Below are 56,184 nucleotides of genomic sequence, written 5' to 3' on the forward strand. Positions count from 1 at the left end.
TGTGCGGATTGCCCGTGCGGATCGAGCCGTCCATGGGCCGAATCTCCCTGCGATCGGGGAGTGTTGGCGCGATCACCGTTCCCGCGCAGCTCGGCGCGATAGTGAAGATCCGGATGCGGAAGCTCGGCGGCCCGGCCGGGCCGATCATTTCGCACCCCCGTTCGAAGCGGTGGACGTTCCTGGTGGTGCCGGATATCCCCGGCGATATGCCGCTGTTCTCAGAGCTGTTCCGGCTCAACGCGACTCTCGCCCCGATCGGTGCGCAGATCGCTTTGCCGTCGCCCGCCGACGGTGTGGGCGCGCGGTTCCGAGTGTGGGCGCAGGCCCCGCGTGATTCGTATCGTCCGTCCGCGCTGGCGGTGATCGGCGCAATCCGCGACTGCGTGCCAACCCGGCCCAGGCGGTAGCGCCCGATGGGCAGCCCGCGCACAACGGAACTTGATGGGGTGGCGGTGGTGTGGCAGGTCGACGCGGGTGTGGTCCGTGTGCTGCACGTCCGGCACCCGCACGGTTCGACCACGTTCCGGTCGCCGCCGACGCTGGCCGAGTGCATCGACCTGATACCGCGCGAACTGTGGATGCAGGTCCGCTACCAGTACGAACAGTCCAGGAATGAGTGGTAATACACCGCCGGAACGGGAAAGAACAATGACCATCGCCATTGCGATCCGCGCTGCCCTGCTCACCAGCACACTGGTGCTCGGCACAGCCACAATCGCACACGCCGAACCCGACCACACCGCGAAGGAGGATGTGGTGTGCTTCATCAGCGCTATCCCGCCGTACAAGACCGGCGCGGGAAGCATCGCCTCCATCAATTTCGGGTTCAAGGTGCACTGCACCGGCAGGCCCTCATTGAGGAGCGTCAACACGAAGCTGTACCGATACGACCCGGCAGACGGCAAATATCATGTGCATTCCGAGCGCAACGACGACACCATCGATCCGGATGTCGAAACGCTCTACAGCGCGTCGTGCTCGACGGCGGGAATCCTCTACCAGTTCCACACCAAGGCGACCATGTCCGCGTTCCACGGCAACTGGGACCGGGAGTACGACGACAGCATTACCATCGGGGCTCTGTGCTGACCTGAACGGAAGGGCACGCCAATGGGCGCACTGGACCATGCAGCGGTCACCGTGGCGATTGATGCATTGTCGGGCGCTGACCGCGCTCTCACCCCGGTCAGCGTCATCGTCAGGGATGAGGTCGTCGCGGTGCTCATTGACGGTGAGCGAGGGCGGTACGTCAGCTTCGTGCGGCTTGATCATGGGCATTGGATCGCGCCGAGCATGATCACCGGTTCTCCCCGACCCGACGGCCCCCGTGCGGAACGCACCCCGAACCACCGGCCGCTGCACCGAAAGTCGGCCAAGCTGTTCACCCTCCCCAATCCTGACGGCACACCCCAAGACGAAAGCTGGTTCGCGGTCACCGGGCTCGCTGCACTGGATGCCGTGCGGGTGTCGGTGACCTCTGAATTGGACGAGCAGACCACACCCATCAGCACGGACGGGCTGGCCTTCGCAATCGTTCGGGCACGGACAAGCGAAGACCCACGTGTCTACGTGCACACCCGCGACGGCCGACGGGTGGCAGCGGGGCCACTTGTGGCCTGAGCAGGAACCGCTGAGGGAAAGTGGAGTGGGCACGCCGAACGCATCGACACCAGCATCGACCCCGATGTGGAAGCGCTGTACTCCGCGTCGTGCTCGGACGACGGCGGTGACAACAGCGCCACCATTTCGGCGATCTGCTGACTCGACAGGAAGGGCGCAGCCAATGGACAGTCTGGACCATCCAGCTGTCTCCGTAGCCATCGACGCCCTGACGGCCGCTGACCAGGGCCTCATCCCGGTCAGCGCCGTTGTCCGGGCCGAGATCGCCGCTGTCGTCATCGACGGCGCCCAGGGCCGGTACATCGTGTTCGTCCACCCCGACGGCGACCAGTGGAGGACGCGCGGAACGATGTTCGGCGCACCCCGGCCTGCCGGGCCTCGGCGCGACCGCACCATGGCTTGGGAGCCGTTACAGCGACTCGGAACCCGGTTTCGGTCTCAGACCGCCGACCGGACCGGCGAAGGCTGGTTTGCCGTGATCGGCCGCGCCGCACAGGACGCGGTTTCCCTATCGGTGGCTTCCACGCTGGAGGAGCACAGTGCACCCATAGGAGCGGACGGTTTGGCGTTCGCGGTCATCCGCGCCACCGGCAGCGAACAGCCGCGTATCACCGTGACCAGCCGCGATGGACAGCGAGTTACAGCCAGACCTCTCGCCGCTTGATCGGGAACCCCATCACGTCTTTCCAGGTTCCCGGGAATGCCACGTGAGCAGGACGTGACCGCAGGAGGAGATCTCCGCCGTCACGCCCGGCTCGTGGACCTGGGGCCGTGGCCGATTACATGTGCGCGATGGTCGCCCAGCCCGCGACCTCTTCGGGCTTGCGGGGGCTGGGGCCGGTGTAGATGGCGGCCGGGCGGACCAGCTTGCCCAGTTGCTTCTGCTCCAGGATGTGCGCGCACCAGCCCGCGGTGCGGCCGCAGGTGAACATGGCGGGCATCATGTGCGCGGGCACCTCGGCGAAGTCCAGGATCACCGCGGCCCAGAACTCCACGTTGGTCTCGATGGCGCGGTCCGGGCGACGCTCGCGCAGTTCCGCCAACGCGGCCTGCTCCAGTGCGGCGGCGACTTCGTAGCGCGGAGCGGCCAGGCGCTTCGCGGTGGCGCGCAAGACGCGGGCGCGCGGGTCCTCCGCCCGGTAGACGCGGTGACCGAAGCCCATCAGCTTCTCTTTGCGGTCCAGGATTCCCTTGACCAGAGCGCGCGCGTCGCCGGTCTTCTCGACCTCTTCGATCATCGGCAGCACGCGCGCGGGCGCGCCGCCGTGCAACGGACCCGACATGGCCCCGATCGCGCCGGACAGCGAGGCTGCCACGTCGGCTCCGGTCGAGGCGATCACCCGGGCGGTGAAGGTGGAGGCGTTCATGCCGTGCTCGGCGGCGGAGACCCAGTAAGCGTCGATGGCCTCGGTGTGGCGGGGGTCCGGGTCACCCTTCCATCGGGTCATGAAGCGCTGGGTGACGGTGGTGCACTCATCGATCTTCTTCTGCGGGACCGCGGGCTGGTAGATGCCGCGCGCCGATTGCGCCACGTAGGACAGCGCCATGACCGAGGCGCGGGCGAGGTTCTCCCGCGCGGTCTCGTCGTCGATGTCCAGCAGCGGCTGGTAACCCCAGATCGGCGCGAGCATGGCCAGCCCGGCCTGCACGTCGACGCGCACGTCGCCGGTGTGGACGGGCAGCGGGAACGGTTCGGCGGGCGGGAGGCCGCGTCCGAACGATCCGTCGACCAGTAGCGCCCACACGTCACCGAAGGTCACCCGGCTCTCGACCAGATCCTCGATGTCGACTCCGCGGTAGCGCAGCGCGCCGCCGTCCTTGTCCGGTTCGGCGATGTCGGTGGTGAATGCCACCACGCCCTCCAGGCCGCTGACGAAATCACTGGGTACGGCGGCCTGCCGACCGGAAACCGCGGGGCTGGTAGTCATGTTGCGACTCTCCTTGGACTTGGGTCGCATGTTCTCGTCGATGGGAAGTTGTCGGATTTGACGAGTACATGCCGATCATCAAAACCTTAGCTCCCTGCTACCGCGGAGTAACGTCTGGCCCATGCGTGACCTGGACAATTCACCGGATCTCGCCGCCATGCGGGTGGACTACGGCGGCCTGCCGCACGGCGGCAACGACGACATCGACTTGGACGAGACCTGGCTGGCCGGTGGCTGGGAGCCGCTGCTGCGGCATTGGATCGAGCAGGCCACCGCGGTCGGCATCGCCGAGCCCAACGCCATGGTGCTGGCCACGGTGTCGCTGGCCGACGGCACGCCGCGGCCGGTCGCGCGGACCGTGCTGTGTAAAGGGCTCTCGCCGGACGGTGTGATCTTCTACACGAACTACGACTCCGCCAAAGGCGCGCAGCTGACCGCGGTCCCCTACGCGGCGGTCACCTTCGTCTGGCCCGCGCTGGGCAGGCAGGTGCACCTGCGCGGCGCGGTCGAGCGGGTACCCGCCGAGACGACGGCGGCCTACTGGCGTTCCCGGCCGCGGGATTCGCAACTGGGCGCCTGGGCGTCGCGTCAGTCCGAGCCGATCGGTTCGCGGGCGGAACTGGATCGCACACTGGCCGAGGCGACCGCGCGGTTCGCCGACGTCGACGAGATTCCGGTGCCGCCGCACTGGGGCGGTTTCCTGGTCCGCCCCGACGAGGTCGAGTTCTGGCAAGGGCGCCGCGGCAGGCTGCACAACCGGATCCGGGTGCGGATCGCGGACGACACGTCCACGGTCGAGCGCTTACAGCCCTGAGGTATTCCCAGTTCGTGCGTGAGAATTCTCGCGTCGAACCGGGCGAGTCCACTGGATACGCTGCGACCGGTGACACTGCTCGCCGACATCACTCCGCTGCGCGACCCGGACTTCAGACGCTTGTGGAGTTCGGGCATCGTCACCATGATCGGCGCGCAGCTGTCCGTCGTCGCGGTTCCGCAGCAGATCTTCCAGATCACCGGCAGCTCCGGCTACGTCGGCCTGGCCGGGCTGTTCGGGTTGGTGCCGCTGATCGTGTTCGGTTTGTGGGGCGGCGCGCTGGCCGACGTGCTGGATCGGCGCAAGCTCCTGCTGGTCACCAATTCCGGCACCGGGCTCACGGCGCTGGTTTTCTGGCTGCAAGCGGCCGCCGGGCTGGACAACGTGTGGATCGTGCTCGGTCTGTTCGCCGTGCAGCAGGCGTTCTTCGCGGTGAACCAACCCACCCGCAACGCCGCCATCCCGCGTCTGCTGCCGGAAGGCCAACTGCCCGCCGCGAATTCGCTGAACATGACGGTCATGCAGTTCGGCGCGATCGCGGGACCGATGCTGGCCGGTGCGCTCATCCCTGTCGTCGGGCTCGCCACGCTCTACTTGATCGATGCCGTCGCGCTACTGGCCACCCTGTGGGCGGTGTGGCGGCTGCCCGCGCTGCCGCCCACCGGAGCGGTGCGCCGCGCCGGATTCCGCACGGTGCTGGAAGGTTTCGGCTATCTCGCCACGCAGCGGGTGCTGCTGGCGTCGTTCGCGGTGGACGTGATCGCCATGGTGTTCGGCATGACGCGCGCGCTGTTCCCGCAGATCGCGCACGAGACCTTCGGCGACCCGGCCACCGGCGGCGTCGCGCTCGGCTTGCTGTTCGCCTCGATGTCGGCGGGCGCGGTACTCGGTGGCGTGTTCTCCGGCTGGATCCCGCGCATCCGCAGGCAGGGCCTCGCCGTGCTGGTCTGCATCGCGCTGTGGGGTCTGGCGATGGTCGGTTTCGGCCTCACGGTCGGATTCACCGGACACGGCCTCGGGCGCGGCGCGGGATTGTGGATCGCGCTGGGCTGCTCGGCCTTCGGCGGCGCGGTCGACATGGTCTCGGCGGCGCTGCGGGTCACGATGCTCCAGACGGTGGCCACCGACGATCTGCGCGGGCGGCTGCAAGGGGTCTTCACGGTGGTCGTCGCTGGCGGCCCCCGGGTCGGTGATGTTGCCCACGGTTTCGCGGCGGCAAGCCTGGGTACTGCTGTGGCCGCCGCCGGAGGAGGCGCCCTCGTGGTGGTGGGCGTGCTCGTCGCGGCGGTCGCGTTCCCGGCCTTCACGCGCTACCGTGTCGGTCGCGCTCACGCCGAAATTGCCGTGTGACGTGCACCGCGAACACCCGGCGACCGCGTCCCACCAGGGGCGCTGGACCTCACCGCGCCGCGATGTGTTTGTGAGCCGCCGCAGGACTACCCTCCGGTATTGTCCGCGTCGGTGAACGGCTAGCGTTGAGGCAAGCGCATCGTGTGCCGACCGCGCCGGTGCCTGTGGTTCTAGCCTGAGAGGGATCCTTCCGTGCCCGCTGAGAACATCATCAACGTCGACGACGACGCCAAGCCGGTTCTTTCCTATCCCGGCGGCGAGTTCCCGATGACGGTCACCAGGGCCGCCGAGGGCAACGACGGGATCGAGCTGGGAAAGCTGCTGGCCAGCACCGGGTACGTGACGTACGACCCGGGCTTCATGAACACCGCCCCGACCAAGTCGGCGATCACCTACATCGACGGTGAGGCGGGCATCCTGCGCTACCGCGGTTACCCGATCGACCAGCTCGCGGCGGCCTCGACCTTCATCGAGGTCAGCTACCTGCTGATCTACGGTGAGCTGCCCACCCAGGCCCAACTCGAGGACTTCACCGACCGCATCCGCAGGCACACCCTGCTGCACGAGGACCTGAAGCGGTTCTTCGACGGCTTCCCGCGCAACGCCCATCCGATGCCGGTGCTGTCCTCGGCCGTGAACGCGCTGTCGGCCTACTACCAGGATTCGCTGGACCCGCGCGACCCCGAACAGGTCGAGCTGTCCACCATCCGACTATTGGCCAAGTTGCCCACCATCGCGGCCTACTCGTACAAGAAGTCGGTCGGCCAGCCCTTCCTCTACCCGGACAACTCGCTGAGCCTGGTGGAGAACTTCCTGCGGATGACCTTCGGCTTCCCGGCCGAGCCCTACGAGGTCGACCCCGAGGTCGCCGCGGCCCTGGACATGCTGCTCATCCTGCACGCCGACCACGAGCAGAACTGCTCCACCTCGACCGTGCGCCTGGTCGGCTCCTCCGACGCCAACCTGTTCACCTCGGTCTCCGGCGGCATCAACGCGCTGTGGGGCCCGCTGCACGGCGGCGCGAACCAGGCCGTGCTGGAGATGCTCGACGGCATCAAGGCAGGCGGCAGCGACGTCAAGGAATTCATCCGCAAGGTCAAGAACAAGGAAGACGGGGTGAAGCTCATGGGCTTCGGTCACCGCGTCTACCGCAACTACGATCCGCGCGCCTCGATCGCCAAGAAGCACGCCGACGCCATCCTGAGCAAGCTCGGCGGCCACGACGAGCTGTTCGACATCGCCCAGGCCCTGGAAGAGGCCGCCCTCACCGACGACTACTTCATCGAGCGTCGCCTGTACCCGAACGTCGACTTCTACACCGGCGTCATCTACAAGGCGATGGGCTTCCCGACCCGCATGTTCACGGTGCTGTTCGCGATGGGCCGGCTCCCCGGCTGGATCGCGCACTGGCGCGAAATGCACAGCGAGCCCTTGAAGATCGGCCGTCCCCGGCAGATCTACACCGGCTACGGCGCCCGCGATTACCGCGAGATCAACAATCGTTGACGAATCCATCCATCACCTACCGAAGGGGATAGCCGAATGACCAAACCGGAGATCGAGTTCCAAGCAGGGCCCGCGCCCACCGAGCTGGTGATCAAGGACATCATCGAAGGTTCGGGCAAGGAAGCCGTGCCCGGCGGCACCGTCGAGGTGCACTACGTGGGCGTCGAATTCGAATCCGGCGAAGAGTTCGATTCCTCCTGGAACCGCGGCGAGTCCATCACCTTCCCGCTGCGCGGCCTGATCCAGGGCTGGCAGGACGGCATCCCCGGCATGAAGGTCGGCGGCCGCCGTCAGCTGACCATCCCGCCGGAGCTGGCCTACGGTCCCGCGGGCGCCGGTCACAAGCTCTCGGGCAAGACGCTGGTCTTCGTGATCGACCTGCTGAACGCCAACTGATTTCGGCGGCGAGTGGCCCGTGTTCCGATCGGAACACGGGCCACTCGCCGTATATCGGCCCTCGGCGGACGATTTCGGCCGGATCGATACGGGATCGCGCGAGAGCCGTTCAGTTCGCCGACCGCTCGGGCAGGTCGAGGACCAGGCGAATTCCGCCCAGTTCGCCTGCGTCGAAATAGGCGCGGCCACCGTGTAGTTGGGCCTGCTGGGCGACCAAGGCGAGGCCGAGGCCGGAGCCGCCCTTGCTCGCCTGGCTGCCGCGGAAGAAGCGATCGAAGACGGCCTCGCGCTCCTCGGGCGGAATGCCGCGGCCGTTGTCGTCGATCGAGATCACGATGTGACCACCCGGCCGCCGGTGCGCGCAGACCAGAGCCTCGGTGGCCCCGCCGTGCTTGACCGAGTTGGCCAGCGCGTTGTCTACTGCCAGCCGCAGCCCGGCGGGCAGGCCGCGGGTGACGAGTTCGGCGTCGGAGTCGATGCGCACGGTGAGGCCCGGGAAATGCCGCATGGCGTCGTGCGCGGCCTGATCGCACAGGTCGCCGACGTCGGTGGCGACGTGGTCGCGCTCGTTGGTCAGGTCGCCGGTGGCGAGCCGTTCCAGCGCCGCTAGCGTGCTCTCCACCCGGCCCTGGCTGCGCTGCAGGTCATCGAGGATCTCCGCCCGTTGCGCCTCGTCGAGATCGAGGGTGCGCAGCACCTCGAGGTCGGTGCGCATCGCGGTCAGCGGCGTGCGCAGCTCGTGGGCGGACACGGCGGCGAAGTCGCGTGCGGTCTCCAGCGCGGCGGCGATCTGGGCTTGGGCCTGGTCCACCCGCTGCAACATGGTGTTCACCGCCTCGGCCAGTCTCTCCGACTCGTGCACACCGGCCCCCTCCACCGGCACCTGCGGATTGCGCGGATCGGGGAACGCGCTGCGTGCGCCGACCTGCCGGGTGAGGCGGACGATCGGACGCACCGCCGCGCCCGCGAGCAGCCAGCCCAGCGCCGCGGCGGCGGCGATGGACAGCAGAGCCCCGCCGAGCACCCACCGTTGCTGCTCCGCGGTTGCCTCGGCGGCGCCCGCGGCGGGAATGCCCAGGGAAACCACCCGGCCCGCGGGTTGATTCTCGGTAGTGGTCAGAATCCGATACGGAGTGCCGCCCACCGTGACGGTGCGCGAACCGATCCCCAGCGCGGGGAGTTCGGTGGCCGTGCTCGCGACGACCTCGCCGTTGTCCCGGACCGTGACCGCCATGTCGTTGTTCAGTCCGGTCAGGTTGATGAACTGGACCGCGATCTGCGGCTCGATCAAGACGATCCGCGCCGCGACGGCGAGCTGCTGGTCGGACTGCTGCAAGTTGTTGCGCTCGATGGCACGGATACTGATCAGGCTGATCAACGTCACGATGACGATCGCGCCGGCGGCCGCCGCGCCCGCGACCCGGGTGCGCAGCGAAAACGACCGCCGCCGACGAATTGTCGGCGGCTGTGCGAATACGGTCATTTCGGCGCTCGGAGCACGAACCCCACGCCGCGGATCGTGTGCAGCAACCTGGGCGTGTCGTCCACCTCCAGTTTGCGGCGCAGGTAGCCGACGAAGACGTCCACCACGTTGGTGTCGGCGGCGAAGTCGTAGCCCCACACCAGTTCCAGCAGGCGCTCCCGGCTCAGCACCACGCCGACGTTGCGGGCCAGGATGGACAGCAGTTCGAATTCCCGCTTGGTCAGGTCGATCTCGCGACCGTGCAGCAGCGCGCGGTAGCCCGCGACGTCCACTTCGAGCGGGCCCACGGTGATCGCGCCCGGGGTCGCGGGGGCCGTCGCGTCGGACCGCCTGCGCAGCAGCGCCCGGATGCGTGCCACGAGTTCCTTCAGCACGAACGGTTTGACCAGGTAGTCGTCGGCGCCGGACTCCAGTCCCCAGATGCGGTCGTCCACCGACGCGCGGGCACTGAGCACACAGATCGGCACGTCGTTGCCCATCGCGCGCAACGCGGTGACCACGCCCGCGCCGTCGAGCACGGGCATGTTCATGTCCAGCACGATGGCGTCGGGCGCGCTCTCGGTGACGCTACGCAGCGCCTGCGCGCCGTCCCTGGCCACCTGAACGTGAAAGCCGGACAACCGCAGCCCGCGCTCGACCGAGGCGAGCACGTCCTCGTCGTCGTCGACGACGAGGACGGTGGGGGTCGGTGTCTCGGTCACGTCATCCATTTTGCCTAGTAGTTGTGGCAGGACTCGGCCACGATACGGATGGTGTCGCGCAACTGCGCGGTCCGCGGGTCGTTCTCCGCCTGGCGTGCGGCCTCGGGGTTCTGCTCGATGGCCCGCTGCAAGTCGGCCCGGCGCTGCTCGACCGGCTGATCGAACCTGCGCTGCAATTCGGCCTTCTGGTTCGGGTTGGCGTCGAGCATCGCGGCCAGCTGCGGCGCCTTGTCGTGCAGTGCCGCGTCGACCTGGGCGAAGGAGCAGTTCGAGGTCAGCAGCGGCTCGGCGAGTTCCATCGGGCCCGCCGTGGCGATCGCGGGGCTCAGGAACAAGCTGAGCGTGGCGAATCCACCCGCTGCGAGAGCGGCTACGGCGGGACGGCCTGCGGAACGATTCATGATGTGTTGCCTCCAGATCATCGAGGGGTTTCGGGGCGGTCTCGAGGCTATTTCGAACAACTGGCAGCGATATGAACGTCCTCTGTGGAAACTCTGAGGACCGTGACCGGGCCGTGCGGAAATCAGGACGGCGCAACCGGATCCACGTCGGGCGCGACGACGTGGTCGGTGTTCTCGCTGTTGTCGTGCCCCGGTTCGCGCCCCTGCGGACGCGCCGCGCGGATCTGCTGCTCCAGCGCCGTGAGCACCCCCGGATCCTCGATGGTGGAAGGCACCTCGAACGTCTCACCGGAGGTGATCTGCCGGATGGTCTTGCGCAGGATCTTGCCGGACCTGGTCTTGGGCAGCGCCGTCACGATGATGGCGTCGTGGAGCGTGGCGATCGCGCCGACCTGGGCGCGCACGCGCTCGATCAGCTCGTCGCGCAGCCGGTCCGGATCGATGTCGACACCGGACTTGAGCACCACGTACGCCAGCGGGCGGTGCCCCTTGAGTTCGTCGGGCAACCCGATGACCGCGCATTCGGCCACCGCCTCGTGCCCCGCGATGGCCGCCTCGATGCTGCCCGCCGAGAGCCGGTGCCCGGCCATGTTGATCACGTCGTCGCTGCGGCCCAGGACGTACAGGTAGCCGTCCTCGTCGAAGTAGCCGGAGTCGCCGGTGAGGTAGTGGCCGGGATAGGCGGACAGGTAGGAGCGCTCGTAGCGGGCGTCGTCGCGCCAGAGCCCGGTGAGCGTGCCGGGCGGCAGCGGCAGGCCGATGACGATATTGCCCTCGGTGTTCGGGGCGACCGCGTTGCCCGAGGAGTCGAGCACGCGTAGTCGATAGCCCGGCACCGGCACCGAGGCCGAGCCCGGCTTGATCGGCAACTGCCGCAGGCCGAGCGGGTTCGCGCAGATCGGCCAGCCGGTCTCGGTCTGCCACCAGTGATCGACCACCGGGCAGTCCGAGCGGCCCGCGAGCAAGGTCTCCTCGGCCCAGGTGTAGGTGGCCGGGTCCAGGCGTTCGCCCGCGCAGAACAACGCGCGCAGCGAGGACAGGTCGTGGCGGTGGGCCAGCTCCGCGTCCGGGTCGGCCTTGCGGATGGCCCGCAGCGCGGTCGGCGCGGTGAACAGCACATCGACCTTGTGCCGGTCGATGACCCGCCAGTACGCGCTCGCGTCCGGCGTGCCGATCGGCTTGCCTTCGTACAGCAGCGTGGTGGCTCCCACCAGCAGCGGCGCGTAGACGATGTAGGAGTGACCGACCACCCAGCCCACGTCGGAAGCGGCCCACATCACGTTGCCCGCGTCGATGTCGTAGATGTTGCGCATGGACCAGGCGAGGGCGACCGCGTGGCCGCCGTTGTCCCGGACCACGCCCTTCGGCTTCCCGGTGGTGCCGGAGGTATAGAGGATGTAGAGCGGATCGGTCGCGGCGACCGACACCGGATCGGCCGGTGGCGCGTGCCGGACCGCGTCTTCCCAGTCCAGCCACTGCGCGGCCACGGTCGCGGCCGAACTCGGCAGGTATTCGGTCGCCGGCTGCGGGGCCGGGAAATGGATGGTGTCGAACTGGGGTCGCTGTTTGACGATCACCGTGCGCGGCGCGGTGGTCTCGGCGAGGTCCAGAGCCCGCAACACGATCGGCGGGTATTCGATCGTCTTGCCCGGTTCCAGGCCGCCGGAGGCTGTGATGATCAACACCGGCTCCGCGTCATCGATGCGGGCGGCCAGCTCCGGCGCGGCGAAGCCGCCGAACACCACCGAGTGGACCGCGCCGATGCGGGCGCAGGCCAGCATCGCGATCACCGCTTCGGGGATCATCGGCAGGTAGATCACCACGCGATCGCCCGCCGAGACGCCCAGCCGGACCATCGCCCCCGCGAACCGGGACACCTCCTCGAGCAGCTCGGCGTAGGTGTAGACCACAGTGGCGCCGGTCATAGCGGAGTCGTATATTAGTGCGGGCTGATCGGCGCGGCTGGGGGCATCGGGGGTGGTCGGGTGCACGTGCCGGTCGAGTGCGTTGAAGGAGGTGTTGAGGCGGGCGTCGGGAAACCACCTGGCCACCGGGCGGGCGCCGGTGTCGAGGATCTGAGTCGGTGCCACGTCCCAGTCGATCGCTTCGGCCGCGCCGGCCCAGAACTCGGCGGGATCCACCAAGCTGGTCTGATAGGCCGGTCGGTAATCCTGCCGCACGTTCAACCCCGTGACTCCCTAACCTCGCCTCGATGCCCGCCTCGATAGATCTGGTTGATTGTGGCAGACTTCACGCGACGCCCGGGTGGGTGCCGCGACCTCTGGTTTTGCCTGGAATCGGCAGGTCAATGATCGCGACATCACGCCCCGTCACCCAAGAAGTTATTGATCCGTTAGAATCTGATGTCACTTATTTGGGCCGTCGTAGACGCAATTTCTCGGCCAGCCGCAGCTCTCGGCCAGCTCCACCTGTCGAGCCAAGCACGCGATGTGGAGGTTCGGTTGATGGCGCGTGGTAGAGGCCAGTTTGGAAAGTGAGTGGGAGATGCGTGACGCCGCTAGGTCTGGCAGTAGCCGCTGGGCGCTCGGCAACTGGGACCTGCGCTGGAAGGTGACGGCGGTGCTCGCCGTGCCTCTGGCGGTCGCGGTCGGGCTCGGCGTGTCCAGGATCTCCTCGGAGTTCGCGGAATCGAACCGGCTCGCCGACATCGCCGAGAACATCTCCGCCATCCCGGTGGTCACCGGGCTCAGCGCGCAGACCGCGACCACTGCGAGTTCGCAGATGGTCACGCTCGCGCCGAACACGTCCATCGTGACCGATCAGAACCTGGCGGATCTGGACAAGGCGATCGCCAACGCGGAGAAGTCGATCGACAGGTTGAGCAGCGTGCCGGGTGCGCGCGCCTCGTTGGAGAGCATGCTCAATCAGGCCAAAGCCGTCCGCGCCCAAGGGAAAGGCGCCTCCGTCGGTCCAGCCTCGGATACCCTCGCGTTGATCGACCGCGTCCGCAACGACAGCGTGAATATCGTCGAAACCACGGTCGGCCAGGTCAGCGACAGCGGGGTCGACGCGGCCAAACTGCGGCTGGTCGACTCGCTCAACACCCGTGCCGCGCTGGTCAACGTGGTCGCCTCCTTCCCGGAGGTGCTGCGCTCCCAGCAGGCCGGCGTGCAGAGCTTCCTCATCGCGTCCAGCACAGAGCGTGCGCTGCTCAACGTGGTCGCGCACCGCTTTCCCGACGGCGACACCTCGATCGCCGATCTGCGGGCGGGCATCGATACCAGGGTCGCGCTACTGAACAGCCCGCAAGTTCAGGCCGGCCAGCTCCCGATCGGTGACCTGAAAAAGTCGCTGACCGACAGCCTTGCGGTCTACGAGCACGTCGTCGGCAAGTCGACCAAGGACATCGACGCCGCGATGCAATCGCTGGTGTCCACGGCCCAGCGCGACGCGTGGACCTACACCGCGGTCGTCATCGCGACCATCCTCGCCGCCCTCCTGCTCGCCGTCTTCGTCGCCCGCTCGATGATCGTCCCGCTGCACCGGCTGCGTCTGGCCGCGCTGCGCGTGGCCGAGAGCGATCTGCCGCACGAGGTCGCCCAGCTCCGCAACGGCGCCTCGCCGGAGGAAGTGCCGCTGGAGCCGATGCCGGTGCGCAGCACCGAGGAGATCGGCCAGCTGGCCCGCGCGGTCGACGACATCCACGGCCAGGCGCTGCGCCTGGCGAGCGACCAGGCGAAGATGCGTTCGCAGGTCAACGACATGTTCGAGACCTTGGCGCGGCGGTCCAAGTCGCTCGTCGACCATCAGCTCACCCTCATCGAGGCGATGGAGTACGACGAGAAGGACCCGCGCCTGCTGGAGAACCTGTTCCGGCTGGACCATCTCGCCGCACGTATGCGCCGTAACGGCGACAACCTGCTGATTCTCGCGGGCACCAGGCAGCGCCGCGCCAAGTCCGCCCCGGTCGAGATCGCCGACGTGCTGCGCGCCGCGATCTCCGAGGTCGAGGACTACGAGCGCGTGAAGCTCGGCGCCACGCCGCGCGGTTCGCTGAAGGAGCCCGCCGCCTCCGACCTCGCGCATCTGTTCGCCGAGTTGCTGGACAACGCGCTGCGCGCCTCGCCGCCGGAGACCGACGTCAAGTTCACTTTCGCGCAGGCGCACGACCAGGGCCTGCTCATCGAGGTGGCCGACCGCGGCATCGGTATGCCGCCCGCCGAGATGGCCGACATCAACCGCCGGTTGGAGCAGACCGCCGAACCGGGTCCGGACACGGCCCGCCACATGGGTCTGTTCGTCGTCGGCAGGCTCGCCGAGCGGCACGGTCTGACCGTGCGGTTGCGCCCGACCTTCGACACCGCGCGCGATCCCGGCGTGACGGTGACCGTGCACGTGCCGGTCGGACTGATCGTCGCGGGCAAGCCGAGCGCGGGGCAGCCCGTCACCCCGCAGCCTTCGCCGCAGGCCGCCGCACCGCAGCGTCCGTCGGCGCCGTCCTCCATGCAGATGCGGGCCGTCACGCGGACTCCTGGGGGCAATGTCATGGTCACCGTCGATCCCGGGGTGAGCGGCCCCATCCCGGCCGCGAGCTCCACGCCCACGGCCACACCCACCGCCTCGCCCAGCGGTCCGGTCCCCACCGGTCCCGGCGGGCTGCCGCAACGGCAGCCGGGTTCGGCGATGCCTTCGTCCGGCATGCGCTCGGACGCCCAGCAGCAGAGTGCGAGTCTGCGGCCCGCGCCGGGTCAGCAGGCGCCCAGCGGTCCGCAGCGCGGCAAGCTCGCCGCGGCCAACCTGCCCAAGCGCACGCTGAACCCCGGCGGTCCGCCGCCGCGCCAGCCCGGTGGCCCCGCGGAGCAGCCCGGTGCGGGCCTGCCGCCGCGCGAGCCGACGTCCGGCGAACTGCCGGTGCGTCAGCCGGGCGCCAACGGGGTGCCGCAGCCGAGCACCGGCCTGCCGCAGCGCCAGCCGGGCGCGAACGGCGCGCCGTCGCGGGACGCGTCGAGCGGTTTGCCTCAGCGTGAGTCGGCTTCCGGTGGTTCGCCGCAGCGTGATCCGGCGAGTGGTCTGCCGCAGCGGGACTCCGCGAGTGGTTTGCCGCAGCGTTCGTCGGCTTCCGGTGGTCTGCCGCAGCGTGATCCGGCGAGTAGCCTGCCGCAGCGCGACACCGGTCTGAGCGGTCTGCCGCAGCGTGAGTCGGCTTCCGGTGGTCTGCCGCAGCGGGATCCGGCGAGTGGTCTGCCGCAGCGGGAGACCGGTCTGAGCGGTCTGCCGCAGCGGGACTCCGCGAGTGGTCTGCCGCAGCGTGAGTCCGCCTCGGGTGGCCTGCCCCAGCGGGAGCCGGGCATGACGGGCCTGCCCCAGCGTGAGCCCGGTTCCACGGGACTACCTCCGCGTGAGCCCGGTCCCACCGGCCTACCCCAGCGGCAGCCGGGTTCGAACGGTGTGCCGCAGCGTGAGTCGGCAGCGGGTGATCTGCCGCGACGTGAGTCCGCCTCTGGTGGTCTGCCGCAGCGTGAGCCGGGTGTCACCGGCCTGCCGCCGCGTCAGCCGGCGCCGAACCTACCGCAGCGCGACGCGGCGCCCGGCGGTCTGCCGCAGCGTGAACCGAGTAACGGCCTGCCACAGCGGGATTCCGGTGCCCACCGTCTCCCGCAACGCGAGTCCGCCAACGGCTTGCCGCAGCGGGAGCCGGGCTCAGGAGCACTGCCCGCCGTCAACGGCCTCCCGCAACGAGACGCGTCCCCGAGCGGTCTGCCGCAGCGTGAGCCGGGCGCGGTGCACGGCCTGCCGCAGCGTCCGCCCGCGCCGTCGGGCCCGCCGCAGCGTGAGAGCGGACTGACCGGCCTGCCGCAGCGGCAGCCGGGCGCACAGGCGCCGCAGCGCCAGCCGGTGCCGCCGGGTATCGCGCTGCCGCAACGGGACCGCGGTGGCCAGCACGCCGCGAGCGAAGATCAGCCCGCCACCGCGTCGGGCCGTGATCCCGGCAAGCACAGCTTCCGGTCGAACCCGGCCAAGACGGCGTCGTTCTTCCAGACCAGGCTGCAACCCGCCGACGAGCCGGGGGCGTCTATGGGAGGAACGCCGATCTTCGCCGAGATGATGTCGGCGTGGCTGTCGGATCCCAACGCGGACCGGTCGCAGGTGGCCGCCTCCTTCGAATCGCCGGGTGACGAAGGGTGGCAAGCGGCTCGCCGCGCCAGCGAGGCGCAGACCGAGACGAAAACGGCGGCCGGCTTGCCGCAACGTAATCCGGGCGGAAGGCTTGTCCCCGGCGGCGTGACCGGTGCGGCGGACCGGGCGCCGCGCCGCGACCCAGAAACGATCAGGTCCAGCTTGAGTCGTCACCAGCAGGGCGTCCGGGATGGCCGCGCAATGAGAGCAATGAACCTAACCGGAGATAAAGGAGACCGATGAACCCCGATCTAGGTGGTACGAATCGTCAGCTGGATTGGCTGGTTTCGAACTTTGCCAACGAGGTTCCTGGCGTAGCCCATGCCGTCCTGGTCTCGGCTGACGGCCTACTCATGGCCGCGAGTGCCCAGCTGCCCGTCGACCGCGCCGAGCAGCTGTCGGCCGTCACGGCTGGTCTGGCCAGCCTGTCAGTCGGAGTGTCGAACCTGTTCGAGGGTGGCACCGTGCTGCAGTCCGTCGTCGAGATGGAGCACGGTTACCTGCTACTCATGGCTGTCGGCGACGGTTCCTATCTCGCGGTGCTGACCAACACTTCGTGTGACATCGGTCAGGTCGGTTACGAGATGGCTCTGTTGGTCGAGCGTGTTGGCCAGACTGTTCAGGCCACACCACGCGTCACGATGGGTTCCTGATGGTGGGATGGACATAGAAGATCACCGCGTGGGGAGCGCCGAGCCGAGCCTCGTCCGCCCATACTCGCTGACCGCAGGCCGTACCAGGCCCGCGGTCGAGTTGGCGTTGGAGGCCCTCGTCGCATCGCATCCGGTCGCCCTGGAGCGGCAGTTCGAACTGACCAACATCGAGACGTCAATCGTGGAGTTGTGCAGAGAATCGCCGTCCGTTGCCGAGGTGGCAGCCCGATTGGGTATCCCTATCGGGGTGGCACGTGTGCTCGTGGCCGATTTGATCGAGGCCGGGCACGTGCGCGTATCGGCGACTTTGAAAGACGATTCCAGCGACGATGAGCGTCGCGAGCTGATCGAAAGGGTTCTCAGTGGACTCCGGCGTATTTGATTCGACGGCGCAGGTCGACACTCGTACCAGCAAGCCAACATCGGCGAAGATCGTGGTCGCGGGTGGCTTCGGTGTCGGTAAGACCACGTTGGTCGGTGCTGTCTCGGAGATTGTTCCGCTGCGCACCGAGGCATTGGTGACCAATGCGAGCGCCGGGATCGACAACCTGACCGGTATTCCGATGAAGTCGACCACCACCGTGGCGATGGACTTCGGCCGGATCAGTCTCGCCGACGATTTGGTGTTGTACCTGTTCGGCACGCCTGGTCAGTATCGATTCTGGTTCATGTGGGACGACCTGATCCGCGGCGCCATCGGCGCCGTGGTGCTGGTCGACACCCGCAGGCTGGAGGACAGCTTCGCGGCCGTCGACTATTTCGAAGCGCGCGGCCTGCCTTTCCTGGTGGCGCTCAACGAATTCGACGATGCGCTGCGATACCCGATCGAGGACATCCGGCAGGCGCTCGCGGTGCCTGCCGATGTGCCGATCCTGTCCATCGATGCCCGTCGTCGTGAGCCGGCCAAGCAGGCGCTGGTCGCGCTCACCGAGTACGCGCTACGCAAGGTGATGCAGGGCTACTGAGTGTTCGCGTGGGTTGCCTGCGCGCCGGGTAGGGCCGGATAGGCTCGCCCGGTGCGTACTTCGGCGCGAGAGTTGCTCGAGCAATTGCTCGACACGAACTCGTTCGTCAGCTGGGACCGGCCGCCGGTGACGGTGGCCGCTTCCCCGCAGTACCGCGATGCCTTGCGGAAGGCGGCGGTCGCGGCGGGCGTCGATGAATCGGTGCTCACCGGGGAAGGGCTGTTGCGAGGTCAGCGCGTGGCCGTCATCGCCTGTGAGTTCGGATTTCTGGCGGGTTCGATCGGAGTCGCGGCGGCGGAACGGATCGTCTCGGCGGTCGAGCGCGCCACCGAACTCGGGCTGCCGCTGGTCGCTTCGCCGACCTCCGGCGGCACCAGGATGCAGGAGGGCACTGTCGCCTTCGTGCAGATGGTGAAGATCGCGGGTGCGGTCGCGGCGCACAAGTCGGCTGGTCATCCCTACCTCGTCTACCTGCGCAATCCTACGATGGGTGGTGTCTTCGCCTCCTGGGGTTCGCTGGGCCACATCACTTTCGCCGAACCCGGGGCGCTCATCGGGTTCCTCGGCCCCCGGGTCTATCAGGCCCTGTACGGCAAAGCGTTTCCGGAAGGCGTGCAGACCGCGGAGAACCTGTATCGCCGCGGGGTCATCGACGGCGTGCTGCCGATCCCGGTGTTCCGCCGTATCGCCCACCGTGCGTTGAGTGTGTTCAGCGGAGTCGCGTTGCCCGATTCCGCTGCGACCCGGAGCCACTCGGATCCCGAGATGCCTTCGCCACCTGGAACGCCCAGGCCCACAGCGCCGATCCCTGTCGGGGAAACGACTGAGGCTGGAAAAGAACGAATCCGGTCCGACGACCAGCGGAGCCCCGCCGCGGGTGACTCGGTGTGGCAGTCGGTTCTCATCTCCCGCCGACCCCACCGGCCTGGCCTCCGTGAGCTGTTACGCCATGTCACACAACGTGTTCCGCTCAGCGGCACCGGGCAGGGGGAGTCCGATCGCACGGCCGTGCTCGCGCTCGGTCGTTTCCGTGGGCAGCCATGCGTGGTGTTCGGGCACGACCGGCGTGGCCAGCAAGGTGAGAACACCATGGGTCCTGCGGCCCTGCGTGAGGCGCGGCGCAGTATGGCGCTTGCCCAGGAGTTGCGGTTGCCGCTGGTTCTGGTCATCGATACGGTGGGCGCCGCGCTCTCGAAGGAGGCCGAGGAACGCGGGCTGGCGCCCGAGATCGCCCGCTGCATCGCGGATCTGGTGACGCTGGACACCCCGACCGTCTCGGTGCTGCTCGGCCAGGGCACCGGCGGTGGCGCGCTGGCGCTGCTGCCCGCCGACCGGGTGCTCGCCGCCACGCACGCGTGGCTGGGCCCGCTGCCGCCGGAAGGCGCAAGCGCGATCGTCTTCCGTGACATCGACCATGCGCCGGAACTCGCTGCGGCGCAACGGATCAGCGCCGCGGATCTGCTTGCCGACGGCGTCGTCGACCGGATCGTGCCCGAGTTTCCCGACGCCGCGGACGAGCCGGTGGACTTCGCCCGCCGGATGGTGTCCGCGATCGCGCGCGAACTGGCGAGCTTGCGCGCCCAGCCGGAATCGGAACTGCTCGCGGCCCGCCGAGCGCGTTACCGGCGGCTCGGCCTGACAAGCTGACCAGCCGGCGCAACGCGACCCCTGCCGATCCGAAGCACCCGTCTTCCAGCAAATTGCGGGCCAACACACCCGAGGGCGTGATTGACGGCTCGCCGCCGCACTTCTACCGTCGGAATGTGACCTTCAGAAGCGAGACCAGCACCGTTCCCTCGATCGTGCTGAACGACGGGAACGTGATCCCGCAGCTCGGCTTCGGCGTGTTCCAAGTGCCTGCCGAGGACGCTTTCTCGGCCGTCACCACTGCGCTCGAGGTGGGCTACCGCAGCATCGATACCGCCGCGATCTACGAGAACGAAGAGGGCACCGGCCGCGCGATCCGGCAATTCGGCCTGCCCCGCGACGAGATCTACGTCACGACCAAGCTGTGGAACTCCGAGCAGGGCTACGACTCCACGCTGCGCGCGTTCGACGCCAGCATGCAGCGGCTCGGTTTGGATTACCTCGACCTCTACCTGATCCACTGGCCGGTGGCCGCGGCAGGCCGCTTCGTGGACACCTTCCGTGCCTTCCAGGCGCTGAAGTCGCAGGGCCGGGTGCGGTCGATCGGCGTCTCGAACTTCACGGTCGCGCACCTGCGACAGCTCATCGCCGAGACCGGGGAGATCCCGGTGGTTAACCAGATCGAGTTGCACCCCAGGTTGGCCCAGCGCGAGCTGCGCGAGTTCCATGCCGCCAACGCGATCGCCACCGAGGCATGGGCCCCGCTCGGGCAGGGCACGCTGCTCGACGACAGCGTCATCGCCGCCGTGGCCGCCGAGGTCGGTCGCACTCCGGCGCAGGTGATCATCCGTTGGCACCTGCAGCTGGGCAACGTCGTCATCCCGAAGTCGGTCACGCCGTCGCGTATCGCGGAGAACTTCGACGTGTTCGGTTTCGAGCTCACGCAGGAGCAGATGGACGCGATCACCGCGCTGGACACCGGTTCGCGCATCGGTGGGGACCCGGACACGTTCACGCTCGGTCTGATCGACTGACCATCGGCGTCGCGCGGTCAGCGCAGTCGGAGATGTTCGGTGAGTTCGAGGGCCGCCGCGCGTCCCGCGCGGTTGGCTCCGACGGTGCTGGCCGAGGGCCCGTAGCCGATCAGGTGGATGCGCGGGTCGGCGGCTACCCGAGTGGCCAGGCGGCCCGACATGGTGATTCCGCCGCCGGGCTCGCGCAGTCGAAGTGGCGCGAGGTGATCGAGAGCGCTGCGGAACCCGGTGGCCCAGAGGATCACGTCCGCTTGCTGAAACGTTCCGTCTGCCCAGCGCACCCCGCCGGGTTCGATGCGCTCGAACATCGGCAAGCGGGTCAGTGCGCCGCGGGCCCGCGCCGCTCGTAACCGGTCGTCGAGCCGTAGCCCGGTGACCGAGACCACCGATCCCGGCGGCAACCCGCGCCGCACCCGGTCTTCGACCATCGCGACCGCGGCGCGACCGACCTCCTCGGTGAAGGCGCCTTCGCGGAAGCGCGGCGGTGTCCTCGTCACCCAGGTCGTCGTGGTGACCTGAGAGATCTCGTCGAGCAGCTGTACCGCCGAGATGCCGCCGCCGACCACGACGACGTGCAGCCCCGCGAATTCGTCGGCGGCCCGGTAGTCGCGGGTGTGCAGCTGGCGGCCTGCGAAGGTCTCCGCTCCGGGGTAGCGCGGGATGAACGGATGCTCCCAGGTGCCGGTGCAGTTGATCAAGCCGCGCACCCGGATCGGACCGTCCGCGTCGGTCTCCGCGTTGAGCACCGCACCACGGTCGGCGGGGTTGCCGTCCTCGGTGCGATCACAGACCACTGTGACCGACACCTGCCGATGAACTCGCAGGTCGAACCGCTTCTCGTACAGCTCGTAGTAGTGCGGCACAGCGGAGGCCGCCGGCGCGGACGAGGAACCCGGCGGCAATGTCTCGGCGAACGACATACCGGGCAGATCGTGCACTCCGTTGACCGTTTCCAGCGTCAGCGACGGCCAGCGGAACTGCCATGCGCCGCCGGGGCCGGGAGAACGGTCGACGAGCAGGAAATGCCGCTCCGGGCGCAGCCCGAGACGCTGGAGGTGGTAACCCGCCGACAGCCCCGCCTGACCAGCGCCGATCACCAAGATGTCGAAGTCCGTCGGCACAGTCGGTGATCGTATCGCCCGGCGCGGCAAGGGCCGGTCGCTGTGGCAGAGTGAAGAGACCAGACGGACTGTTCAGTCGGGGAGGTCGCATGCTCGAGGTGAGCCGGGACGGTGACGTGGTCACCATCGAACTTCAGCGGGAAGAGCGCCGCAACGCGCTCAACTACGAACTCGTGACACTGCTGCGCGAGGCCGTGCTCGCCGCTGTCGCCGAGCAGGCGCGGGTCGTCGTTTTGACCGGGCACGGCCCGGTGTTCAGTGCGGGCGCCGACCTGTCCGGGGTGTACTCCGACGATTTCCTGTCCGGGTTGCTGGAAACGCTGCACACGATCGAATCCGCGCCGATCCCGGTGATTTCGGCGATCAACGGAGCCGCGATCGGGGCGGGCGTGCAGCTGGCGCTCGCCTCGGATCTGCGGGTGATCTCGCCGGAGGCCTACATCGCGGTGCCCGCCGCGAAATTGGGTATCACCGTGGACCGGTGGACTGTGCGCAGGCTCGTCGCCTTGATCGGCGGCGGTCCCGCCCGGACGATGTTGCTGGGCGCCGAGCAGATACCGGCCGACGATGCCTACGCCTTCGGGTTCGCCAACCGGATCGGCGGTCTCGCCGACGCGCAGGCCTGGGCCAAGCAGATCGCGGCGTTGGCCCCGTTGTCCCTGCGGCACATGAAGCTGGTGCTCAACGATGACGGAACGCGTGATCCGGAAACCGCCCAGCAGCGCGCGGCGCTGGAGGCCGCGTGGACGAGCGAGGATGCCAAGGAGGGTCGATTGGCCAGGCAGGAAAAACGTCCCGCGAAGTTCGTGGGGCGATGATGGACATCAGACGTTTGGCGGGCGCCGCAACAGGCGCGCTCGGCCTCACCTGGCTGGTCCGGGCGGTGTGGGACATCCCATCGGCAATGGGGGCTTCGATTTCGGCCATCCAGCCGTACGCGGTGGGTGCGGCGACCTATCGCGACCGCCAGTTCCACAACACCGAGCCCAGCACCCAGGTGGTCGCGGGTTCGGCGCCCTCGCTGCTGGTCTCGGCCTTGACCCGGCGCAACGCGGGCAGGCCCAGAGCCCCCATCCCGCTGCAAACCCCGAAGCAGCCCACCGCGGCGGCCGCTCTCGCCGTCACCTGGTACGGCCACGCCACCACGGTGCTCGAAGTCGACGGGTACCGGATTCTCACCGATCCGGTGTGGAGCGAGCGGGTTTCGCCATCCCCGCTGGTCGGGCCCGCGCGCATGCACCCGGCGCCGCAGCCGCTGGCCGACCTCCCTCCGATCGACGCGGTGATCATCTCCCACGACCACTACGACCATCTGGACAAGGAGACCGTCCGAGAGCTGGTGGCTCGCCAGAGCGCGCCGTTCCTCGTTCCGATCGGTATCGGCGCCCATCTGCGCCACTGGGGCGTCCCGGAGGAGCGGATCGTCGAATTGGATTGGGGCGGTTCGGTATCACTCGCCGATCTGGGCCTCGATCGCAACGGCGTGGATCTGGTGATCACCTGTACGGAGGCACGGCACTTCTCCGGACGCGGCCTGCTGCGCAACACCACCCTGTGGGCCTCGTGGTCGATCGTCGGTCCGACGCGGCGGGCCTACTTCGGCGGCGACACCGGATACACCAAGGCGTTCGCCGAGGCGGGCGCGGCGCTCGGCCCGTTCGATCTGACGCTGCTGCCGATCGGCGCCTACGACGAGCGCTGGCCGGACGTGCACATGAATCCCGAGGAGGCGGTCCGGGCACACGCCGATCTCTGCGGCGGGAATCCCGGCCACGGTCTGCTGGTGCCCATTCACTGGGCGACGTTCAATCTCGCCTTCCACGGCTGGTCGGAGCCGGTCGAGCGGATGGTGACCGCGGCACGCGCGGCGGGCACGACGGTCGCGGTGCCGATGCCCGGGCAACGCGTAGATCCCTCGAGTGCCCCACCTGGCGATTCCTGGTGGGAGAATGTTGGTTGAACGACTCCGGCTAATTGACGACAGGAAGGATTCACGGCGATGAGTTTCGCGGATACGGTCAAAGGCCTGGTCGGCAAGGGGAAGGATGTGGCGGCCAAGAACGCCGACAAGATCAACCAAGCGGTCGACAAGACCGGTGACTTCATCGATCAGAAGACGCACGGCAAGTACTCGGACAAGATCGCCAAAGGCAAAGAGGCCGCCAAGAAGGTGGTCCCGCCGGATCAGTCCGGACCGCACGCCTGAGACAGCGGCGGAGACCGGGCTGCGGTCTCCGCCGCTACACTTCCGATATGGCGGCCCGCCGAAAATTCGGTGGTATCGAGGTTGACCTGAGCAACCTCGACAAGGTGCTGTATCCGGCCACCGGAACCACCAAAGGCGAGGTCATCGCCTACTATTCGGCCATCGCACCTGCCATGTTGCCGCATCTCGCCGGGCGGGCGGTCACCCGGAAGCGCTGGCCCAACGGGGTCGAGGAACCGTCCTTCTTCGAGAAGAATCTCCCGTCGCATGCTCCGTCCTGGATCGAGCGGCGCTCCCTGCGGCATTCCGATCGCAAGGTCGTGTACCCGCTGATCGATTCCGAAGCCGGGCTGGCCTGGCTCGCGCAGCAGGCCGCGCTGGAAATCCATGTGCCGCAGTGGCGTTTCGCCGGTGCCGACATGGGTCCGGCGAGCAGGCTGGTGTTCGACCTGGACCCGGGCAAGGGGGCCGGTCTCGCCGAATGCGCCGAGGTGGCGCTCGCGGTGCGGGAGATGGTCGAGGGCATCGGGTTGCACGCGTTCCCGGTCACCAGCGGCAGCAAGGGAATACACCTCTACGTGCCGTTGGATCGGGAGTTGAGTTCAGCCGGCGCGTCGACGGTGGCCAAACAGGTGGCCACGAATCTGCAACGGCTGCACCCGGAGTTGGTCACGGCGACGATGGCGAAGGCGGCTCGGGGCGGCAAGGTCTTCCTCGACTGGAGTCAGAACAACTCCGCCAAGACCACCATCGCGCCCTACTCGTTGCGAGGGCGGACAGAGCCGAACGTGGCCGCCCCGCGCACGTGGGAAGAGATCGAGAACCGGAAGAAGCTGAGACATCTGCGGTTCGATGAAGTGCTGGCCAGGTACCGTACGGACGGTGACCTGCTCGCCGAGCTGGATCCGCCGTTGGCGCGCGACGACTCGTCCACGGCGCAGGCAGGCCCGGACGCGCTGACGCGGTATCGATCGATGCGTGATCCGTCCCGCACGCCCGAGCCCGTCCCCGCCGAGTCACCTGAGCCGGGGACGAACAACCGCTACGTCGTTCAGGAACATCATGCGCGTCGCCTGCACTGGGATGTGCGGCTGGAGCGTGACGGGGTCCTGGCGTCCTGGGCGGTGCCGAAAGGCCCGCCGACCTCCACCGATCAGAACCGCCTCGCCGTGCACACCGAAGACCATCCGCTGGAGTATCTCGATTTCCACGGCGCCATCCCCAAGGGCGAGTACGGCGGTGGCGAGATGAGGATCTGGGACTCCGGCACCTACGAAACCGAGAAGTGGCGTGACGACGAGGTCATCGTGCGGTTCCACGGTAAGCGGCTCACCGGCCGGTACGCGTTGATCCAGACCAACGGCAACCAGTGGCTGATGCATCTGATGCGGGAACAGAGCGGAGCCGTACCGCGGGAGGAGCCGGACCAGCCGTCGGGCCGGATCATCCGGCCGTCCAACGGTCCCGGGCCGCTTCCACGTGGTTTGTCGCCGATGCTCGCGACTCCCGGCGACGTCGCGGAGCTCGGCGCGGGCGAGTGGAGCTTCGAGACGAAGTGGGACGGCTTCCGGCTGATCGCCGAGATCGATGTCGGCGCGATCACCTTGCGCAGCCGGGCGGGTAACGTCGTGACCGACCGCTACCCCGGCATCGTGGCGTTGTCGCGGGAACTGTCCGGCCACCGAGTGGTGCTGGACGGCGAGGCGGTCGTCTTCGACGACCATGGCGTCGCGAATGTCGCTCTGCTGCAAGCCGATGCGGCGCGGGCGGTGTTCGTCGCGTTCGACGTGCTGTATCTCGACGGCACCTCGCTGCTGCGCAAACGATATTCCGATCGCCGCAGGGTGCTCGAGGCGCTCGCCGCGAACGCTCCGTCGCTGGTGGTGCCGCCGCGACTGGACGGCCCTGGCGCGGAGGCTCTGCGCTTCAGCCGAGAGCACGGGCTCGAAGGGGTGATCGCCAAACGCAAGGATTCGGTGTATCTGCCGGGCAAGCGCGGGCATGCCTGGGTGAAACAGCGCAACTGGCGCACCCAGCGGGTGCTGATCGGCGGCTGGCGGCGCAGCACGGCACGGGACTTCAAATCCCTGTTGATCGGCATTCCGCACGACGGGCAGCTGTATTACGTCGGGCGGGTCGGCACCGGTTTCAGCGAGCCGGACATGCGGGAACTGGCCGCGCGGCTGCGCGAACTGGAACGCGGGACCTCGCCGTTCGACAACGACCTCACCGCCGAAGAACGCAAGGAGGCGGTGTGGGTGACGCCGGAAATAGGTGGCACCGTGCGGTTCATGAACTGGACCGAGGCGGGGCGAATGTGGCACCCGGCGTGGCTCGGCGCGGCGCCGGACGTGCGCGACGCTGGGTAGGGTTGTTGTTCCCAGCGCGAAACGAGGAGTGCACGGTGGACTTCAAGAACCTGGCAGGCAAGGCCATGGACCTGGCCCAGAAGAACGCGGACAAGCTGGACGCGGTGATCGACAAGGCGGGTGACCTCGTCGATGAGAAGACAGGCAAGAAGTACGCCAGGCAGGTCGACTCCGCCCAGGACGCCGCGAAGAAGGCTTTGCGGAAGCAGTGAGTTCGGAACGGGATCCGGCCACGGCCATGGCCGGATCCCGTTCAACTGTCAGTTGGTCGCCGCCAGCAGCGGGGTGATGGTGGCGCTGTCGGTCACCAGCGCATGGCCCTGGAATTCGAAGTCGTCATAGGCCCGCGCCATGGCCTCTTTGTCCCGGCCGCCGACCGCGTCGCTGATCACCACCGGGACGAAACCCAGATCGGTGGAATGCGTGACCGTAGGCGCGATCCCGATCTCCAGCGCTACGCCCGCGATCGCGTAGGCGCCGATGCGCAGGTCGCGCAGCATCGAGGCCAGCGGAGTCCCTTCGAACGCCGACATCGAGGTCTTGTCGAACACCACCTCGTCCGCTCTCGGCCGCAGCTCGGGAACCAGCTCGAAGGCCGGTGTGTCGCGTTGCAGGATGAAGCGCACCTTGTCCACCGAATCCACCTGCTGCCAGCTCATGGCCATGCGCAGCGCGAAGGCTCCGCTGAGGCGCTCGGGCAGGAAGAAATGGCGTAGGAAGATCACCGGGTAGCCACCCGAGCGCGCCGCATCGACCACTCCCACCACGCGTTCGATGATCTCCGGCCCGTCCGGCAACTGGCTGAGCACGCCGACCTGCATGTCGTAAACGATCACCGCCATCCGGTCCGGGGCGCACAGGTCGGCGAGTCCTTCGGGGATGTCCAGTCCGTTGCCATGCCGCATGCTCGGCTACTCCTCTTCGTGGCGCTCGCGCCGCGGACGGATCGCGCCCGACGGCTATTCGATTGCGCTGGGGGGATTTTCGCCAACACTGTAACCACCCCTGCGGACAGCTGAGGCGGTGGGTGTGACCTGCGATCGACCGTTGCCGGAGCGATCGGCCTCGAAGTACCGTTGAAGTCTCGAGGTCAGGGTGAACCGGCACCCACCGTACGGGACACCTGTCGCCTCTCGGGACTGGGGAGGCCCTGATGAAGGATGTTCACGGAGCGCTTGTCCTCGCGCGAGCCGGCAACCGGCCTGTGTGCGCAGCGATCCCGCGAGTGCTTCTGTCCGCGCTGATCGTTCTGTTCGCCGGCCTCAGCGCCGCACCGGAGGCGTACGCCCAGCTACTACCGCCGGACCAGGACCCGTTCTACGCGGCTCCCGCGGATGTCGGTAGGTACCGCAACGGCGCCGTGCTGGATAGCCGCCCGATCGCCTTGTTCGGGCTACCTTTGCCGATTTCGGCATGGCAGGTGAAGTACCGGACCACGGACGCGAGCGACGATCCCGTCGCCGGTGTGGCCACCGTGATGGTCCCGATGCTGCCCTGGTTCGGCCCCGGCGTCCGGCCACTGCTGTCGTACCAGGTACCCGAGGACAGTCTCGGCATCCGGTGCGCGCCGTCGTACGCGCTGCGCGGCGGCTGGGACACCGGCACGGTGAACACACTGATCGACACGCCGTTCATGGCCGAGGCGCTGCGACGCGGGTGGGCAGTGGTGGTCAGTGACTACGAGGGGCCGCGATCGCGGTTCCTCGACGGCGTGAACTCCGGACGTGGTGTGCTGGACGGTGTCCGGGCGGCCCGCGACTTCCCGCAGGCCGGACTCGGACCCGCGACGCCCGTCGGTGCCTGGGGCTACTCGGGTGGTGCGTTCGCCACGCTGTGGGCCGCGCAGATCCAGCCGCAGTACGCCCCGGACGTGCGGTTCGCGGGGATTACCTCAGGTGGCGTTCCAGCGGATTGGCCTGCCATAGCCGATGGCGCGGACGGTACGGTGCAGGCGGGGCTGGCGATGCTGATCTTGTTCGCGATCGCCCGCAACGATCCCGGCGCGGGCGTGCTGGAGTTGCTCAACGATCGCGGGCGCGCGGCACTGGTCGAGGACGGCGCGGCCTGCGGATCCGATCTGGTGCCGAAGTACGTCGGCGCGCGGGTCGAGGATTTCGCCCTCGTCCCGGATCTGCTCGCGCATCCGGCCTTCCGGGCCGCGACCGATGCCCAGGAACTCGGCGGCAGCGCGCCCGAGGCGCCGATGTACCTGTACCACAGCCGCACCGACGACGTGATTCCCGTGGCGGGTTTCACCGACTTGGTCGGCCGGTACTGCGCGCAGGGAGCGAGCGTCACCTCGGTGCACTCGATGCTGCCCACCCACAATCCGGCGGCGATCGGCGAGGCGCCCGGCGCGATGAACTTCCTCGCAGACCGGTTCGCGGGCCTGCCGGTGGCTCCCGGCTGCCGTGAACGGTGAGCGGTGAGCGCCGCAGCGTCGGTCACGCCAAGGCGCGCGCTACAGCCGCTGACGGATTCGGTCGCCTGCTCGGCTGCGCCTGGGGGCCGCGCCGGCTCCGCGAACACGAGAGCGCACCGAATCACAGTCGATTCGGTGCGCGTCGTGCCTCGAGGGCACGGGTCAGTTCTGCGGACGGCCGGTGGTGTCCATCCACTTCGTGGTGCCGGGCGGCGCGGCGAGGGTGCTGATCAGATCGATACCGGCGATGATCAGAGCCGGTCCGCCGACGACGACGGTCCCGATGATGCCGCCGATGCCCGCGCCCGCGAGCACGGTGCCGATTCCGATGGGGCCGCCGATGAGGCCGGTCAGCCCGACGATCGCTCCGATGACCGTGCCGATGAATCCGCCGACCGCGGTGGCGATGCCGAACTGCGACAGGAACGCGTCCTGCGCCCGCTGGTTCTCGAACGGCGACGCGACCGGTGTGGCCGCCGGGCGGGCCTGCGCCGCATCCTTCACGACGGTCAGCTCGAGCACCCGGCCCGCGTCGCGCACAACGTGGGGCATGGGATATTCGAGCCCGTCCTGCCGGAAGGCGAGCGGCAGCGTGACCGCGACGTTTCCGGCGGTGTCCTTGATGTCCACGGCGCCGGCGCGCGCCTCGAACGTGCCCGCGGTGAGCGTCGTGACGATCTTGTTCCCGACCAGTTGCGCTTCGTAGCCGATGTCCGGCACCGGCGCCGCGGCCGGTTGCGCGTGCGTGACGCCCGCTCCTACCGTGAGCGCGGCGATCAGTGGCGCGACTGCGGCGGTGACTTTCCGGAGAATCATTCTCGGTTCCAATCTTCATCAGGTTTCGAGCAATAGAGAACGCGGCACACGCCGAAAATCCTTCCCCCACTGGCGTGTAGATCCGTGATGTGATCAAGAAGACAGCTACTTCTGAGTGGTAACTGTACTGTGGCTGAGGGGGTTTAGGACCTTATTTTCAGGGGTAATCTTCCGCTTTTTTCCACCTATCCAGTGTTATAGCTGATAGCTATTCCACGGCAAGGGTGTTGGAGGTTCGGCCGCTTCGGTCGTGGTCGTTGAATGCGGCGCGGTGAAATCCTCGGAACGGATTGTCGATCTCGGTAGATCCCACGGAGGTTCACGAAAGAAATGTCGCGGTACATCAGGGGCTTTCGATCGCATCCCCGGAGGCGTGGGTGTGTGGCGACATCACCCGGCGCGCGGGATCGCGCAGCAAGCGGCGCGATCCGGGCCGCCCCACCGCTTGGTCGGGCACATGACAATCGGCTCTGCACTCCAGTGCCGGGACGAACCTGTCAGCACTACCGATTGGTTTCCGTCGAAACGTGACCCGGGTGGGCTTGCAAATACTCGGCGAATCTCGGGGCCATAACTTCGCCAGGACTGTCAGCTCTTTCGGTGTGTGTTCAGAACAGCAAGTGCAGAGCAATGGAGCCGAGGCAGACGCCGACGATCAGCGCGAGCGCCAGCGCGTCGCGCAGGCCGGGAGCGCTGGGGTGGGCGGTGAGCTGCCCGGTGCCGCCGCGCGCGGTGATCGCCTCACCCAGTTCACCGGCACGGCGGGTGGACACCGCCATGGCCGCGGTGAGGATGTCGATGAGCGGGTTGTCGGCGGCTCGGGCGTGCATGCCGTCCTTGGGGCGTAGGCGACGAGCGGCCCGCAGTACTCGAATCTCCTCCATGAGCAGCGGCAGACCGCGGAGGGTGAGCGCCACGACGACGGCCCACTCGTCCACCGGGATCCGAAGTCTGCGCAGCGGCGCACCCAGCTTGGCGAGAGCGGGGGCGATATCGCCCATCGGCGTGGTCCACGCGATGAGGAACGAGGCGGCGATCAGGATCAGGGTGAAGGTCGCGATCTGCGCGTAGCGCAGCACCGCCGCCCCGCCGACCGGCACGGTGATCAGGCCTCCGACGACGAACAGCGCCCAGAACCACCAGGGCAGACGCGGCAGTGTGCCCAGCGGCAGCCGGGCGGCGACGCCGACGAACACGAGGAACGCCGTCATCACACCGAGCACCGGCCAGGACGGCAGGAACATCAGCACCAGGCTGATCAGGAACACTCCGATCATCTTGGTACCCGCCCACAGGCGATGCACCGGGCTGGCGACGGGCACTTGGCGCAGCAGGACGGTGCTCATGATCGACCTCCGTGCTCGAATCGCCACGCTGTCTCACCCGTGGCGCGCAATGCTCCTTGCCCGGGATCTGCTTGCGCCGCGGCCTTGCGCGCCGCCGGCGTGGCGTCCCATGCGGCCTCCGCGCTCAGAATGCGTCCCGAGCGCAGGTGTACCGTGCGGTCGCACACCGCTGCCATGTCGGCCACGTCGTGCGAGATGACGATCAGCGTCAATCCGGAATCCCGCAGGCGCGCGAGCAACTCCACGATGTCGGCCCTGCCCTCCGGGTCGAGGCCGGCCAGTGGTTCGTCGAGCACGACCACCTGAGGATGGCTGGCCACGATCGCGGCGAGAACCACGCGTTTGGCCTGGCCGCCGCTGAGTTCCTCGATCGAGCGCGCGGCCAGTGACCGGTCCAGCCCGACCGCGTCCAGCGCGCGCCCGACCGCACCGGAGCCCGTTGCCCGGCCGCCCCAGTCCGCGATCTCCGCGCCGACGGTCTGCTTCTGCAATTGCAGGCGGGAATGCTGGAAGGCCAGCTCCACCCGGCCGATCTGTTTGCTGATCGGCTTGCCGCGCAGTTCGCAGCGTCCGGAACTCGGTTCGATGAGGCCCGCCATGATCCAGGCGAGGGTGGACTTGCCCGAGCCGTTCCCGCCGACGATGAGCAACGCCTCACCCTGCCGGACGGAGAGGTCGACGCCGTGCAGGGCGGGCGCTTCCCACGGCGTCGCGCGGTTGTAGGTGTGCCGGACATCGCGCAGTTCGAGGATCGGCTCGCCCATCGGCCTGCGCCGGGTGTCGCGCACCGGACGTGGCCACGCGGGCAGCCGCTCGACCGACCGTCCCGCCGCCAGGTGCACGATGCGGTCCGCGGCCGCGGCGTCGGCTTCGTGGTGGGTCACCAGCACCACGGCCATCGGATGCCGTTTCGGCAGCGCGGCCAGCAGTTCCACCAGTTCCCGGCGCCCGTCCGGATCGACCATCGAGGTCGCTTCGTCGGCGATCAGCAGTGCGGGCCGCCGGGCCAGCGCCGCCGCGACCGCCAGCCGCTGCTGCTGTCCGCCGGACAGCGTGGCGGTCTCCTTCGCCCCCATTCCGGCGAGACCGACTTCCTCGAGCAATCCGTCGACGTCCACTTCGGCGGCCAGCCGCTGGGGCAGTCCCCACACGACGTCGTCGGCGACGAGCACGCCGAGGGTCTGGCTCTCCGGTCGCTGCAATACCAGCGCCGTCCCCCCGAGCCTGCCGAGTCCGGCCGACCCGGGACGCTGCACCGATCCCGAGGTCGGCGGTAATCCGGCGAGCAGACGGGTCAGCGTCGACTTGCCCGAACCGTTGTGCCCTACCACGGCGACGAATTCGCCGACCTCGACGGTCAGGTCGATCTCGCGCAGCGCCTCGCGCATCGCGCCGGGGTAGCGGAAACCGGCATCGCGCAGCGTGACCGGCAACGGCGCGATGGGCCGATCGTCCAGCGGTGCGTCGAGCCGGTCCCGGCCGGGCAGCCAGGCGAGCCGGTCCAGCACCGAGCCGAGGACGTACCAGGAGAACATGCCGGTGGCCACCATGCCGAGCGCGATGCCGCCGCCGATCCAGACCCACCACCAGCGCAGCACCGCGTCGGTCAGGTCCGCCACGAACTGCCCCAGCGGCGCCAGTTGCGCCTCACGCGCGAGATCCTGCAAGCCGCGCGAGAGGTTGCGGATGTTGTCGAAGAACAGGTTGCGCACGGTGGACAGCACCAACAGCGATCCGACGGCGAACGCCGCCCAGGCCAGCCCGGCAAGCAGCGAGAGCCCGAACACCGCGACGACACCACCCCCGCGCCGCTTCACCGTGCCGATGATCCCGCCCATGGTCGCCGCCGCGACCAACGCCGTCGCCGACGCCATACCGGCCGCGACGAAGGTGACCAACGTCGCCGCGATCGTCGCGGTGACCAGGGCGCGCAGGCGGAACCGGTGCGCGATCAGCCCGATCGGGACCGCGGCGACCAGCTGCAGGGCGGCGGCGAACGGGACCACCGATCCGACGGTCACCAACCCGACGGTGGCTCCGCCCAGCACCGCGCCGGTGGCCAGCTCGATCGGACGCAGCGGCCCCCGCACATCCGGGTCGCCCGGACGGGGCAGTTCATTCACAGCACAAGTCTGCCAGCCCGGCGAGGTCGGCCGGGTCAGGGCGAATTCGAGTGAGGCTCTCGACGCCGCCGTCCGTCACGAGACCGGTGTGAGGGTGTAGTGGCTTGGGTCGAGGCGACGGGTGTGGCGGCGGTAGCTGGTCTGCGAGCCGGGCCAGTTGTTGGTGATGCGGCCCGCGGCGTTGCGGTACCAGCTGGAGCAGAAGTTCCACGGCGTCCGGGCCAGGCGTTGCTGGAGAGCGGTGTTGTAGTGCTCCTCCAGATCGGCGCGAACGTCGACGCAGTGGCCGGGGTGGTCGGCGAGCAACTGCACGGCCTGGCGGATGTAGCGGGTCTGCGACTCGATCATGTAGATGATCGAGCCGACGCCGAGATTGGTGTTCGGGCCGTAGACCAGGAACAGGTTCGGGAAGTCGGGCACGGTGATGCCGTAGTACGCGTGCGCGCCGTCGGCCCAGGCGTCGGCCAGCTTGCGGCCCCCGCGGCCGTAGATGTCCATCGGCCACAGGAACTCCGTGCCCTTGAAACCGGTGCCGTAGACGATCACGTCCGCCTCGTGCGTGACTCCGTCGGCGGTGCGTACGCCCTGCGGGGTGATCGCGCTGATCGCCGTGGTCTCCACCCGCACGTTCGGTTGGGTGAGCGCGGGGTAGTAGTCGTTGGAGAACAGCGCGCGCTTGCATCCGATCGGATAGCCGGGCGTGAGCTCGGCCCGCAATCGCGGGTCCTCGACCTGTTTGGCGAGGTGCCGGGAGGCGATGCGGCCCACCAGCCGTGCGATGGCAGGGACCTCCACCAGCCCGAGGGAGACGAACTCCGCGATCGACCACCACCCGAACCGCTCGGCCAGCAGCGCGCCCGGTACCCGCGCGAACAGGTTGTGCTGGATCGGCGAGTAATCGGTGTCGAACTTCGGGATCACCCATGCGGGAGTGCGCTGGAACAGCGTGAGGTGGGCGACCGTGGGCTGGATTTCCGGGATGTACTGCACGGCGCTGGCTCCGGTGCCGACGCAGGCGACGCGTTTGCCGCTCAGGTCGACGTCGTGGTCCCACTCGGCCGAATGGAACGACGGGCCCGCGAAGGTGTCGATGCCGGGAATGTCGGGCATGGACGGACGCGACAGCTGACCCACCGCAGAGATCAGCACGTCCACGATCCGGGTATCCCCGTCGGCGGTGCGGACGGTCCACCGACCGGTGGCGTCGTCGAACTCGGCGTCGGTGACGCTCGTGCCGAAGCGGACCGACTCCAGCACGCCGTGCCGTTCGGCGACGCCGCGCAGGTATTCGTGGATGGCGGCACGCCCGGAATACCGCTGCGGCCAGTCCGGCTTGGGTTCGAACGAGTACGAGTACAGCGGGGACGGCACGTCGCAGGCCGCGCCGGGGTAGGTGTTCTCCCGCCACACGCCGCCGATGTCCTCGGCGCGCTCCAGAATGATGATGTCGTCGAAGCCGTTGCGGCGCAGTTCGACCGCCATGCCGATGCCGCCGAAGCCCGCCCCGATGACGAGGATCGATGGCCGACGGCGCCCTGTCATGTGACACTCCTCACTCCGACCGTAGCTGACTCCACTGTAGGAGCCGCCGTGCCGTCGTATAGAGAAATTCGGCCATAATGTCCGCGTGGAGCGGGTACAGGATCCGGACATCCGCGATTGGAACTTTCCGCGCGGCGTGGCCAGCGTGGCGCTGATGGTCGGCTACGCGGCCGAACACGGCGTTCCCGCCGCCCCCATGCTGCGCGGCACCGCGCTCACCGAGCAGCAATTGCGCGATCCGGACGCACAGATCGATGCGCACACCGAGCTGGCGGTCGTGCGCAATCTCGTCCGTGAGCTCGCCGGCCGGCCCGCGCTGGGCGTGGAGATCGGTCGCCGCTACCGGATCACCACCTTCGGCATCTTCGGCTTCGCCTGCGTCAGCAGCCCGACGCTGGGTGAAGCGATCAGCTTCGCGCTGCGTTATCTGGACCTCAGCTTCACGTTCTGCCTGCCGGTGGCCGAGTGGGGCGACAGCGAGTTCGTCGCGGTGGTGCACGACGAGTCGGTGCCGACGGACGTGCGCCAATTCCTTGTCGAACGCGACGTCACCGCGATGCATCGGGTGATGAGCGATCTGCTCGGCACCCCCTTGCCGCTGACCAGGGCGGAATTCCGTTTTCCCGCGCCCGCTCACGCGGACCGAATCATGGACGTCACCGTGGTCGCGCCGCGTTTCGGGATGCCGCGCAACCTGTTCGCGATCGAGCCGATGCTGCTGGAACAACCGTTGCCGCAGGCCAACGAGCACACCTGGGCGATGTGCCTGGCGCAGTGCCGTGATCTGGTGCACCGCCGCAGGGCCCGCACCGGCATCGCGGCCGAGGTACGCGAGCGGCTGGTGCCGCGCGGCGGCGCGGACGGGTTCGCCGCGCCGCCCGGCATCGACGCGGTGGCGAACGATCTCAACATGAGCACGCGCACGCTGCGGCGTCATCTGGACGCGGCGGGCACCAGCTATCGCGCGTTGCTGGACGAAGTACGGCGCGCTCTGGCAGAGGAAATGCTCACCGCCACACCGCTTTCGGTGAGCGATGTGGCGATCCGGCTCGGCTATGCCGAAGCCTCGACTTTCATCTTCGCCTTCAAAAGGTGGACCGGTAACACGCCGGCGGCCTACCGCCGGGAGCGCGCCGTCCGGCGTTAGGCGCCTTCGCCGCGGCCGCTCCGGCTGCCGGTGTAGGCCAGCTCGCGGATCTTGCCGACGGCTTTCGGGAACAGCTCCACCTCGGGCGGATGGTTCAGCATCGGATCGAAGTAATCCGTTCGGTGCTCGGCGGATTCCGCGGGACGCAACGTGAGTTCGGCGACCCGCCAGGCCGATCCGACGAGGCGGCTCGCGGTGAGGGTGAAGCTCACCAGGTCTTCGTTCAAGTGGGCTTGCATCGACTCGAGCGACGCCGAGGCCGGTTGAACGCTGTCCGGTTCGGCGAAGAACCAGGTCGGCGCGGAGTTGTCGATCCGGTAGGGCATCAGGCAGCCGTAGCGTGCGCTGGCCCAGCCGCGCGCCGGGGTGATCACGAAGCGGCCGAGTGGTCCCCGGCCGGTGGTGGCCAACGCGAAATCCCAAGGCTGGTCGTCATGGCCGAGCACCCGGAAGGCCAAGCCCAGGACATCGGGCAGTCCGTCCGGCATCCCGACACCCTTGGACAGCCGTGCGATCACCGCGCGATCACCGGGGCCGAACAGCGGCTCGAACTCGGGTTCCGCGTGCAGACGACCGGCCAGGTGCAACCCGTTCGGGTGGAATACCCGCGCATGCCGGATCCGTGCTCCGGCCGCGAACGCGTTCTTCACCACTGCGGCTGGTAGATCGACCATGGTGATCCTCCCGGGTAGGCGTCGTGTGCCTCCCGATTGCCCCGGCTCGTGCCAGGTAAACCGCGCTCAGGCCGGTTGCACGCCGATCCGGCCGCTCATCGGAACGGACCGGAAATGGGTGGTGAGCCGGTGGTCGTCATCGATGACGTGCAGCGAGACCGCCGGGTCAGGGGCGTAGTCCATGACGTGATCGGGCAGGTCGAGTTCCCACTCGCCGCTCAGCACCGACGCGGTGCTGGGGGCGACCAGCAGCGGGCGTCCCCCGAACGTGGTGGTCGCGGCCGAATGCGCGTGGCCGGTGAGCACGGCGACGATCCGGTCGTCACCGGCGACCAGGTCGGCCAGCCGCTGCGGGTCGGCGAGGGAGATCTCGTCGACGATCGGGCTGAACAGGTGCGCGGGGGGATGGTGCAGCGCGAGCAGGATCGGCTTGCCCGCGGGCGCGGCGTCGAGCACCTCGCCCAGCCACCGGTAGGTCTCCTCGGCGAGTCGACCGCCTGCCTCGCCCGGGACGCTCGAATCCAGCAGCGCGATGGTGAGATCGCCGATGCGGTGCACGTGGTTGATCGGTGCGTCGGAGGTGGGCTCGCCGAGCAGGCCGGTGCGGAACCCGGCGCGGTCGTCGTGATTGCCGGGGATGGCGTACACCGGGGTCTCGGCTTGGAACGCGAGCTTGGCCTCCGCGTACTGCTCGGGTTTGCCGGATTCGGTGACGTCGCCGGTCACCAGGATGGCATCGGGTCTGCGGCGCAGGCCGGCGAGGAACGCCATGACCCGCTGGACACGTTCGGCGTTGCGGGTGCCGAGATCGAAATGTGTGTCGCTGACCTGAGCCACCAGGATCATCGGCATTCGCTTTCGCTAGGGGTTCGCTGCACTGCGTCAGAGTGTGCGCGCGTCGCGCCCGCCGCACGCCATCAGGCTAATTGACCTGCGTATTACGCGTCGCCATGACGCTCGCCACCGCGCGAATGATGTCCGCCGGTATGTGCGGAGAGTCACATTGTGAAGTGTGTGGTGGTGCTGGTCGGGGCTCCGTATCGAGCGGTCCCGGCACATGGAAGGTGGCGCCGATGCCCGTGCTTTTGGAAACGTCAGGATGCGGGCGGTTCGGACACCGCGTCGGAGAGGGTGCGCAGGGCGCGCAGGAAAACGCGGCGGTCCGATGCGGGAAGCCGTTCGAGCAGGCGGTCCTCGCCGGCCTGGATGTCGTGCTGGGCGCGGTCGCGCAGATCGCGGCCCGCGTCGGTGAGCGACACCAGGTTGACCCGCCGGTCCGTGGGGTCCGGCTCGCGGGTGATCAGTCCCCGGCGCTGGAGTTCGTCGAGCACGCCGATGATGCGGGTCTTGTCCGCGCCGATCGCCTTGGCCAGCGCCGCCTGGGTGTGGACGGGTTCGGAGTCGAGGCCGAGCAGCACGGCGTAGCCCCACATCGACAGCTCGTGGCGCTCCAGCACGGGCAGCTCCAGGGCCATCAACGCCCGGCCGAGCGGCACGAGCATCGCGGCGAGATCGGGACGGACGTTCGGCATGGATCGACGATACTGCTTGGCAAATCGTACGCTTAAGCTTACTATAAGCTCATGCTTACTGAATCTATGGAAGATATGCGCGCCCGTCACGCCCGTTCGGTTCGATTGACCGTGGACGTCGTCGCCCGCGTGCGCCCTGATCAGCTGGATGCCGAAACCCCTTGCACTGGTTGGCGTCTACGTGACCTGCTGGAACACATGACCGCGCAGAATCACGGCTTCGCCGCTGCCGCGCGGGGCGGCGACGATCCCGGGGTCTGGGCTGTCCGCACGTCCGCCGATCCGGTCGCCGCCTATCTCGCCTCCGCCGACGACGTGGTCGCCGCCTTCGCCGCGCAAGACGTCTTCGAGCGCTCGCTGGCGTTTCCGGAAGCGCCTGGCCACCCTGTTCCCGCCACCCAGGCGATCGGCTTCCACCTGGTGGACAGCGTCGTCCACGCCTGGGACGTCGCACGATCGATCGGAGAAACCGTCACTCCCGATCCGGCCGTAGCCGAAGCGGCGCTGAACATAGCCCTCGCCGTCCCCGACGGCCCCGAACGGTCCGCCCCCGGTTCGGTCTTCGCGCCGGCGCTGTCCGTCCCGGAACAATCCTCGACGCTCGACCGCATCCTCTTGCTCCTCGGCCGCTCCCCGAACTGGCCGAGCTGACCGTCCGCCCGTCGCTCCCAAGGCTTTCCGCTGCTCGCACCGGCGGCGAATATGTGCACAGCCCGCCTGGGGATGACTGTGGAGGAAACGGAGTCGACGCCCAGGTGACCGACACCGGGCTGTAAGCGGAAGGGGATCGCGGGCGGGGTCAGCCGAGGGTAGGCAGCAGGCCGGCGGCGTGGGCGAGGGTCGCCGGGTCGGCGGATTCCCCCGGCGGGCCCCAGAACTCGGTGTCGGGTTCGGCGGTCAACCTCAGTTCCGGCGGGGTGCGCCAGGAGGCGGTCAGGCCCAGGCGCCAGGAATGCAAGTAGGTCCGTTGGTGGGCGCCGGAGCGATCGAACAAGGGGTCGCCGACGATCGGATGTCCGGTCCAGGCGAGATGGACGCGAATCTGGTGACGGCGGCCGGTGACGGGGCGCAGCGCGAGGACAGTGTGCGCCGGGGCGCGCAGCACGGTCACGAAATGGGTGAGCGAGGGATAGTTCTTGGCGGGCAGCAGGTCGGTGTCCTCGACGAACCAGCGGCCCTCCCGGCAGCGGATGCTTTCGCGCGCGGCCGCGATGCGCACCCGGTTCTTGCGTCCCACGCTGAGCGGCAGATCGATCACGCCGGAATCGGGCAGGCCGGTGGCCGCGACGACGGCCAGATACGCCTTGTCGGCGGTCTGTTTGTTGAACTGCCTGGTCAGCTCACCGTGCGCGGGCAGTTCCTTCGCGAAGAGGATCAGGCCGGAGGTCACCTTGTCGATCCGGTGCACCGGATAGAGCGTTTCACCGGAGGCGGCCGCCAACTCGACGAGGTCGGTATCGTGGCGCTCCCCGGTGACGGAGATTCCGGCGGGTTTGTGCAGAGCCAGAATCGCCGCGTCCTCCTCGACGAGGGAACGCGCGCGCAGCTGTGACCAGTCGGTGTCCACCGGACGAGCCTAGGGCGGCTGTGGTCGGCTGCGGCACGCGGTCGCGGCTACCTGCCGTTCTTGCCGTTACGGCGGAGCAGGTGCGGGCGCAGGCGATTGAAGCCGCGCACCCGGACGCTGCGCAGGTGCTTGATGGTGAACGAAGGGTCGCCCTCCAACGCGGCGGCGGCGTGGTCGTCGATCAGGACGGTGCCCGGCCGCGCGACGCCGGTGAGCCGGGACGCGATGTTCACCACCGAGCCGTACAGATCTCCGAAGCGTTGCAGGACCGGGCCGTAGGCGATGGCGACACGCAGGTCCGGGGTGCCGCCGACCATCATGGTCGACTCCTGGATGGCCAGGGCGGTGCGGGCGGCCTCGGTGGCGCTCTCGGTGGCGAACATGACTTCGTCGCCGACGTTCTTGATCACCCATCCGCCGTTCTCGGTGATGGCGGCGGTGGTGGTGGATTCGAACGCCTCGAGCAGCATGGACAGCTCGTCGGGGTGCAAATGCCTGGTCAGCCTGGTGTAGCCGACCATGTCGGCGAAACCGACGGCCAATTCGCGCACCGACTCACCCGCGCTCGTCCCCGGGTCGAGCGAGCGCGACAGCGCCGCGGCGAGATGCCGTCGCCACGCGTAGATGTTCAGCTGCTCGAGCGTGGCGATGGCGCCTTCGGTGGCGATGCGCACGGCCTCCTCCGGGTCGGCGGCGGGGTCCATGCTCGCGATGCGCTCCTCGATCTCCGCCAGCACCAGGTCCACCTGCCATTCGGCCAGCCGCGCCATGCCCTGGCCGAGCGTGCGCGCGGTCGCCGACTGCTGCCGGGTGTCCGCCGCGGCCAGGACGGTCAGCTGCTCGAAGTTGCGAACCGCGGCGACGTCGGCGTCGGCGTAGTCGACCGCCGCGTCTCCGATACTCGACGGGAAACCGAGCGCCAACCACAATCGCTTCGTCAGCGCCGTCGTCGTCCCGGACCGCTCCGCGACCTCGGTGCGGTCGTACCGGCGCGCTCCGTCGAGCAAATAGGACTCGACGATCGACCGCACCAGCTCGGACCTCTCGGTGGGCACCATGATCGGTACCTTACGGGCCACCTCCGAAGAGTCCGCGTCCATTGGGTGAGTTCACATAACTCCGTCTACCCGAGGTCGAGTTCGGCCCCGCACCGACAGCGTGTGCGTCCTCTGTGACCACCGAGACGGTCCCCGCCGTGCCGTGGTCGGTACACCCGCGCGCCGGCGGCGGGTATGCGCTTGGGCGCGAACGGATTCGATCGCGCAGCGCCAGGGCTAGGTGGTGGTGGACGGAGTGCGTCCGCGGAAGGTGCGGCGGAGGTCGTCGACCCATTCGGCCGGTATTTCCCACGGGATGAAGTGCCCGCCGTGGTGGTGGGCGGTGAGGTTGACGTGGTTGTACCAATCGCCGCGGTCGCTGTCGAGGAAGCTTTGCACCCGGCGGTCGGTGGTGACGCCGGGCGGGTTCTCGTAGCCGACGAAGGTGATGCCGGTGGGAGCCTCGACGGGGGGCTGCCGGTCGTGCGAAGGGCGCCACGGGTAGCGATTGTTGTTGGCGTAGGTGCGGATCGAAGAGCCGATGGAGTTGGTGACCCAGAAGATCATCGCGTGGGTGAGCAGGTCGTCCTTGCTGAAGACGGACTCGATGTCGCCGCCGTTGTCGCTCCAGCTCACCCAGCGTTGCAGGATCCAGGCGAGCAGTCCGGCGGGCGAGTCGGACAAGCCGTAGGCGAGGGTGCTCGGTTCGAGCACATGCGCGGCCAGGTGGACGGCGAAGCGCCGTTCCAGCGCGATGATCCGGGCGCGCACGTCGGCGGGCAGGCCGTCCGGAATGGGTCTGCCGCCGGTGATGTCCCAACCGCGGTCGCCGTCGAACAGGGTGAGCTTCTGGCCGGAGCCGATGTGGATGCCGTACAGCTCGTCGGCGTACTTGTGCCCGAGCTGCCCCGTGACCAGCGCGCCGACATCACAGCCCGCCGCGGCGTACTTCGTATGACCGAGCGTCTCGGTCATGAGAACGTGCCAGAGGTCGGCGACCTTCCAGAAGTTCATGTCCGGGTTATCCGGCAGCGGCGCGGAGAATCCGAACCCGGGGAACGAGGGGACGATCACCTCGAACGCATCGGCAGGGTCGCCGCCGAATGCCGCGGGGTCGGCCAGCGGGTCGACAACCTTCGCCCAGTGCCAGAATGTCCAGGGCCACCCGTGGGTGAGGAGCAACGGAGTCGGGTTCGGCCCGGCGCCCGGCTTTCGCATGAAATGCACCGGCACGCCGTCGGTCTCGACGAAGTAGTGCTCGTAGGCGTTGATCGCGGCCTCGGCGGCGCGCCAGTCGTGACCGGTGCGCCAGTACTCGACCAGTTCCTGGAGATAGGTCCGCGATACGCCGTAGGACCAGTCCTCATTACCCGCGTCGACCGGCCAGCGCGTCAACTCGAGTCGTCGCCGCAGGTCGGTGAGCACCTCGTCGGACACATGAATGGGCGTGGACTCCAGCGGGAACGGCCGCTTCTCGACTCCACGGGAACGCTCATGACTCACCGGGCCAGTATGCTCCGCGCGTTCTCCGTGTTCGGCGTCAGTTCACCCGACGCTGCCGATCAGTCGTGTCCTTTTCCGGTGTGCGGAGAAGGCGGATTTGATCACGGAGGTCATCGCAACCCTCGGCGCACCGCGATAACGTCGGGCCGACGGATGGATCTCTGATCGGAGGGCGCTGTGGTCAAGACCGGAGGGGCTGCGAAGCTCGAGGTCACGGAGGGTGCGCTGACGCACGGCATGCCGTACTTCGCCATCGGTTCGGGTCGGCCACTGGTGTTCCTCCGGTGGTTCACCCCCGACCACGCGAATCCGCACGGTTGGATGCGTGACTCCGAGATCAAGGTGCTGCGGCCGCTGGCCGGGCACTTCCGCGTCTTCGCGGTGGGCCGCGCGCCCGGCATGGCCGAGGGCATCACGATGGCCGAGATCGCCGCCGAGCACGCGGACGCGCTGCGCGGCGAGTTCGGCGAGCCGGTCGACGTGCTCGGCATCTCCTCGGGTGGTTCGGTGGCATTGCAACTCGCCGCCGACCATCCGCGAGTCGTGCGCCGCCTTGTCGTCGCATCATCCGGATGCCGTTTGGATCCGGCCCTCAAGGAAGGGCAGATGCGTTACGCCGAAGCCGCTTTGCAGGGGCGGCGGGCGATGCACCACTTGGCGTCGAGCGCCGTGTCCTCGCCCGTCGCCGCCCGCTTCGCGGCGGCCGCCATGTGGCTGATCGACCCGTTGACCCGTCCCCGCAACCCTGCCGACACGCACGCCTTCCTGCGCGCAGAAGACGCGTTCGACCTCACCGAGCGCCTCGGCGACATCCAGGCGCCCACTCTCGTGATCGGCGGCGAACGAGACGCCGCCTACAGCCTGGGCACCTTCCGCCGCACCGCCGACGGGATTCCCGATTCCCGCCTCGTCATCTATCGCGGCGCCGGCCACATGGGCGCGGTCAAACATCCCCGCTTCGCCGCCGACGTCACCGACTTCCTCACCCGGCCTGCCTGACCCCGTCACCGGCTTCGCCGGCGCGGTCGCTCCTCGCCCAGGCCGAGGCCGAGGCCGCTGTGCATCGGCCGTGGTCACTGCGAACCTGTTCTGGCTTCGTCCGACCGGTGGTCAGGGTTTGGGGGTGGGGGTCCAGTAGCCGCGGCGGCGGTTCCGGATGGCTGCGCGGGCGGCCGTGTGGAGGCGTTCGGCCAATTCGGCGGGAGCCGACAGGTCGTCCCACATCCAGCGGACGACCGTCCAGCCGAGGGCTCGGAGTCGCTCGTCGCGCAGCTCTCGCGCGGTGATTGCCTGCGCGTCGGGTGAGAGGCCGCCTGACGCGGCTCGGCGGTCGGGTTTCCCGTCGAACTCGCCGACCACGCCGAGGTCGGGGAACAGGAAATCGACGCGACCTACGCATATCTCGTTTTCGGAGAAGACGCGCGCGTGCAGCTCGGGAGCGGGGAAGCCGCGTTGGCGCAGCAGGATCCGGCTGCGGGATTCGCCGACGCTCTCGCTGCGGCCGTCCAGGAAGTCCAGGACCAGGGCAGCTCGGCGGCATCCGGGCCGCTGCCGGGCCCGGCGGAGGTGTTCGCGCAGTTCGGTGGTGGTCGTCAGACCCTGACGCAGTGCGGAATCGCCCACGGCCACCGACTGTTCGAAGCCTTCCGAGCGCGCGATATCGAGGACGGTGCGCGCCGGGGTGGTCACGCATACGTTGTCGACCAGGGTGATCTCGTCGGGCTCCACCCGGGCGGAGTGGACCACGACCCGTCTGCTCAGCCGGCCGCCGTTGATTCGATTCCTGGTCAGATGGACGCGGTCGAGCCGAATGCCCCAAGTGGGCAGCCCGTGCAGCACTGCCGCGGAGCAGTGGCTCGTGATGGCGGAGTCGGACGTGGACTCCGCGGTCGCCAGCGTCAGCAGCAGATGCCGACCGGGCGCACCGAGCCCGGATCGCGGCGCGGTCAGATAGTGCCCGGCCCGCAGCCGCTGCCATTGTCCGGTCCGGCACAGCCGATACAGCGCCTTGTCGGACAGACCCGATGCCAGCGCTTGCCGACGCGAGATCAGTTGCGGTGCTTCCATACCGACGATCGTGATCGATCACCGCCCGGGAGACGCCCGCCGCTGCGGTGAATGTGGACAACTCGCGGGCTGTGGACAACCGCCATGCGGAATCAGCCCATCTGCGTCATGCCCGCCGCCACCACCCGCGCCACGTTCAGCACTTCGTCGGCGGTGGGCAGTGGCACACCGTCGAGGGCGTGCAGCCGGTCCGTGCTGGCGATGGCGAACATCGCCGAGACCCAGGCCGCGGCACACGCGCGCAGGGTTCCCGGGTGGACCGGTCCGGGGGCGCTCGCCTGGAGCACCTTGGCGGTCACGTCGAGCATCTGATCGCGCAGGCGGCGCAGCTGCCGCCGGACGTCGGGGTGGGTGTCGGCCTCCCGCCACAGGATCACCCGCAGCACCGACGAGTGGTGGTCGCGCAGGTTCAGCGCGGCATCGAGGTTGACCAGGCTCGCCGCCGGATCGCCAGGCGTCACCACCGTGCCGATGTCGTCGATCGGCTGCGCGGGCACCCGCTCGGACATCAAGGCGGACAGGATCGAATCCTTGGTCGGGAAGTAGTAGAAGACGAGTCCTTTGGGGACACCGGCCGCGGCGGCGATGGCCGCCGTCGCGGTGGCGTCGAATCCCTGCGCCGCGAAGAGTTTCTCCGCGGCGTCGAGGATGAGCTGCCGGGCGTCGCCGTCGGCTTTCGCGCTGCGGCGACGCCCGGCGCGCCGGGTCTTCGGCATCTGCATCAGTGATGCGGAGCCATGCCGTGCAGACGTCCCGACACCGCGGGCAGCGCCGCTACCGCGACCACCACCGTCACTATTCCGACCACCCATGCGGTCCAGGATGCGCTGCGGTACTCCGTGAAATCCATAACCCACGGTGAGAGGAACAGCAGCGCGCCGCACAGGCCCATCACGTAGTCGGCCGCCGCCATTTCGGGGCGGGCCATCTGCGCGAGACCGGTGAGGGCGATGAGCACGCCGAGCACGATCAACGACCACATGGCGTTGTCGTTGGTGTCCACCCAGAGGGGGGACAGCGCGGTGAAGGCTCCGAGTACGACAGCCAGGAAATCCTGCGCGCGGCTCTCGGTGAACATATGTACCTCCTCGGGCTGTGACTATGTCCTATCCTCGGTATAGTCCTGATTGACCGCCCGATCAATATCGGAACGGCTACGATTGCGTCGCTGTTGCCCGGCCCTCTCGGCGTGATCGTCCTCACAGAGGCCGGAGCCATGCAGAGGTTAGGGTGGGCTTCGTCTCACCGCCGGTTCCGCGGAATCGGCTGCCGGGTTCCAATGAAGGGATGGCCGCATGACCGCGCCGATCGTGATCGTCGGAGCCGGCCTCGCCGGCCTGCGCACCGCGGAAGAATTGCGCCGCGCGGGCTACGCCGGTGAACTCGTGCTCATCGGTGACGAGTCGCGGTTGCCCTACGACCGGCCCCCGCTGTCCAAGCAATTCGTGCGCGGCGAAACCGACGACACCACATTGCGCCCGTGCGAGTTCTACAGCGAGAAGCGAATCGATCTGCGGTTGAGCACGGAAGCGGTCGGCGTCGACGCCGACGGCCGCCGCGTCCGGCTCGCCGACGGCACGACGCAGGATTACGACCAGCTGATCGTGGCCACCGGGCTGCGCCCGCGCCGCCTTTCCGGCCTGCCCGATCTCCAGGGCGTGCACGTGCTGCGCGGCCATTCCGACGCCGTCGCTCTGCGCGCCGATCTGAACGCGGCCACGACGGCGCTCGTCGTCGGCGCCGGGTTCATCGGCTGCGAGCTGGCCGCAAGCTTCCGTGCGCACGGGGTGCACGTCGTGCTGATCGAACCGCAGGCGACGCCGCTGGCCTCGGTGCTCGGCGAACAAGTGGGCGAACTGGTCGCGCGGATGCACCGCGCGGAAGGCGTCGACCTGCGCTGCGGCACCGGCCTGGACACTCTTTTCGGCGACGACGCCGGGCGGGTTCGCGGGGCGCGGCTGTCCGACGGTACGGAGGTCGCCGCCGGCCTCGTCGTGATCGGGGTGGGCTCGCGGCCGGTCACCGAATGGCTGAACGATTCCGGGATCGCGCTGGCGGACCCGGCGGCCGGTGGCGGCGTGCTCGCCGACGAGGTGGGGCGGACCTCGGCCGAAGGCGTGTGGGCGGTCGGCGACGTGGCGGCGTGGCTGCACGAGACCGGATCGCGCAAACGCGTCGAACACTGGACCAACGCGGGCGAACAGGCCAAATTGGTCGCCTGCGCGCTGCTGGGAGCCGACCTGCCCACGGCCGCCCGCGTCCCGTACTTCTGGAGCGACCAGTACGACGTCAAGATCCAGGCTCTCGGCACCCCCGGCGCGACCGACGAGGTGCACATCGCCTCCGACGACGGCCGTAAGTTCCTCGCCTACTACGCGCAGGGCGGCAATCTCACCGGTGTCGTCGGCGCGGGCATGACGGCCCAGGTCATGAAGGCGCGCGCCAAGATCGCGGCGGGCGCTCCGGTGACCGAACTCCTGGCGCCGCGCTGAACGCTCGGTCGAAGCCACGTCAGCGGGCGCGGTGAAGCAGGGCACTGCGGCGCACGGGTGAAGTCGCCGCCGGGTGTCACGAGACGGCGTGGACGTGTTCTCGATCGCCGGAAATGGGACCCCGGCGCGGTGTGGCGGTCGCGGCACAGGTGGGCGCGGCCGGCGCGGAGCGCGTGCAGGGCCGTGAGCGGTGTGCGTGGCTGTCAGCGGGGCTGTATACGGTGGTGCGGTGATCGTCGCGCTCATCGACTCGGGTCTGGGATTGCTGCCCACCTCCGCTTGGTTGCGCAAGTTGCGACCGGATGTGGATCTGCTGCTGCAACTCGACCCGGATGGGGCGCCGTGGGGGCCGAAGCCCGAGGACTGGGTCGTCGAGCGGGTCGTGGAGGCCGCGCGGACCTCGCTCCGGTCCGGCGCCGAGGTGATCGTCCTGCCGTGCAACACCGCGAGCGTGACGGCGCTCGAGCACGTGCGCGCGGACGTCGGGCCCGGCGTGCCGGTGATCGGCACCGTGCCCGCGATCAAGCCCGCGGCGGCAATATGCCGGTCGGTGGCGGTCTGGGCCACCGCGGCGACCACGGCCAGCCGCTACCAAGCCGATCTGATCGCGAAATTCGGCGGCGATGCCGACGTGGTCGGCGTGGCGTGCCACGGGTTGGCGGACGCGATCGACCGAGGTGATCTGGCGGCCGCCCACGACGCGATCGCCGACGCCGCGGCGCGGACGCCGCAGGATGTCGAGGGCGTGGTACTCGGCTGCACGCACTACCCATTGGTCACCGACGCGATCGTGGCCGCGCTGCCCGATGGTGTGCGTCTGTTCGACAGCGCGCAAGCCGTTGCCGCGCAGACCATCCGGCGTATCGATGCCCTCGACCGCCCGAGCACCGGCACCGGAGAGGTCCGGGTGCTCAACAGCGGCCGGCCCGGTGCGCTGCCCGCCAGCGCGGCCGCGTTCGAGTCCGGCCGCGTTCTGGGCGCGCAGGGGTGAACCGCCGTCCGCCGCGCTCGCGCAGGGCAGTTCGGACCAGGAGCGTGGATCGATGACCGAGTCGGCGGTGACCGCGGCCGACGTGCAGGCGGCTCTGCGGGAACTGGCCAACCCGGCCGACGCGGTACACCTGCGACGGTTCTTCAAGACCGGGCCGGGGGAGTACGGCGAGGGTGACGTGTTCCTCGGCGTCCGGGTCCCCGCGAGCCGCGCTGTCGCGAAACGCTTCGCGGCGCTCGCTCTCGAGGAGATCGACCGGCTGCTCGACAGCGCCGTGCACGAGGACCGGTTCACCGCGCTGGTAATCCTGAACGCGCGATTCGCAAAGGCGTCCAAGCCGCGCTCCTTCGACGACGCCACCCGCGCCGCCATGGTGGAGCTGTACCTGGCGGCCGTGCGCCGTGGCCGGGTGAACAACTGGGATCTCGTGGACGTGTCGGCGGAGAACATCGTCGGTCCGTGGCTACTGGACAAACCACGTGACCTGCTGTTCGAGCTGGCGCAGGCGGATTCGCTCTGGGAGCGGCGGGTGGCGCTGCTGTCCACCTTCGCCTTCATCAAAGCGGGCGACGCCTCGGCCACCTTCGCGGTGAGCGAGCTGCTGCTGCACGACCGGCACGATCTGATCCAGAAGGCGCTGGGCTGGATGCTGCGCGAAGTCGGCAAGCGCGTCGACCGGGGCCTGCTCACCGGCTTCCTCGATCGGCACGCCGCGGCGATGGGACGCACCGCGTTGAGCTACGCGACCGAACACCTGCTGCCCGAAGCGCGGGCCGACTATCGCGCGCGCTGACGGACGCCCGCACAACTTCGCGGCAGAATGCGGTCGATCAGGCGAACGAAGTATCGGTCCCGTCAGAACTGGATTTTCAGGCGGTCGGTCACCGGATGCGCCTGGCAGCCGAGGATGTAGCCGTTCTCGATGTCCTCCGGGTCGAGGATTTCGGCGTTGTCCATTTCGACCTTGCCTTCCAGCACCGTGCAAGCGCACGAACCGCATTCGCCTTCCTGGCAGGAATAGGGCACGTCCAGTCCCTTGGCCAGCATGATGTCCACCAGCGTCTGCTTGCGCGGCCACTTCAGCTCGTGCACTTCGCCGTCGAGTTCGACCTCGACGGTCGCCGCGTCTGCCGCCTCCTCCTCGGAGACCTCGACCGGCGCCTGGTCGGCGAACGGGTCTCCGGCCAGGGAGTTGAACACCTCGGCATGCGTGCGCGAACGCGGCACGCCCAGTTGCGCGAGCGCGTCGTGCACCCGGTCCATGAACGGCTTCGGCCCGCACATGAACGCGTCGTAGCCGCGATACGGCGCGACGAGGGTGGCGAGCGCGTCGGCGGTCGGCAAGCCTTGCAGGTACTCCAGCCAATGGATCACCGTGAGCCGCTGCGGATGCTTGTCCGCCAACTCGCGCAGCTCACCGGCGAAGATCACCGACTCGTGGTCGCGGTTGGCGTAGACCAGCACGATGCGGCCGTTGCCGCGGGCCAGCGCCGACTTCAGGATCGACATGACCGGCGTGATGCCGCTGCCCGCGCCGAACAGCAGCAGATCGTCGTCCAGGTCCTTCGGGGTGAAGACGCCCGAGGGCGGCAGCACCTCGATCCGGTCGCCCGCTCGCACGTTGTCGCACACCCAGTTCGACCCGTAGCCGCCGTCGGTCCGTTTGACGGTGACCTTCGGGCGGTCGTCGGTGTAGGGCGAGCTGGCCAGGGAGTAGCACCGCGCCACCGAGCCGGTCCGTTCGCTGGGGATGCGCAAGGTGAGGAACTGTCCCGGCTGGTAGCGGAACTTCTCGGCCAGCTCGTCGGGGACGTCGAAGACCAGTGAGCGGGTGTCGGCCGTCTCGGTGATGACCGCGGACACCCGCAGCACGACCGAGCGCGAGCCGTGTGGAACCTCGACAGTGGTCATGTCGTCCTCTCGAACCTGGCAGGGCTAATCCGCGACGCCAAAACTAGAACGTGTTTCAGTTTCATCGTACGTCGGTGGTCGCCTGGCGGACAAGCTGGGCTTCGAGACCGGCGATCAGCACCTCCATGCCGAAGTCGTAGGAGTACCGTCCGCGCAGGTCGCCGATGTACCGGGTGGCCCGCTCGACCACGGGCGGCAGCGTGACGTCCGCCGGGGCGGAGCGGTCGCGCGGATTCACCCGGCTGCGGCCGAACAGGTATGTGTGGATGGTGGCGTAGGCGGCGAGCACGTTGCGGTCGTCGAAGCCCGCCTCGGCCAGCAGGTCCATGATCGCGGCGATCAGGTCCAGCTGTTTGCCGAGCATCTGCTCGATGAGAATGTCGCCGAGTCCGGGATGCTTGCGCAGCTTCTCGTCGATCTGGTCGACCAAGTCGCGCAGCCGATGCTGCCACGGCCCGGATTCGGGCGGTGACGTGCGTACTCCGGTCAGCGCCGCGCTGGCGACCAGGTCGAGCAGTTCGCGCTTGTCGGCGACGTAATAATAGGGCGCCATCGGCGAGACGCCGAGTTCGCGGGATAGTCGCCGCATCGACAACTTCTCCACGCCGTCCTCACGTACCACCCGCAGCGCGGCCTCGACGATCTCCGACTCCGACAGCGTTCCATTGGTGGTGCTCGCGGTCCCTCCCTGGTTACGCAAGCTTCCGCCTCCGGGCCTGATGCTCGCACCACGGCGTGCCGCCGCCCCCGTTCGCCTGCATTCGTCCGACTCCCATGCCACCTCTACCAGTGCGAGCGTGTGCTGCCCGTCACATTCTGTTCAGCTGCTTGCCACCCGCAGTCTAGAGCGCCGGGTGTCGGGCTCGTCGCCGCCGGTGAGACTCGGCGCAGCGTCGAATCGGCCGGTCATCCGGGCGTGTGGCCGCCGGACCGCTCGATCACCGGCGCAGTGACTGAAACCTGTTCTTTTGTCAGCTCATGACGTTATTGTGTCAGGACGGGCTGCGCTGTGCAGTACCGCACACGGATCGACCTCGCGGAGGTAACCATGCCGGACTACGGGTCCATCGGGCACGCCGACACCGACAACACCGGACGGATGGAGGCCGCCGCCGCGCGCTCGTCCGAAGAGGCGCCGCTGGTCGAGGAGAGCCTCATCGAAGAGGTGTCCATCGACGGCATGTGCGGCGTCTACTGACGGGCGGACGACGACGATGCTCGATCTCGATACCCGCTGGCAGCTGCACCCGCGAGTGGCGCTGCGTCCGGAGCCCTTCGGCGCGCTGCTCTACCACTTCGGTACGCGCAAACTCTCCTTCCTGAAAAGTCCGCGGATCGTCGAGATCGTCCGGTCGCTGCCGGAACACGTGTCGGCCCGCAGCGCACTGCACGCGGCGGGCGTGCCGGAGGAAAGCGCCGGGGCATACGCCGAGGCGCTGACCCAGCTCGCCGATTCCGCCATGATCGTGGGTGCGCCTGCCGGCGCACCCACCGCGCCCGCCGTCGCCGGCGCGGCCGCGCCGCCGCTGACGTCGGGGGTGGTCCCGCCGTCGGACAAGGCGGTACGCCTGGTGGATCGCTTCGAATCCGGCCTCGCCGCGCCGATCTGCCTGACCTGGGAACTCACCTACGCCTGCAATCTGTCCTGCGTGCACTGCCTGTCGTCCTCGGGCCGCCGCGATCCGCGCGAGCTGAGCACCGAGCAGTGCAAGGCGCTGATCGACGAGTTCGAGCGCATGCAGGTGTTCTACGTGAACATCGGCGGCGGCGAGCCCACGGTGCGCCCGGACTTCTGGGAGCTGGTCGATTACGCGACCGCGCACCATGTGGGAGTTAAGTTCTCCACCAACGGGGTTCGGATCACGCCCGAGGTCGCGGCCCGCCTCGCGGCCAGCGACTATGTCGACGTGCAGGTGTCGCTGGACGGCGCCGACGCCGCGGTCAACGACGCCGTGCGCGGACCCGGCTCCTACGACATGGCCATCCGGGCACTGGGGAACCTCGCCGCGGCGGGGTTCGAGGACGCGAAGCTGTCGGTGGTGGCGACCAGGCACAACATCGCACAGCTCGACCAGTTCCGGGCCATTGCCGAAAGGTACGGCGCCACCTTGCGTTTGACCAGGCTGCGGCCGTCGGGGCGGGGCGCGGACGTGTGGGACGAGTTGCATCCGACTCCGGATCAGCAACGCGTGCTCTACGACTGGCTGCTGCGCAACGGGGAAGGTGTGCTCACCGGTGACTCGTTCTTCCACCTGTCCGCGTTCGGCCAGGCGCTGCCGGGACTGAACATGTGCGGCGCGGGCCGGGTGGTCTGCCTGGTGGACCCGGTCGGTGACGTCTATGCCTGCCCCTTCGCCATCCACGACCGGTTCCGCGCCGGAAACGTGGTGACCGACGGAGGTTTCGGGGCCGTATGGCGGTCCTCGGAATTGTTCGGCGAGTTGCGCGAGCCCAGCGGCGGCGGTGCGTGCGCGTCGTGCAACCACTACGACGCCTGCCGGGGCGGCTGCATGGCGGCGAAGTTCTTCACCGGGCTTCCCTCCGACGGACCGGATCCGGAGTGCGTCCAAGGCTACGGCGAGGCGGCGCTGGCCGACACCGCGCGGATGATCCCGCGTTCGTCGGTCGACCACTCCCGTCGGGTCGCGCCGCGCGCGAGCGGTCGGAAAGGCGGGCCGGTTCCGTTGACGCTGAGCGCGACGCGCCCGGCCGGATTTTCGCCGGAACGCCGCCCGTCCCGGGCCTGCGATGAGAACCCGCTGGCATGACGCCCACAGTTTGCTGAAAGTGTGCCAAAAGCGCGAGAGTGGCTATCGCCGGGTCCTCGACCAGGCGATAGCCGCTGCGTTGCCGGATGCTGAGTCAAGCCTGCGAGCGAACTCTCGGCATCGGTCGTGGCGCGGTCGGCTCGCGGTGGTGGGCCGCTTTCTCCCGGAATTCCGCCGTTTTTCCGGACTGTTGCTGCCCGCACGCGAAACTCCGCCTAGCATGCCAGGAATGCGCCATGATCGCCTGCCAGATGGATTCGGGGTGCGGATCGATCCTCGGGTACGCGCATACTCCGATGGGCGGGTCCTGATCGGCGGTTCGCCCGCCAGGTTGCTGCGACTTGCCCCGGAGGCCGCCGAGATGATCGGTGACGGGTACCTCGAGGTGACCGGCCCGAAGTCCGCTGTCGTTGCCAGACGACTGCTCGACTCCGGAGTGGCCAACCCCCGGCCCCGGCTGCTGCCTTCGCCGGAGGACGTCACCGTCATCGTGCCGCTGCACAACAACGCCGAGGGGCTGGCGCGGCTGCTCGCCGCGCTGCGGGGGCACAACGTCGTCGTGGTCGACGACGGGTCCGACCAGCCGGTGCGGATCCCGCGCAACCGAGGCACCCGCTGCCGCGTGACCGTGCTGCGCCACGACCGCAAACAGGGCCCCGCGGCCGCACGCAACGCCGGCTTGAGGGCGGCGACAACCGACTTCGTCGCGTTCCTGGACTCCGACGTGGTGCCGCGCAGCGGGTGGCTCGAGGTGATGCTCGGCCACTTCAGCGACCCGGGGGTGGCGCTGGTCGCCCCGCGGATCGTCGCGCTGGACCCGGAGTCCACCGCGCTTGCGCGTTACGAGCACACCCGCTCCTCGCTCGATCTGGGCAGGCGCGAGGCAGCCGTGCACTCGCGCGGACTGGTGTCCTACGTGCCGAGCGCGGCCCTGCTGGCGCGGCGCAGGGCGCTGTTGGAACAAGGCGGATTCGACGAGTCGATGCACGTCGCCGAAGACGTCGACCTGTGCTGGCGGCTGGAGCGCGCGGGCTGGCGGCTGCGCTACGAGCCCGCGGCGCACGTGGCGCACGACCACCGGGTGAGCTTCCGCGCCTGGTTCGGCCGGAAGCTGTTCTACGGCACCGGCGCCGCGCCGCTGGGCGAGCGGCACGCGGGAACGGTCTCGCCGCTGTCGGTGCCGTCCTGGACGCTGCTGGCCGCGTTCCTGTTCGCGACGCTGACCAAGTGGGGACTACTCGGCGGCCTCGTCACCCTGGTCACCGCGCTGACCCGGCTTCGCCGCGTCTTCACGGGGCTGGACAACCCCACCCGGATCGCCGCGATCTACTTGGCGCGCGGCTTCTTCGCCGGGCTGTGGCGCCTTGCCTCGGCGATGTGCAGGCACTACTGGCCGATCACCCTGCTGGCGATGCTCGTCTCGCGGCGGATCCGGCACATCGCGCTCACCATGGCGGTCGCCGACGGCCTGGCCGACTGGTTCACCCACCGCGACGCGGGCGGTCTGGATCCCGTGCGTTACGTGGCCTACAAGCGACTCGACGACATCGCCTACGGCACCGGCCTGTGGCTCGGCGCCTTCCGCGCGCGCAGCCTGGAAGCGCTCAAGCCCACCACCCCGTCCCGCTGACCGAGCCGAACGACCCGCGATGACTCGAATCTTGCCCGCACCACCGCCGCGTCGTCGTCCGGCGGCGCGCACCGCGCCGAGATACTGAACGGGAGGCCGAATGGCCGACACACTCATCGTCGGGGGCGGTACCGCCGGGTGTGTCCTGGCGGAGCGATTGAGCGCCGATCCGGCGCACGCGGTGCGGCTGCTCGAGGCCGGACCGCTGTGGACCGGGCTCGACTCGATGCCGGCCGAGTTGCTGGACGCGGCAGCGCTGCCGATCGGTCCGGAGGCGGGATGGCTGTGGCGCTACGAGGTCGCCCTCGCCGAGGATCCCCCGGTGCCGGGGACGATCGTGCGCGGCAAGCTGATCGGTGGCTCGGGGGCGGTCAACGGCAGTTACTTCGTCCGGGCCGCGCCCGCGGATTTCGACGCCTGGTGCCGGGTGCTCGGCGGCTCGGACGCCTGGTCGTTCGACTCCGTGCTCCCGTTCTACTGCCGCAGCGAGCGAGACCTGGACTTCGGCGATCAGCCCTGGCACGGTGACCGCGGCCCGATACCCGTGCTGCGCCCGGCGAACCCGTCCCCCGTCAGCGCCGCGTTCGCCGAGGCGTGTCTGGCCGACGGGTTCGCCGAAGTGCCCGATCTCAATGCGCCCGACAGCGGCGAGGGTGTGGGGGCGGTGCCGTGCAACTGCGACGAGGGCAGGCGGATCGGCCCCGGGGTCGGCTATCTGCTGCCCGCGTTGGCCCGCCCGAACTTGACCGTCGTGGGGGAGACGTATATCACGCGGATCCGCTTCGACGGAACGCGAGCGGTCGGCGTCGAGTGCGTTCGCGACGGCAAGAGCGGCGTCGAGTGGGCCGATCGCGTCGTGCTGTGCGCCGGTGCGATCGAGTCGGCCACACTGCTGTTGCGTTCCGGAATCGGCGACCCGCAAGAGCTGCGCGCGCTGGGCGTCCCGGTGGTGCACGCCGCCCCGGTCGGCGCGTGGCTCAGCGACCATCCGGAAGTGGGAATCTCCTATCTGCTCGATCTGGCCGAACCGCCGACCGTCCCGCTGGAGACCGTGCTCGAGATCGATGATGTCGAGATCCGGCCCTATTCGGTGTCGTTCACGCCCGGAGTGCGCAGGCTCGGAGTCACGCTCATGCGCCCGCGATCGGCCGGCGTACTGCGCTTGCGGTCGGCCGAACCCGGAGTCGCGCCGCTGATCGACTACCGCTATCTCACCGCGGAGCCCGATCGCGCCCGGCTGTGGGAGGCGGTGGCGACGGCGGGCGGGCTGCTGCGGAGAATGAACGCGCGCCCCGTCGATCCGATTCCGGAGTCCCCGGATCCGGAAGACTGGCTACGCGCGAATCTCGCCACCTCTCAACATATGTCGGGAACTTGCCGCATGGGACCGGAGGACGATGTGGCGGCTGTAGTCGACGAGATGTGCCGGGTGCACGGCGTAACCGGATTGTCCGTCGTGGATCTGTCCGTTGTTCCTGTGCCGCTGGGACGTGGACCCCAGGCCACGACCATGATGATCGCGGAAAAGGCGGCCGCACACCTCGGCGGATGAAGTAGGTCCAGCCCGGTGACACGGTGCTTTTGGTCGCGAACGGGGTCTGCGTGTTCGAAGGCTTTGACCGCGACGACGAGGGCCACGCGATTGTCGAATCCGGGCTCGGGAACAGCCCACGCAGGTGAGGGTCGCCTCCGCCGACTACGGATGCCGGGTCAGGCGGTCCAGAATGGTGAAGTGGTTTTCTCCAGGAGGTGGGAGGAGTTCTTCCATAACTTCGTCCGGCGGGTGGGTGCTGTGGGCCCGGGCGTGGGGAAGGCTGCTTCGCAACCGTCGCGTGACGTCAGCAGGGTCCTCGATGACGGGGTAAGAGAAGAAGTTGGTGTCGACGCCGAACTCGGTCGCGCGAGTCGCTGGGACGGTGACGGTGACGGTGCCGGGTCTCGGGAGACCGGGCCGGCTGCTTCGCCGGGCAGGGTTGTGACGGACCTGTCGCATATGCCGCATCTCGGTGATCTTTTCGACGCCGCGAAAAGGGGAGAAGTGGGCGAGCGCGAGCTGACGTCGGCATTGAAAGGGCTGGAACGTCAGTACGGGCCATACCACGTCAGGAACGTGCACGCTTTCTTCGAGAGGAGTTCGACGCAGTTCGGGCAGACCTACCCGGCAACGGTTACCATGAGTGCTGAAATCCGCGATAGCTCCGGCGCGGATGCTGGTCTGTTGATGTATGAATTCTGGCGTGACAGCGATGGTCTACTGGTTGTCAACAACGAAGTCACAAAGCTCGAAGACGGATTCCGTGGGAAAGGCTTCTCCACCGCTTTCTCTTCAGCTATCGAAAACTAC

At 68.7% G+C, this 56,184-nt stretch carries 54 protein-coding genes (2 of these 54 running past the window's edge); 32 read left to right on the forward strand and 22 right to left on the reverse strand.

Features of this window, described 5'->3' with window-relative positions:
- The 5 genes from M8859_RS17385 to M8859_RS17405 form a co-directional block, all read left to right on the forward strand.
- Positions 1-407, forward strand: partial view of a DNA-directed RNA polymerase subunit beta gene (locus M8859_RS17385; RefSeq protein WP_249644540.1) — the 3' portion only. Its footprint begins 85 nt before the window's first position; 407 of the gene's 492 nt are visible here — the last part of the coding sequence; the start codon falls outside the window, past its left edge; its stop codon occupies positions 405-407.
- Positions 408-413: 6 nt separating this feature from the next.
- A complete protein-coding gene (locus M8859_RS17390) occupies positions 414-623 on the forward strand; it encodes a hypothetical protein (protein ID WP_249644541.1) in 210 nt (69 codons plus the stop codon).
- Between the two features lie 25 nt (positions 624-648).
- Positions 649-1,089, forward strand: a complete 441-nt coding sequence (locus M8859_RS17395) for a hypothetical protein (protein ID WP_249644542.1) — start codon at positions 649-651, stop codon at positions 1,087-1,089.
- Positions 1,090-1,110: 21 nt separating this feature from the next.
- The gene (locus M8859_RS17400; RefSeq protein WP_249644543.1) at positions 1,111-1,620 is read left to right on the forward strand and encodes a hypothetical protein; all 510 of its coding nucleotides are present in this window, start codon (positions 1,111-1,113) and stop codon (positions 1,618-1,620) included.
- Between the two features lie 163 nt (positions 1,621-1,783).
- Positions 1,784-2,284 carry a hypothetical protein gene (locus M8859_RS17405; RefSeq protein ID WP_249644544.1) on the forward strand — a complete coding sequence of 167 codons (501 nt, stop codon included), beginning with the start codon at positions 1,784-1,786 and terminating at the stop codon, positions 2,282-2,284.
- Between the two features lie 115 nt (positions 2,285-2,399).
- On the opposite strand, the gene M8859_RS17410 is transcribed toward M8859_RS17405, so the two are convergent.
- Positions 2,400-3,548, reverse strand: coding sequence for a citrate synthase 2 (locus M8859_RS17410; protein ID WP_249644545.1), 1,149 nt, complete (start codon positions 3,546-3,548; stop codon positions 2,400-2,402).
- Positions 3,549-3,669: 121 nt separating this feature from the next.
- Here M8859_RS17410 and pdxH point away from each other — a divergent pair, with 121 nt between their 5' ends.
- The 4 genes from pdxH to M8859_RS17430 all read left to right on the forward strand — a co-directional run bounded on the left by pdxH (position 3,670) and on the right by M8859_RS17430 (position 7,614).
- Complete coding sequence (pdxH, locus tag M8859_RS17415) at positions 3,670-4,362, forward strand: pyridoxamine 5'-phosphate oxidase (RefSeq protein ID WP_159925037.1); 693 nt, start codon at positions 3,670-3,672, stop codon at positions 4,360-4,362.
- Positions 4,363-4,431: 69 nt separating this feature from the next.
- Positions 4,432-5,712 carry an MFS transporter gene (locus M8859_RS17420; protein ID WP_249644546.1) on the forward strand — a complete coding sequence of 427 codons (1,281 nt, stop codon included), beginning with the start codon at positions 4,432-4,434 and terminating at the stop codon, positions 5,710-5,712.
- Positions 5,713-5,904: 192 nt separating this feature from the next.
- Positions 5,905-7,218 carry a citrate synthase gene (locus M8859_RS17425; RefSeq protein ID WP_159925033.1) on the forward strand — a complete coding sequence of 438 codons (1,314 nt, stop codon included), beginning with the start codon at positions 5,905-5,907 and terminating at the stop codon, positions 7,216-7,218.
- A gap of 36 nt (positions 7,219-7,254) precedes the next feature.
- Positions 7,255-7,614: an FKBP-type peptidyl-prolyl cis-trans isomerase gene (locus tag M8859_RS17430; protein WP_159989324.1), complete on the forward strand. Its 360-nt coding sequence runs from the start codon at positions 7,255-7,257 to the stop codon at positions 7,612-7,614.
- Positions 7,615-7,723: 109 nt separating this feature from the next.
- Here the strand turns inward: M8859_RS17430 and M8859_RS17435 are convergent, their stop codons facing one another.
- The 4 genes from M8859_RS17435 to M8859_RS17450 all read right to left on the reverse strand — a co-directional run bounded on the left by M8859_RS17435 (position 7,724) and on the right by M8859_RS17450 (position 12,385).
- Positions 7,724-9,097 carry a sensor histidine kinase gene (locus tag M8859_RS17435; RefSeq protein WP_159925020.1) on the reverse strand — a complete coding sequence of 458 codons (1,374 nt, stop codon included), beginning with the start codon at positions 9,095-9,097 and terminating at the stop codon, positions 7,724-7,726.
- Positions 9,094-9,807, reverse strand: coding sequence for a response regulator transcription factor (locus M8859_RS17440; RefSeq protein ID WP_159925018.1), 714 nt, complete (start codon positions 9,805-9,807; stop codon positions 9,094-9,096). Before M8859_RS17440 ends, M8859_RS17435 begins: the two co-directional genes overlap by 4 nt.
- 5 nt (positions 9,808-9,812) lie before the next feature.
- Positions 9,813-10,199, reverse strand: coding sequence for a hemophore-related protein (locus tag M8859_RS17445; RefSeq protein WP_195070332.1), 387 nt, complete (start codon positions 10,197-10,199; stop codon positions 9,813-9,815).
- 122 nt (positions 10,200-10,321) lie between these two features.
- Positions 10,322-12,385 (reverse strand): AMP-binding protein, encoded by a 2,064-nt coding sequence (locus M8859_RS17450; RefSeq protein ID WP_195070333.1) that lies wholly within the window; start codon positions 12,383-12,385, stop codon positions 10,322-10,324.
- Between the two features lie 319 nt (positions 12,386-12,704).
- Between M8859_RS17450 and M8859_RS17455 the strand changes: the two genes are divergently transcribed.
- From M8859_RS17455 to M8859_RS17480, 6 genes are all read left to right on the forward strand, one after another.
- Positions 12,705-16,580 (forward strand): sensor histidine kinase, encoded by a 3,876-nt coding sequence (locus tag M8859_RS17455; RefSeq protein WP_195070334.1) that lies wholly within the window; start codon positions 12,705-12,707, stop codon positions 16,578-16,580.
- Complete coding sequence (locus tag M8859_RS17460) at positions 16,577-16,990, forward strand: roadblock/LC7 domain-containing protein (protein WP_011207200.1); 414 nt, start codon at positions 16,577-16,579, stop codon at positions 16,988-16,990. The genes M8859_RS17455 and M8859_RS17460 overlap by 4 nt, the downstream gene beginning before the upstream one ends.
- A 7-nt stretch (positions 16,991-16,997) precedes the next feature.
- The gene (locus M8859_RS17465; protein ID WP_014981573.1) at positions 16,998-17,372 is read left to right on the forward strand and encodes a DUF742 domain-containing protein; all 375 of its coding nucleotides are present in this window, start codon (positions 16,998-17,000) and stop codon (positions 17,370-17,372) included.
- Positions 17,353-17,955: a GTP-binding protein gene (locus tag M8859_RS17470; RefSeq protein WP_249644547.1), complete on the forward strand. Its 603-nt coding sequence runs from the start codon at positions 17,353-17,355 to the stop codon at positions 17,953-17,955. The genes M8859_RS17465 and M8859_RS17470 overlap by 20 nt, the downstream gene beginning before the upstream one ends.
- A gap of 51 nt (positions 17,956-18,006) precedes the next feature.
- Complete coding sequence (locus M8859_RS17475; RefSeq protein WP_249644548.1) at positions 18,007-19,602, forward strand: carboxyl transferase domain-containing protein; 1,596 nt, start codon at positions 18,007-18,009, stop codon at positions 19,600-19,602.
- A gap of 116 nt (positions 19,603-19,718) precedes the next feature.
- The gene (locus M8859_RS17480) at positions 19,719-20,576 is read left to right on the forward strand and encodes an aldo/keto reductase (protein ID WP_159925007.1); all 858 of its coding nucleotides are present in this window, start codon (positions 19,719-19,721) and stop codon (positions 20,574-20,576) included.
- Positions 20,577-20,593: 17 nt separating this feature from the next.
- Here M8859_RS17480 and M8859_RS17485 read toward each other — a convergent pair whose 3' ends face one another.
- The gene (locus M8859_RS17485) at positions 20,594-21,697 is read right to left on the reverse strand and encodes an NAD(P)-binding domain-containing protein (RefSeq protein WP_195070336.1); all 1,104 of its coding nucleotides are present in this window, start codon (positions 21,695-21,697) and stop codon (positions 20,594-20,596) included.
- An 89-nt stretch (positions 21,698-21,786) separates the two neighbouring features.
- Here M8859_RS17485 and M8859_RS17490 point away from each other — a divergent pair, with 89 nt between their 5' ends.
- The 5 genes from M8859_RS17490 to M8859_RS17510 are packed head-to-tail and all read left to right on the forward strand — an operon-like array spanning position 21,787 to position 26,484.
- On the forward strand, positions 21,787-22,515 hold the full coding sequence (locus M8859_RS17490; protein WP_159925004.1) for an enoyl-CoA hydratase: 729 nt from the start codon (positions 21,787-21,789) through the stop codon (positions 22,513-22,515).
- Entirely contained in the window at positions 22,515-23,657 is a 1,143-nt protein-coding gene (locus M8859_RS17495) for an MBL fold metallo-hydrolase (RefSeq protein ID WP_159925177.1), read from the forward strand. The genes M8859_RS17490 and M8859_RS17495 overlap by 1 nt, the downstream gene beginning before the upstream one ends.
- 39 nt (positions 23,658-23,696) lie before the next feature.
- Positions 23,697-23,903, forward strand: coding sequence for an antitoxin (locus M8859_RS17500; RefSeq protein WP_159925002.1), 207 nt, complete (start codon positions 23,697-23,699; stop codon positions 23,901-23,903).
- Between the two features lie 47 nt (positions 23,904-23,950).
- Complete coding sequence (locus M8859_RS17505; protein WP_249644549.1) at positions 23,951-26,272, forward strand: ATP-dependent DNA ligase; 2,322 nt, start codon at positions 23,951-23,953, stop codon at positions 26,270-26,272.
- 35 nt (positions 26,273-26,307) lie between these two features.
- The gene (locus M8859_RS17510) at positions 26,308-26,484 is read left to right on the forward strand and encodes an antitoxin (protein ID WP_236565475.1); all 177 of its coding nucleotides are present in this window, start codon (positions 26,308-26,310) and stop codon (positions 26,482-26,484) included.
- Positions 26,485-26,532: 48 nt separating this feature from the next.
- Here M8859_RS17510 and M8859_RS17515 read toward each other — a convergent pair whose 3' ends face one another.
- Positions 26,533-27,177, reverse strand: a complete 645-nt coding sequence (locus M8859_RS17515) for a cysteine hydrolase family protein (protein WP_159924998.1) — start codon at positions 27,175-27,177, stop codon at positions 26,533-26,535.
- 248 nt (positions 27,178-27,425) lie between these two features.
- Between M8859_RS17515 and M8859_RS17520 the strand changes: the two genes are divergently transcribed.
- Positions 27,426-28,694, forward strand: a complete 1,269-nt coding sequence (locus tag M8859_RS17520) for a lipase family protein (RefSeq protein ID WP_249644550.1) — start codon at positions 27,426-27,428, stop codon at positions 28,692-28,694.
- A gap of 162 nt (positions 28,695-28,856) precedes the next feature.
- On the opposite strand, the gene M8859_RS17525 is transcribed toward M8859_RS17520, so the two are convergent.
- From M8859_RS17525 to M8859_RS17540, 4 genes are all read right to left on the reverse strand, one after another.
- Positions 28,857-29,510 carry a DUF8020 domain-containing protein gene (locus M8859_RS17525; protein ID WP_159924994.1) on the reverse strand — a complete coding sequence of 218 codons (654 nt, stop codon included), beginning with the start codon at positions 29,508-29,510 and terminating at the stop codon, positions 28,857-28,859.
- Between the two features lie 608 nt (positions 29,511-30,118).
- The gene (locus M8859_RS17530) at positions 30,119-30,856 is read right to left on the reverse strand and encodes an energy-coupling factor transporter transmembrane component T family protein (protein WP_249644551.1); all 738 of its coding nucleotides are present in this window, start codon (positions 30,854-30,856) and stop codon (positions 30,119-30,121) included.
- A complete protein-coding gene (locus M8859_RS17535; RefSeq protein ID WP_249644552.1) occupies positions 30,853-32,979 on the reverse strand; it encodes an ATP-binding cassette domain-containing protein in 2,127 nt (708 codons plus the stop codon). The genes M8859_RS17530 and M8859_RS17535 overlap by 4 nt, the downstream gene beginning before the upstream one ends.
- 75 nt (positions 32,980-33,054) lie before the next feature.
- Positions 33,055-34,521 carry a flavin-containing monooxygenase gene (locus tag M8859_RS17540; protein ID WP_249644553.1) on the reverse strand — a complete coding sequence of 489 codons (1,467 nt, stop codon included), beginning with the start codon at positions 34,519-34,521 and terminating at the stop codon, positions 33,055-33,057.
- An 85-nt stretch (positions 34,522-34,606) separates the two neighbouring features.
- Between M8859_RS17540 and M8859_RS17545 the strand changes: the two genes are divergently transcribed.
- Positions 34,607-35,668 carry an AraC family transcriptional regulator gene (locus M8859_RS17545; RefSeq protein WP_249644554.1) on the forward strand — a complete coding sequence of 354 codons (1,062 nt, stop codon included), beginning with the start codon at positions 34,607-34,609 and terminating at the stop codon, positions 35,666-35,668.
- Here M8859_RS17545 and M8859_RS17550 read toward each other — a convergent pair.
- The 3 genes from M8859_RS17550 to M8859_RS17560 all read right to left on the reverse strand — a co-directional run bounded on the left by M8859_RS17550 (position 35,665) and on the right by M8859_RS17560 (position 37,874).
- A complete protein-coding gene (locus M8859_RS17550; RefSeq protein WP_159924986.1) occupies positions 35,665-36,342 on the reverse strand; it encodes a phosphodiesterase in 678 nt (225 codons plus the stop codon). The two genes, M8859_RS17545 and M8859_RS17550, sit on opposite strands and share 4 nt — an antisense overlap.
- A 66-nt stretch (positions 36,343-36,408) precedes the next feature.
- Entirely contained in the window at positions 36,409-37,194 is a 786-nt protein-coding gene (locus M8859_RS17555; protein ID WP_249644555.1) for a metallophosphoesterase, read from the reverse strand.
- A 242-nt stretch (positions 37,195-37,436) separates the two neighbouring features.
- Entirely contained in the window at positions 37,437-37,874 is a 438-nt protein-coding gene (locus M8859_RS17560) for a MarR family winged helix-turn-helix transcriptional regulator (protein ID WP_195070341.1), read from the reverse strand.
- A 51-nt stretch (positions 37,875-37,925) separates the two neighbouring features.
- Here M8859_RS17560 and M8859_RS17565 point away from each other — a divergent pair, with 51 nt between their 5' ends.
- A complete protein-coding gene (locus M8859_RS17565) occupies positions 37,926-38,525 on the forward strand; it encodes a TIGR03086 family metal-binding protein (RefSeq protein ID WP_223520477.1) in 600 nt (199 codons plus the stop codon).
- Between the two features lie 148 nt (positions 38,526-38,673).
- Here M8859_RS17565 and M8859_RS17570 read toward each other — a convergent pair whose 3' ends face one another.
- The 3 genes from M8859_RS17570 to M8859_RS17580 form a co-directional block, all read right to left on the reverse strand.
- A complete protein-coding gene (locus M8859_RS17570) occupies positions 38,674-39,441 on the reverse strand; it encodes an RluA family pseudouridine synthase (protein WP_195070342.1) in 768 nt (255 codons plus the stop codon).
- Between the two features lie 47 nt (positions 39,442-39,488).
- Positions 39,489-40,499 carry an adenylate/guanylate cyclase domain-containing protein gene (locus M8859_RS17575; RefSeq protein WP_159925167.1) on the reverse strand — a complete coding sequence of 337 codons (1,011 nt, stop codon included), beginning with the start codon at positions 40,497-40,499 and terminating at the stop codon, positions 39,489-39,491.
- Between the two features lie 216 nt (positions 40,500-40,715).
- Complete coding sequence (locus M8859_RS17580; RefSeq protein ID WP_195139945.1) at positions 40,716-41,981, reverse strand: epoxide hydrolase family protein; 1,266 nt, start codon at positions 41,979-41,981, stop codon at positions 40,716-40,718.
- 177 nt (positions 41,982-42,158) lie between these two features.
- On the opposite strand from M8859_RS17580, the gene M8859_RS17585 reads away from it, so the two are divergent.
- Positions 42,159-42,980, forward strand: a complete 822-nt coding sequence (locus M8859_RS17585) for an alpha/beta fold hydrolase (protein WP_249644556.1) — start codon at positions 42,159-42,161, stop codon at positions 42,978-42,980.
- Positions 42,981-43,091: 111 nt separating this feature from the next.
- On the opposite strand, the gene M8859_RS17590 is transcribed toward M8859_RS17585, so the two are convergent.
- The 3 genes from M8859_RS17590 to M8859_RS17600 all read right to left on the reverse strand — a co-directional run bounded on the left by M8859_RS17590 (position 43,092) and on the right by M8859_RS17600 (position 45,126).
- Positions 43,092-44,048 carry a type IV toxin-antitoxin system AbiEi family antitoxin domain-containing protein gene (locus M8859_RS17590; RefSeq protein WP_195139946.1) on the reverse strand — a complete coding sequence of 319 codons (957 nt, stop codon included), beginning with the start codon at positions 44,046-44,048 and terminating at the stop codon, positions 43,092-43,094.
- Positions 44,049-44,140: 92 nt separating this feature from the next.
- The gene (locus tag M8859_RS17595) at positions 44,141-44,764 is read right to left on the reverse strand and encodes a TetR/AcrR family transcriptional regulator (RefSeq protein WP_321209918.1); all 624 of its coding nucleotides are present in this window, start codon (positions 44,762-44,764) and stop codon (positions 44,141-44,143) included.
- 5 nt (positions 44,765-44,769) lie between these two features.
- A complete protein-coding gene (locus M8859_RS17600) occupies positions 44,770-45,126 on the reverse strand; it encodes an SPW repeat domain-containing protein (protein ID WP_159924974.1) in 357 nt (118 codons plus the stop codon).
- 217 nt (positions 45,127-45,343) lie between these two features.
- On the opposite strand from M8859_RS17600, the gene M8859_RS17605 reads away from it, so the two are divergent.
- The 3 genes from M8859_RS17605 (at position 45,344) to M8859_RS17615 (ending at position 48,324) form a co-directional block, all read left to right on the forward strand.
- The gene (locus tag M8859_RS17605; RefSeq protein WP_195139947.1) at positions 45,344-46,540 is read left to right on the forward strand and encodes an NAD(P)/FAD-dependent oxidoreductase; all 1,197 of its coding nucleotides are present in this window, start codon (positions 45,344-45,346) and stop codon (positions 46,538-46,540) included.
- Between the two features lie 229 nt (positions 46,541-46,769).
- Positions 46,770-47,531, forward strand: a complete 762-nt coding sequence (locus M8859_RS17610; protein WP_159924970.1) for a glutamate racemase — start codon at positions 46,770-46,772, stop codon at positions 47,529-47,531.
- A 52-nt stretch (positions 47,532-47,583) separates the two neighbouring features.
- Positions 47,584-48,324, forward strand: coding sequence for a DNA alkylation repair protein (locus M8859_RS17615; protein ID WP_249644557.1), 741 nt, complete (start codon positions 47,584-47,586; stop codon positions 48,322-48,324).
- A gap of 62 nt (positions 48,325-48,386) precedes the next feature.
- Here the strand turns inward: M8859_RS17615 and M8859_RS17620 are convergent, their stop codons facing one another.
- Complete coding sequence (locus M8859_RS17620; protein WP_159924966.1) at positions 48,387-49,442, reverse strand: ferredoxin--NADP reductase; 1,056 nt, start codon at positions 49,440-49,442, stop codon at positions 48,387-48,389.
- A gap of 61 nt (positions 49,443-49,503) precedes the next feature.
- The gene (gene mftR2 / locus M8859_RS17625) at positions 49,504-50,142 is read right to left on the reverse strand and encodes a mycofactocin system transcriptional regulator MftR2 (protein ID WP_159924964.1); all 639 of its coding nucleotides are present in this window, start codon (positions 50,140-50,142) and stop codon (positions 49,504-49,506) included.
- A 399-nt stretch (positions 50,143-50,541) separates the two neighbouring features.
- On the opposite strand from mftR2, the gene mftA reads away from it, so the two are divergent.
- The 5 genes from mftA to M8859_RS17650 all read left to right on the forward strand — a co-directional run.
- Positions 50,542-50,640 (forward strand): mycofactocin precursor MftA, encoded by a 99-nt coding sequence (mftA, locus tag M8859_RS17630; RefSeq protein WP_159925163.1) that lies wholly within the window; start codon positions 50,542-50,544, stop codon positions 50,638-50,640.
- 16 nt (positions 50,641-50,656) lie between these two features.
- Positions 50,657-52,210, forward strand: a complete 1,554-nt coding sequence (gene mftC, locus M8859_RS17635) for a mycofactocin radical SAM maturase (protein WP_249644558.1) — start codon at positions 50,657-50,659, stop codon at positions 52,208-52,210.
- A gap of 229 nt (positions 52,211-52,439) precedes the next feature.
- The gene (gene mftF, locus M8859_RS17640) at positions 52,440-53,840 is read left to right on the forward strand and encodes a mycofactocin biosynthesis glycosyltransferase MftF (protein ID WP_159924951.1); all 1,401 of its coding nucleotides are present in this window, start codon (positions 52,440-52,442) and stop codon (positions 53,838-53,840) included.
- A gap of 100 nt (positions 53,841-53,940) precedes the next feature.
- Positions 53,941-55,392 (forward strand): mycofactocin dehydrogenase MftG, encoded by a 1,452-nt coding sequence (mftG, locus tag M8859_RS17645; RefSeq protein WP_249644559.1) that lies wholly within the window; start codon positions 53,941-53,943, stop codon positions 55,390-55,392.
- A gap of 180 nt (positions 55,393-55,572) precedes the next feature.
- Positions 55,573-56,184 carry the 5' portion of a hypothetical protein gene (locus M8859_RS17650; RefSeq protein ID WP_195139952.1) on the forward strand. Its footprint extends 336 nt past the window's final position, so only the first 612 of its 948 coding nucleotides appear in the window; its start codon is at positions 55,573-55,575; its stop codon lies off the right edge, out of view.

This window comes from Nocardia sputi (assembly GCF_023501985.1).

What these genes read in the sequence shown, in the direction of transcription:
- M8859_RS17390 (WP_249644541.1), top strand. Translation starts at nt 414, where the DNA reads ATGGGCAGCCCGCGCACAACGGAACTTGATGGGGTGGCGGTGGTGTGG.
- M8859_RS17395 (WP_249644542.1), top strand. Translation starts at nt 649, where the DNA reads ATGACCATCGCCATTGCGATCCGCGCTGCCCTGCTCACCAGCACACTG.
- M8859_RS17400 (WP_249644543.1), top strand. Translation starts at nt 1,111, where the DNA reads ATGGGCGCACTGGACCATGCAGCGGTCACCGTGGCGATTGATGCATTG.
- M8859_RS17405 (WP_249644544.1), top strand. Translation starts at nt 1,784, where the DNA reads ATGGACAGTCTGGACCATCCAGCTGTCTCCGTAGCCATCGACGCCCTG.
- M8859_RS17410 (WP_249644545.1), bottom strand. Translation starts at nt 3,548, where the DNA reads ATGACTACCAGCCCCGCGGTTTCCGGTCGGCAGGCCGCCGTACCCAGT.
- pdxH (WP_159925037.1), top strand. Translation starts at nt 3,670, where the DNA reads ATGCGTGACCTGGACAATTCACCGGATCTCGCCGCCATGCGGGTGGAC.
- M8859_RS17430 (WP_159989324.1), top strand. Translation starts at nt 7,255, where the DNA reads ATGACCAAACCGGAGATCGAGTTCCAAGCAGGGCCCGCGCCCACCGAG.
- M8859_RS17435 (WP_159925020.1), bottom strand. Translation starts at nt 9,097, where the DNA reads ATGACCGTATTCGCACAGCCGCCGACAATTCGTCGGCGGCGGTCGTTT.
- M8859_RS17440 (WP_159925018.1), bottom strand. Translation starts at nt 9,807, where the DNA reads ATGGATGACGTGACCGAGACACCGACCCCCACCGTCCTCGTCGTCGAC.
- M8859_RS17445 (WP_195070332.1), bottom strand. Translation starts at nt 10,199, where the DNA reads ATGAATCGTTCCGCAGGCCGTCCCGCCGTAGCCGCTCTCGCAGCGGGT.
- M8859_RS17455 (WP_195070334.1), top strand. Translation starts at nt 12,705, where the DNA reads ATGCGTGACGCCGCTAGGTCTGGCAGTAGCCGCTGGGCGCTCGGCAAC.
- M8859_RS17460 (WP_011207200.1), top strand. Translation starts at nt 16,577, where the DNA reads ATGAACCCCGATCTAGGTGGTACGAATCGTCAGCTGGATTGGCTGGTT.
- M8859_RS17465 (WP_014981573.1), top strand. Translation starts at nt 16,998, where the DNA reads ATGGACATAGAAGATCACCGCGTGGGGAGCGCCGAGCCGAGCCTCGTC.
- M8859_RS17490 (WP_159925004.1), top strand. Translation starts at nt 21,787, where the DNA reads ATGCTCGAGGTGAGCCGGGACGGTGACGTGGTCACCATCGAACTTCAG.
- M8859_RS17495 (WP_159925177.1), top strand. Translation starts at nt 22,515, where the DNA reads ATGGACATCAGACGTTTGGCGGGCGCCGCAACAGGCGCGCTCGGCCTC.
- M8859_RS17500 (WP_159925002.1), top strand. Translation starts at nt 23,697, where the DNA reads ATGAGTTTCGCGGATACGGTCAAAGGCCTGGTCGGCAAGGGGAAGGAT.
- M8859_RS17505 (WP_249644549.1), top strand. Translation starts at nt 23,951, where the DNA reads ATGGCGGCCCGCCGAAAATTCGGTGGTATCGAGGTTGACCTGAGCAAC.
- M8859_RS17515 (WP_159924998.1), bottom strand. Translation starts at nt 27,177, where the DNA reads ATGCGGCATGGCAACGGACTGGACATCCCCGAAGGACTCGCCGACCTG.
- M8859_RS17520 (WP_249644550.1), top strand. Translation starts at nt 27,426, where the DNA reads ATGAAGGATGTTCACGGAGCGCTTGTCCTCGCGCGAGCCGGCAACCGG.
- M8859_RS17525 (WP_159924994.1), bottom strand. Translation starts at nt 29,510, where the DNA reads ATGATTCTCCGGAAAGTCACCGCCGCAGTCGCGCCACTGATCGCCGCG.
- M8859_RS17530 (WP_249644551.1), bottom strand. Translation starts at nt 30,856, where the DNA reads ATGAGCACCGTCCTGCTGCGCCAAGTGCCCGTCGCCAGCCCGGTGCAT.
- M8859_RS17540 (WP_249644553.1), bottom strand. Translation starts at nt 34,521, where the DNA reads ATGACAGGGCGCCGTCGGCCATCGATCCTCGTCATCGGGGCGGGCTTC.
- M8859_RS17550 (WP_159924986.1), bottom strand. Translation starts at nt 36,342, where the DNA reads ATGGTCGATCTACCAGCCGCAGTGGTGAAGAACGCGTTCGCGGCCGGA.
- M8859_RS17555 (WP_249644555.1), bottom strand. Translation starts at nt 37,194, where the DNA reads ATGCCGATGATCCTGGTGGCTCAGGTCAGCGACACACATTTCGATCTC.
- M8859_RS17560 (WP_195070341.1), bottom strand. Translation starts at nt 37,874, where the DNA reads ATGCCGAACGTCCGTCCCGATCTCGCCGCGATGCTCGTGCCGCTCGGC.
- M8859_RS17565 (WP_223520477.1), top strand. Translation starts at nt 37,926, where the DNA reads ATGCTTACTGAATCTATGGAAGATATGCGCGCCCGTCACGCCCGTTCG.
- M8859_RS17575 (WP_159925167.1), bottom strand. Translation starts at nt 40,499, where the DNA reads ATGGTGCCCACCGAGAGGTCCGAGCTGGTGCGGTCGATCGTCGAGTCC.
- M8859_RS17590 (WP_195139946.1), bottom strand. Translation starts at nt 44,048, where the DNA reads ATGGAAGCACCGCAACTGATCTCGCGTCGGCAAGCGCTGGCATCGGGT.
- M8859_RS17595 (WP_321209918.1), bottom strand. Translation starts at nt 44,764, where the DNA reads ATGCCGAAGACCCGGCGCGCCGGGCGTCGCCGCAGCGCGAAAGCCGAC.
- M8859_RS17600 (WP_159924974.1), bottom strand. Translation starts at nt 45,126, where the DNA reads ATGTTCACCGAGAGCCGCGCGCAGGATTTCCTGGCTGTCGTACTCGGA.
- M8859_RS17605 (WP_195139947.1), top strand. Translation starts at nt 45,344, where the DNA reads ATGACCGCGCCGATCGTGATCGTCGGAGCCGGCCTCGCCGGCCTGCGC.
- M8859_RS17615 (WP_249644557.1), top strand. Translation starts at nt 47,584, where the DNA reads ATGACCGAGTCGGCGGTGACCGCGGCCGACGTGCAGGCGGCTCTGCGG.
- M8859_RS17620 (WP_159924966.1), bottom strand. Translation starts at nt 49,442, where the DNA reads ATGACCACTGTCGAGGTTCCACACGGCTCGCGCTCGGTCGTGCTGCGG.
- mftA (WP_159925163.1), top strand. Translation starts at nt 50,542, where the DNA reads ATGGAGGCCGCCGCCGCGCGCTCGTCCGAAGAGGCGCCGCTGGTCGAG.
- mftC (WP_249644558.1), top strand. Translation starts at nt 50,657, where the DNA reads ATGCTCGATCTCGATACCCGCTGGCAGCTGCACCCGCGAGTGGCGCTG.
- mftF (WP_159924951.1), top strand. Translation starts at nt 52,440, where the DNA reads ATGCGCCATGATCGCCTGCCAGATGGATTCGGGGTGCGGATCGATCCT.
- mftG (WP_249644559.1), top strand. Translation starts at nt 53,941, where the DNA reads ATGGCCGACACACTCATCGTCGGGGGCGGTACCGCCGGGTGTGTCCTG.